The 56,282-nt window shown below is 74.2% G+C and carries 53 protein-coding genes and 1 pseudogene (2 of these 54 cut by a window edge); 26 read left to right on the top strand and 28 right to left on the bottom strand.

The window, feature by feature from the left end; all coding sequences use genetic code 11:
* From QBL21_RS01105 to QBL21_RS01090, 4 genes are all read left to right on the top strand, one after another.
* A protein-coding gene (locus QBL21_RS01105) for a cation transporter (RefSeq protein ID WP_407560059.1) crosses the window boundary here: on the top strand, positions 1-100 show its 3' portion. 596 nt of this gene lie to the left of the window's left edge; the window shows 100 of its 696 coding nt (coding positions 597-696); the start codon falls outside the window, past its left edge; its stop codon occupies positions 98-100.
* 474 nt (positions 101-574) lie between these two features.
* Entirely contained in the window at positions 575-1,537 is a 963-nt protein-coding gene (locus QBL21_RS01100) for an arsenic resistance protein (RefSeq protein ID WP_407566265.1), read from the top strand.
* Between the two features lie 134 nt (positions 1,538-1,671).
* Positions 1,672-2,109 carry an NfeD family protein gene (locus QBL21_RS01095; protein WP_407560057.1) on the top strand — a complete coding sequence of 146 codons (438 nt, stop codon included), beginning with the start codon at positions 1,672-1,674 and terminating at the stop codon, positions 2,107-2,109.
* A gap of 80 nt (positions 2,110-2,189) precedes the next feature.
* Entirely contained in the window at positions 2,190-3,329 is a 1,140-nt protein-coding gene (locus QBL21_RS01090; protein ID WP_407560056.1) for an SPFH domain-containing protein, read from the top strand.
* Between the two features lie 120 nt (positions 3,330-3,449).
* On the opposite strand, the gene QBL21_RS01085 is transcribed toward QBL21_RS01090, so the two are convergent.
* From QBL21_RS01085 to QBL21_RS01035, 11 genes are all read right to left on the bottom strand, one after another.
* Positions 3,450-4,544, bottom strand: coding sequence for an ABC transporter ATP-binding protein (locus tag QBL21_RS01085; RefSeq protein ID WP_407566264.1), 1,095 nt, complete (start codon positions 4,542-4,544; stop codon positions 3,450-3,452).
* Between the two features lie 26 nt (positions 4,545-4,570).
* Positions 4,571-5,470 (bottom strand): ABC transporter permease, encoded by a 900-nt coding sequence (locus QBL21_RS01080; protein ID WP_407560055.1) that lies wholly within the window; start codon positions 5,468-5,470, stop codon positions 4,571-4,573.
* Positions 5,467-6,321 (bottom strand): molybdate ABC transporter substrate-binding protein, encoded by an 855-nt coding sequence (gene modA, locus QBL21_RS01075; protein ID WP_407560054.1) that lies wholly within the window; start codon positions 6,319-6,321, stop codon positions 5,467-5,469. Before modA ends, QBL21_RS01080 begins: the two co-directional genes overlap by 4 nt.
* Before the next feature lie 21 nt (positions 6,322-6,342).
* Positions 6,343-6,729, bottom strand: a complete 387-nt coding sequence (locus tag QBL21_RS01070) for a molybdopterin-binding protein (RefSeq protein ID WP_407560053.1) — start codon at positions 6,727-6,729, stop codon at positions 6,343-6,345.
* Positions 6,730-6,825: 96 nt separating this feature from the next.
* Positions 6,826-8,469 (bottom strand): substrate-binding domain-containing protein, encoded by a 1,644-nt coding sequence (locus tag QBL21_RS01065; RefSeq protein WP_407560052.1) that lies wholly within the window; start codon positions 8,467-8,469, stop codon positions 6,826-6,828.
* Positions 8,470-8,609: 140 nt separating this feature from the next.
* The gene (gene cas6e, locus QBL21_RS01060; RefSeq protein ID WP_407560051.1) at positions 8,610-9,392 is read right to left on the bottom strand and encodes a type I-E CRISPR-associated protein Cas6/Cse3/CasE; all 783 of its coding nucleotides are present in this window, start codon (positions 9,390-9,392) and stop codon (positions 8,610-8,612) included.
* Between the two features lie 3 nt (positions 9,393-9,395).
* Positions 9,396-10,364: a type I-E CRISPR-associated protein Cas5/CasD gene (gene cas5e / locus QBL21_RS01055; protein WP_407560050.1), complete on the bottom strand. Its 969-nt coding sequence runs from the start codon at positions 10,362-10,364 to the stop codon at positions 9,396-9,398.
* Entirely contained in the window at positions 10,361-11,557 is a 1,197-nt protein-coding gene (gene cas7e, locus QBL21_RS01050; protein ID WP_407560049.1) for a type I-E CRISPR-associated protein Cas7/Cse4/CasC, read from the bottom strand. The genes cas5e and cas7e overlap by 4 nt, the downstream gene beginning before the upstream one ends.
* Positions 11,558-11,733: 176 nt before the next feature.
* Positions 11,734-12,366, bottom strand: coding sequence for a type I-E CRISPR-associated protein Cse2/CasB (casB, locus tag QBL21_RS01045; protein WP_407560048.1), 633 nt, complete (start codon positions 12,364-12,366; stop codon positions 11,734-11,736).
* Between the two features lie 102 nt (positions 12,367-12,468).
* On the bottom strand, positions 12,469-14,325 hold the full coding sequence (gene casA / locus QBL21_RS01040) for a type I-E CRISPR-associated protein Cse1/CasA (RefSeq protein WP_407560047.1): 1,857 nt from the start codon (positions 14,323-14,325) through the stop codon (positions 12,469-12,471).
* 101 nt (positions 14,326-14,426) lie between these two features.
* On the bottom strand, positions 14,427-17,303 hold the full coding sequence (locus QBL21_RS01035; RefSeq protein WP_407560046.1) for a CRISPR-associated endonuclease Cas3'': 2,877 nt from the start codon (positions 17,301-17,303) through the stop codon (positions 14,427-14,429).
* Positions 17,304-17,351: 48 nt separating this feature from the next.
* Here QBL21_RS01035 and QBL21_RS01030 point away from each other — a divergent pair, with 48 nt between their 5' ends.
* Together QBL21_RS01030 and QBL21_RS01025 are read left to right on the top strand one after the other, a co-directional pair.
* Positions 17,352-18,671 (top strand): hypothetical protein, encoded by a 1,320-nt coding sequence (locus QBL21_RS01030; protein WP_407560045.1) that lies wholly within the window; start codon positions 17,352-17,354, stop codon positions 18,669-18,671.
* Between the two features lie 55 nt (positions 18,672-18,726).
* Positions 18,727-19,572, top strand: coding sequence for a nucleotidyl transferase AbiEii/AbiGii toxin family protein (locus tag QBL21_RS01025; RefSeq protein ID WP_407560044.1), 846 nt, complete (start codon positions 18,727-18,729; stop codon positions 19,570-19,572).
* Between the two features lie 3 nt (positions 19,573-19,575).
* Here the strand turns inward: QBL21_RS01025 and QBL21_RS01020 are convergent, their stop codons facing one another.
* The 6 genes from QBL21_RS01020 to QBL21_RS00995 form a co-directional block, all read right to left on the bottom strand.
* Positions 19,576-20,814 (bottom strand): hypothetical protein, encoded by a 1,239-nt coding sequence (locus QBL21_RS01020; RefSeq protein ID WP_407560043.1) that lies wholly within the window; start codon positions 20,812-20,814, stop codon positions 19,576-19,578.
* A gap of 53 nt (positions 20,815-20,867) precedes the next feature.
* Positions 20,868-22,199: a hypothetical protein gene (locus QBL21_RS01015; protein ID WP_407560042.1), complete on the bottom strand. Its 1,332-nt coding sequence runs from the start codon at positions 22,197-22,199 to the stop codon at positions 20,868-20,870.
* Positions 22,196-22,876, bottom strand: a complete 681-nt coding sequence (locus tag QBL21_RS01010; protein WP_407560041.1) for a hypothetical protein — start codon at positions 22,874-22,876, stop codon at positions 22,196-22,198. The genes QBL21_RS01015 and QBL21_RS01010 overlap by 4 nt, the downstream gene beginning before the upstream one ends.
* Positions 22,877-22,992: 116 nt before the next feature.
* Positions 22,993-23,712 (bottom strand): SDR family oxidoreductase, encoded by a 720-nt coding sequence (locus QBL21_RS01005; RefSeq protein ID WP_407560040.1) that lies wholly within the window; start codon positions 23,710-23,712, stop codon positions 22,993-22,995.
* Positions 23,713-23,722: 10 nt separating this feature from the next.
* Positions 23,723-24,550 (bottom strand): helix-turn-helix transcriptional regulator, encoded by an 828-nt coding sequence (locus QBL21_RS01000; RefSeq protein ID WP_407560039.1) that lies wholly within the window; start codon positions 24,548-24,550, stop codon positions 23,723-23,725.
* Between the two features lie 190 nt (positions 24,551-24,740).
* A complete protein-coding gene (locus tag QBL21_RS00995) occupies positions 24,741-25,178 on the bottom strand; it encodes a hypothetical protein (RefSeq protein ID WP_407560038.1) in 438 nt (145 codons plus the stop codon).
* 74 nt (positions 25,179-25,252) lie between these two features.
* Here QBL21_RS00995 and QBL21_RS00990 point away from each other — a divergent pair, with 74 nt between their 5' ends.
* The 5 genes from QBL21_RS00990 to QBL21_RS00970 all read left to right on the top strand — a co-directional run bounded on the left by QBL21_RS00990 (position 25,253) and on the right by QBL21_RS00970 (position 30,648).
* Entirely contained in the window at positions 25,253-25,879 is a 627-nt protein-coding gene (locus QBL21_RS00990) for a DUF6879 family protein (RefSeq protein WP_407560037.1), read from the top strand.
* Between the two features lie 15 nt (positions 25,880-25,894).
* Positions 25,895-26,752, top strand: a complete 858-nt coding sequence (locus tag QBL21_RS00985; RefSeq protein WP_407560036.1) for a helix-turn-helix domain-containing protein — start codon at positions 25,895-25,897, stop codon at positions 26,750-26,752.
* A gap of 162 nt (positions 26,753-26,914) precedes the next feature.
* Positions 26,915-29,443, top strand: coding sequence for a discoidin domain-containing protein (locus tag QBL21_RS00980; protein WP_407560035.1), 2,529 nt, complete (start codon positions 26,915-26,917; stop codon positions 29,441-29,443).
* An 88-nt stretch (positions 29,444-29,531) separates the two neighbouring features.
* Positions 29,532-30,149 (top strand): hypothetical protein, encoded by a 618-nt coding sequence (locus tag QBL21_RS00975; RefSeq protein ID WP_407560034.1) that lies wholly within the window; start codon positions 29,532-29,534, stop codon positions 30,147-30,149.
* 55 nt (positions 30,150-30,204) lie between these two features.
* On the top strand, positions 30,205-30,648 hold the full coding sequence (locus QBL21_RS00970) for a GNAT family N-acetyltransferase (protein ID WP_407560033.1): 444 nt from the start codon (positions 30,205-30,207) through the stop codon (positions 30,646-30,648).
* On the opposite strand, the gene QBL21_RS00965 is transcribed toward QBL21_RS00970, so the two are convergent.
* The gene (locus QBL21_RS00965; RefSeq protein ID WP_407560032.1) at positions 30,645-31,475 is read right to left on the bottom strand and encodes a hypothetical protein; all 831 of its coding nucleotides are present in this window, start codon (positions 31,473-31,475) and stop codon (positions 30,645-30,647) included. The genes QBL21_RS00970 and QBL21_RS00965 overlap by 4 nt on opposite strands.
* 164 nt (positions 31,476-31,639) lie before the next feature.
* On the opposite strand from QBL21_RS00965, the gene QBL21_RS00960 reads away from it, so the two are divergent.
* From QBL21_RS00960 to QBL21_RS00935, 6 genes are all read left to right on the top strand, one after another.
* On the top strand, positions 31,640-32,740 hold the full coding sequence (locus QBL21_RS00960; protein WP_407560031.1) for a hypothetical protein: 1,101 nt from the start codon (positions 31,640-31,642) through the stop codon (positions 32,738-32,740).
* Between the two features lie 359 nt (positions 32,741-33,099).
* Positions 33,100-34,695, top strand: a complete 1,596-nt coding sequence (locus QBL21_RS00955) for an ABC transporter substrate-binding protein (protein ID WP_407560030.1) — start codon at positions 33,100-33,102, stop codon at positions 34,693-34,695.
* On the top strand, positions 34,692-35,636 hold the full coding sequence (locus QBL21_RS00950) for an ABC transporter permease (protein ID WP_407560029.1): 945 nt from the start codon (positions 34,692-34,694) through the stop codon (positions 35,634-35,636). The genes QBL21_RS00955 and QBL21_RS00950 overlap by 4 nt, the downstream gene beginning before the upstream one ends.
* Position 35,637: 1 nt before the next feature.
* Positions 35,638-36,528, top strand: coding sequence for an ABC transporter permease (locus tag QBL21_RS00945; protein ID WP_407560028.1), 891 nt, complete (start codon positions 35,638-35,640; stop codon positions 36,526-36,528).
* Between the two features lie 80 nt (positions 36,529-36,608).
* Positions 36,609-37,433: a creatininase family protein gene (locus QBL21_RS00940; RefSeq protein ID WP_407560027.1), complete on the top strand. Its 825-nt coding sequence runs from the start codon at positions 36,609-36,611 to the stop codon at positions 37,431-37,433.
* Complete coding sequence (locus QBL21_RS00935; RefSeq protein ID WP_407560026.1) at positions 37,430-39,223, top strand: ABC transporter ATP-binding protein; 1,794 nt, start codon at positions 37,430-37,432, stop codon at positions 39,221-39,223. The genes QBL21_RS00940 and QBL21_RS00935 overlap by 4 nt, the downstream gene beginning before the upstream one ends.
* Positions 39,224-39,252: 29 nt before the next feature.
* Here the strand turns inward: QBL21_RS00935 and QBL21_RS00930 are convergent, their stop codons facing one another.
* Positions 39,253-39,930 carry a GntR family transcriptional regulator gene (locus tag QBL21_RS00930; RefSeq protein ID WP_407560025.1) on the bottom strand — a complete coding sequence of 226 codons (678 nt, stop codon included), beginning with the start codon at positions 39,928-39,930 and terminating at the stop codon, positions 39,253-39,255.
* 61 nt (positions 39,931-39,991) lie between these two features.
* Between QBL21_RS00930 and QBL21_RS00925 the strand changes: the two genes are divergently transcribed.
* From QBL21_RS00925 to QBL21_RS00915, 3 genes are all read left to right on the top strand, one after another.
* A complete protein-coding gene (locus QBL21_RS00925) occupies positions 39,992-40,750 on the top strand; it encodes an HpcH/HpaI aldolase family protein (protein ID WP_407560024.1) in 759 nt (252 codons plus the stop codon).
* A 51-nt stretch (positions 40,751-40,801) separates the two neighbouring features.
* Positions 40,802-41,596, top strand: a complete 795-nt coding sequence (locus QBL21_RS00920) for a carbon-nitrogen hydrolase family protein (protein ID WP_407560023.1) — start codon at positions 40,802-40,804, stop codon at positions 41,594-41,596.
* Between the two features lie 289 nt (positions 41,597-41,885).
* The gene (locus QBL21_RS00915; protein ID WP_407560022.1) at positions 41,886-43,085 is read left to right on the top strand and encodes an acyl-CoA dehydrogenase family protein; all 1,200 of its coding nucleotides are present in this window, start codon (positions 41,886-41,888) and stop codon (positions 43,083-43,085) included.
* Between the two features lie 178 nt (positions 43,086-43,263).
* Here QBL21_RS00915 and QBL21_RS00910 read toward each other — a convergent pair whose 3' ends face one another.
* The 6 genes from QBL21_RS00910 to QBL21_RS00885 all read right to left on the bottom strand — a co-directional run bounded on the left by QBL21_RS00910 (position 43,264) and on the right by QBL21_RS00885 (position 49,378).
* A complete protein-coding gene (locus QBL21_RS00910) occupies positions 43,264-43,878 on the bottom strand; it encodes a GAF domain-containing protein (protein WP_407560021.1) in 615 nt (204 codons plus the stop codon).
* Positions 43,875-44,540 (bottom strand): GTP-binding protein, encoded by a 666-nt coding sequence (locus QBL21_RS00905; RefSeq protein ID WP_407560020.1) that lies wholly within the window; start codon positions 44,538-44,540, stop codon positions 43,875-43,877. The genes QBL21_RS00910 and QBL21_RS00905 overlap by 4 nt, the downstream gene beginning before the upstream one ends.
* A complete protein-coding gene (locus QBL21_RS00900) occupies positions 44,518-44,886 on the bottom strand; it encodes a DUF742 domain-containing protein (protein ID WP_407560019.1) in 369 nt (122 codons plus the stop codon). The genes QBL21_RS00905 and QBL21_RS00900 overlap by 23 nt, the downstream gene beginning before the upstream one ends.
* Before the next feature lies 1 nt (position 44,887).
* Entirely contained in the window at positions 44,888-45,292 is a 405-nt protein-coding gene (locus QBL21_RS00895; RefSeq protein ID WP_407560018.1) for a roadblock/LC7 domain-containing protein, read from the bottom strand.
* Complete coding sequence (locus tag QBL21_RS00890) at positions 45,289-47,391, bottom strand: ATP-binding protein (protein WP_407560017.1); 2,103 nt, start codon at positions 47,389-47,391, stop codon at positions 45,289-45,291. Before QBL21_RS00890 ends, QBL21_RS00895 begins: the two co-directional genes overlap by 4 nt.
* 235 nt (positions 47,392-47,626) lie before the next feature.
* On the bottom strand, positions 47,627-49,378 hold the full coding sequence (locus QBL21_RS00885; RefSeq protein WP_407560016.1) for a hypothetical protein: 1,752 nt from the start codon (positions 49,376-49,378) through the stop codon (positions 47,627-47,629).
* Positions 49,379-49,585: 207 nt separating this feature from the next.
* On the opposite strand from QBL21_RS00885, the pseudogene QBL21_RS00880 reads away from it, so the two are divergent.
* Positions 49,586-49,813 (top strand): annotated as a pseudogene (locus QBL21_RS00880) (helix-turn-helix domain-containing protein); the annotation flags it as partial.
* A 372-nt stretch (positions 49,814-50,185) separates the two neighbouring features.
* Positions 50,186-51,523: a tetratricopeptide repeat protein gene (locus QBL21_RS00875; RefSeq protein ID WP_407566263.1), complete on the top strand. Its 1,338-nt coding sequence runs from the start codon at positions 50,186-50,188 to the stop codon at positions 51,521-51,523.
* Positions 51,524-51,572: 49 nt separating this feature from the next.
* Here QBL21_RS00875 and QBL21_RS00870 read toward each other — a convergent pair whose 3' ends face one another.
* Complete coding sequence (locus QBL21_RS00870; protein ID WP_407560015.1) at positions 51,573-52,778, bottom strand: NAD(P)/FAD-dependent oxidoreductase; 1,206 nt, start codon at positions 52,776-52,778, stop codon at positions 51,573-51,575.
* 189 nt (positions 52,779-52,967) lie between these two features.
* Between QBL21_RS00870 and QBL21_RS00865 the strand changes: the two genes are divergently transcribed.
* The 3 genes from QBL21_RS00865 to QBL21_RS00855 all read left to right on the top strand — a co-directional run bounded on the left by QBL21_RS00865 (position 52,968) and on the right by QBL21_RS00855 (position 54,814).
* On the top strand, positions 52,968-53,360 hold the full coding sequence (locus QBL21_RS00865) for a RidA family protein (protein ID WP_407560014.1): 393 nt from the start codon (positions 52,968-52,970) through the stop codon (positions 53,358-53,360).
* Between the two features lie 79 nt (positions 53,361-53,439).
* Positions 53,440-53,967 (top strand): RNA polymerase sigma factor, encoded by a 528-nt coding sequence (locus tag QBL21_RS00860; protein WP_407560013.1) that lies wholly within the window; start codon positions 53,440-53,442, stop codon positions 53,965-53,967.
* A 1-nt stretch (position 53,968) separates the two neighbouring features.
* The gene (locus QBL21_RS00855; protein ID WP_407560012.1) at positions 53,969-54,814 is read left to right on the top strand and encodes a hypothetical protein; all 846 of its coding nucleotides are present in this window, start codon (positions 53,969-53,971) and stop codon (positions 54,812-54,814) included.
* Here the strand turns inward: QBL21_RS00855 and QBL21_RS00850 are convergent.
* Entirely contained in the window at positions 54,811-55,287 is a 477-nt protein-coding gene (locus tag QBL21_RS00850) for a MarR family winged helix-turn-helix transcriptional regulator (RefSeq protein WP_407560011.1), read from the bottom strand. The two genes, QBL21_RS00855 and QBL21_RS00850, sit on opposite strands and share 4 nt — an antisense overlap.
* A 96-nt stretch (positions 55,288-55,383) precedes the next feature.
* Here QBL21_RS00850 and QBL21_RS00845 point away from each other — a divergent pair, with 96 nt between their 5' ends.
* The gene (locus QBL21_RS00845) at positions 55,384-55,827 is read left to right on the top strand and encodes a nuclear transport factor 2 family protein (RefSeq protein WP_407560010.1); all 444 of its coding nucleotides are present in this window, start codon (positions 55,384-55,386) and stop codon (positions 55,825-55,827) included.
* On the opposite strand, the gene QBL21_RS00840 is transcribed toward QBL21_RS00845, so the two are convergent.
* Positions 55,784-56,282, bottom strand: the 3' portion of a protein-coding gene (locus QBL21_RS00840) for a zinc-binding dehydrogenase (RefSeq protein WP_407560009.1). Its footprint extends 608 nt past the window's final position; the window shows 499 of its 1,107 coding nt (coding positions 609-1,107); its start codon lies off the right edge, out of view; its stop codon occupies positions 55,784-55,786. The genes QBL21_RS00845 and QBL21_RS00840 overlap by 44 nt on opposite strands.

Genomic DNA, 56,282 nt, shown 5'->3' with positions numbered 1-56,282 from the left:
GGGCCGCAACGCCTGGCAGGGCAAACCCTGTTGCCCCGTCCCGGCCCCGGCCGCGGCCCGGGAGCCGGCCGCGGCGTGCGACTGCTGCGCCGGGGGCTGAGGTACCCCAGCTTCTCCCCCTGCGCGACCTTCGTGCAGTCGTCCAGGCCGAAGCGCTCGGCGGGAGCCTTCGTCGCCAGCGCCGAGTCCTCCACGATGCCCACGCGCATGGCGAGCGCCAGGTCCGAGCCCATCTCGGCGTTGCCGAACTCGTCGTACCCACCCACCGCGAGCCGATACCGCATCGTGCCCCACCCCTCAGCCGTGACGTAGGGACAGGCTGGCGGACGACGGCCGGGACCGGTTCCGGAGCTGCGGCGGGGCAGTCACCCGCGGGGCACCGGGGGTGGGCGTCGGAGCAGACGTCGGGGCGGGGGGTGCCGGCGGGGAGGCCGGCGGCCGGGGGGGGGAGCGTTGGCGGGACGGCCGCCCGCCCGTGCCGCCCACCCCGTTTACCGTCGAGGCAGCACCGCACGCTGGTCACCCACCCCCGAGAGGAGCACCCGTGGCGCAGTCGGCCGGCCCCGTCGCCGCCATGGAGCGGCATCAGGTCGCCGTCTACCTCGGCGCCCTGGCCGCCGGCGGGCTCGTCGGCTGGGTCGCGCCCGCTGCCGGGCCCGGGCTGGAGCACGCCATCAACCCCGTGCTCGCCGCGCTGCTGTACGTGACCTTCCTCCAGGTGCCGGCCGCCCACCTGCTGCGCTCCCTGCGCGCCGGCCGGTTCCTCGCCGCCGCGCTCGTCGTCAACTTCGTCGTCGTGCCGCTCGTCGTCGCGGCGATGTTCGCCTTCCTGCCGGACGACCAGGCCGTCCGCATGGGCGTCCTGCTCGTCCTGCTCACGCCCTGCATCGACTACGTGATCGTCTTCAGCGGCCTCGCCGGCGGCAGCAGCCGCCGGCTCCTCGCCGCCACCCCCGTGCTGCTGATCGCGCAGATGGTCCTGCTGCCCGGCTACCTCTACCTCTTCATGGGCTCCGACCTCGCCGACATCGTGGCGGCCGGGCCGTTCGTCGAGGCGTTCGTCGTCCTGATCGCCATCCCGCTGACCCTGGCCTGGCTCACCCAGGCGTGGGCGGCCCGGCGCCCGGCCGGGCAGCGGACCGCCGACGCCCTGGGCACCGCGATGGTGCCGCTGATGGCCGCGACCCTGGCGACGGTCGTCGCCTCCCAGGTGCCCAAGCTGGACGACGGCGGCGGCCTCGGCGACGTCGCCCGCGTCGTGCCGTTCTACGTCCTCTTCCTCGCCGCGATGGCCTTCGCCGGCCTCGCCGTCGCGCGGCTCTTCCGCCTCGACGCGCCCGCCGGCCGCGCGATCGTCTTCACCGGCGCGACCCGCAACTCCCTTGTCGTCCTCCCCCTGGCCCTCGCGCTGCCCGACCGGCTGGCCGCCGCCGCGGTGGTCGTGGTCGCCCAGACCCTGGTCGAGGTCGTCGGCATGGTGGTCTACGTACGCCTCGTCCCCCGCCTGCTGCCCGCCACCGCCCCGGCCGGGGCGTGACGCGCCCCTGGTGCGTGATGCGCCGGCCGGCCTCGTATCGACCACGGAATCCGGACCTGCCTGCACTCGCCTGTTCTGCCCGGCATGTCGGGAGGGTAGGTTGGAGGGCAAGTCCGCCGAGGGAGGCTGACGCGATGCCGTGGATCGTCTGGCTGCTCGCCGCGGCGGCGCTCGGTGCCGCGGAGTTCTTCACGATGACGCTGGTCTTCGGGCTGCTGGCGGGCGCCGCGATGGTGGCCGCCGTGGTGGCCGGGCTGGGCGTCGGTGCGCTGGGACAGTTCGTCGCCCTGGGGGCGGCGGCGGCAGCGGGTTTCGTCGTCGTACGTCCCGTCGCGCTGAAGCACATGGCCCAGACGCCGCTGACCCGCGAGGGCAGCGACGCGCTGCTCGGCAAGCGGGCCGAGGTCGTGCAGGAGGTGACCGGGACCCGGGGGCTGATCAAGCTCTCCGGCGAGGAGTGGTCGGCGCGCGCCCTCGACGAGACCGCGGTGATCCCGGTGGGTGCGATGGTGGAGGTCATGGAGATCGAAGGCGCGACCGCCGTCGTCTACCCCCGCGAGCTCCTCCCCTGAACCGCCGCACCGCCGCACCGCCGAAACCGCCCGAACCCATGAACCGCTGAACCGCCGCAAGCACAGCCAACGGAGGAAGTGTGGACCCGGTTGTCATCCCGATTCTCCTGGCGGCGCTGGTCGTCGTCTTTCTCGTGTCGTCCAGCGTGCGGGTCGTCCCGCAGGCGCGGCGCTACAACATCGAGCGCTTCGGCCGGTACCGCCGGACGCTCCAGCCGGGTCTGAACTTCGTCCTGCCGGTGGCGGACCGCATCAACACCAAGCTGGACGTGCGCGAGCAGGTGTACTCGTCCGACCCCCGGCCGGTGATCACCGAGGACAACCTCGTCGTCAACATCGACACGGTGCTCTACTACCAGATCACCGACCCGCGGGCCGCGGCGTACGAGGTCTCCGACTACCTCCAGGCGATCGACCAGCTCACCGTCACCACCCTGCGCAACGTCATCGGCGGCATGGACCTGGAGGAGACCCTCACCTCGCGCGAGGAGATCAACGCCCGGCTCCGTACCGTCCTGGACGACGCCACCGGCAAGTGGGGCATCCGCGTCAACCGCGTCGAGATCAAGGCCATCGACCCGCCGCACAGCATCAAAGAAGCGATGGAGAAGCAGATGCGGGCCGAGCGCGACAAGCGCGCGGCCATCCTGCACGCCGAGGGCGAGCGGCAGGCGAAGATCCTCACCGCGGAGGGGACGAAGCAGAAGGACATCCTGGAGGCGCAGGGTACCCAGCAGGCCATGATCCTGCGGGCGGACGGCGAGGCGCAGGCCGTGGAGCGCGTCTTCCAGGCCGTCCACCGCAACAACGCCGACCCGAAGATCCTCGCGTACAAGTACCTGGAGACGCTGCCGCACCTGGCGAAGAGCGACAACAACACGTTCTGGGTGATCCCGGGCGAGCTGACCGAGGCGGTACGCACCGTCACCACCGCCTTCGGCGACAAGTCGGCGCCGGGCCTGCCCCAGGCCGCCGCACCGGCTCAGGAAGCGGCTGCCGACGGCGCCGCGGACGGCGCGAAGGCGGAGGCGTCCGACGCGGACGGGGCCGGGACGCCGGAGCTGGAGGCGCCGCCGGCGCCCGCGCTCGACGCGGTGACGGCGGCCGTCGAGGCCGCGAAGCAGGCCGACGCGGCGGTGCACGAGGCCAAGGCGGAGGCGGAGGCGGCGAGTTCGACGCAGCCGCCGAAGGCGAAGGGGAAGAAGCCGACCGAGGAGTGAGCGGGTCGGGGGCGGGAGACGCGGGCCGGCCGGACCGCGCGGGCCGAGGCCCAGAGCTGCGACCCGAGCCGAGCCCTCGTACTGAGACCCCGGGCTGGGGCCCCGAGCCGAGGCCCTCGCTCAGGCCGGGTAGGCGCGGATCTGGGTCGCCTTGACCGCCGCCCAGACCGTGGCGCCCGGGTGCAGGTCGAGTTCGGCGGCGGCGGTCGTGGTCAGGTCGGCGGCAAGCGCGAGTTCGCCGGTGAGTTCGGCGCGGATCTGGTCGGCGTGGGTTTCGAGCCCGGCGACCGCGCAGCACCACAGGTTGCGGGCGCTGGAGCCGGTCGGGCGGTCCCGGTGCAGCGTGACGGCGCTGGGCGGGAAGGCGGCGAAGGCGGGCCCGGTGAGGTCGTCGGCGGTGGTGAGCGCGGGTCCGCCGGCGAGGTCGACGGTGTGTCCGCGGGCCTGCCCCCGGTAGAGGTTGAGGCCCACGAGGTGGGCGATGTAGTCGGTACGCGGGTGGCGGGCGATGTCCGTGGGGGCGCCCTGCTGGACGATGTGCCCGTCCTCGATGACCACGAGGTGGTCGGCCAGCACCATGGCGTCCAGGGGGTCGTGGGTGACGAGCACGGCGACCGCCTCGAAGTCGGCGAGATGGCGGCGGAGCTGGGCGCGGACGTCGAGGCGGGTACGGGCGTCGAGGGCGGCCAGCGGCTCGTCGAGGAGCAGCAGCCGGGGGCGGGTGGCCAGCGCGCGGGCGAGGGCGACGCGCTGGGCCTGGCCGCCGGAGAGCCGCCGGGGCTTGGCGGCGGCGTGCGCGGCGAGGTCCATCCGCTCCAGCCATGCGGCGGCCTCGGCGCGGGCCTCGGCCCTGCTGGCGCCGTGGCAGCGCGGCCCGAAGGCGACGTTGTCGAGGGCGCTGAGGTGGGGGAAGAGCAGGTAGTCCTGGAAGACGACCCCGACCGGGCGGTGCTCGGGGGGCGTACGGTCCAGCTCGGCGGCGTCGAGCCGCAGATGCCCGCCGGTGAGCGGGATGAGCCCGGCGAGGACGCGCAGGGCGGTGGTCTTGCCGGCGCCGTTGGGGCCGAGGAGCGCGACGACGTCGCCGGGGCGGGCGGTGAGTGTCACGTCGAGCCGGAAGGTGCCGCGCTCGACCACGAGCCGGGCGTCGAGCCCTTCGCCTCCGTCCAGGGTGGGGTCGCTCATGCCGGGTCCGTCCGTGGCCGGGTCGCTCATGCCGGGACTGTCCATGGTCGGGTCGCTCATGCCGAGGTCATCCAGCGGTCCCGTAGCCCCGCCAGCACCGCCACCGACACCGCCAGCAGCACCAGGCTCAGTGCGATCGCCGCCTCCGGATCACTCTGGAGCGCGAGGTAGACGGACAGCGGCATGGTCTGCGTACGGCCCGGGAAGTTGCCCGCGAACGTGATCGTGGCGCCGAACTCGCCCAGCGCACGCGCCCACGCCAGCACCGCCCCGGCCGCGATGCCCGGCGCGACGAGCGGCAGGGTGACGCGGCGGAAGGCGGTGAAGCGGGAGGCGCCGAGGGTGGTGGCGGCCTCCTCGTAGCGGGGGTCCGCGGCCCGTAGCGTGCCCTCGACGGCGATGACCAGGAACGGCATCGCCACGAACGCCTCGGCGACCACCACCCCCGCGGTCGTGAACGGCAGCGTGACCCCGAACCAGTCGTCCAGCCACCGCCCCACGACCCCGTTGCGCCCCAGCGCCATCAGCAGCGCCACACCGCCGACCACCGGCGGCAGCACCAGCGGCAGCGTCACCAGCGCCCGGACCAGCCCGCGCCCCGGGAACTCGACCCGCGCCAGCAGCCACGCCAGCGGCACCCCGACGACGAGGCTCAGCGCGGTCGCCGCCGTCGCGCACACCAGCGACAGGCGCAGCGCCTGCCACACCTCGGCGCTGGTCAGCAGCTCCGGCATGCTGCTCCACGGGGCGCGGAGCAGCAGGGCGACGAGCGGCAGGACCAGGAACGCGAGCCCGATCAGCGCAGGGACGAGCAGCGGCAGCGGCGCGCCCGCGCGCACGGGGGTACGGGGCCCGCGCTTGGGCCCGCGCTTGGGCTTGGGCTTGGTGGGCCGGGCGGGGCCGCCGGTCAGGGTGTCCCCCGCCCCGCCCCCGCCCGCGGCGGAAGGAGGCGTCACGGCGTGAGGAACCCGGCCCCGGTCAGCACCTTCTGCCCCTCGGCGGACTGCACCAGCTCGACGAACGCCTCGGCGGCGTCGGCGTTCGGCGCGTCCTTGAGCAGCGTGATCGGGTAGTCGTTGATCGCGTCGGCGGACTCGGGGAAGTCCACGCCCTCGACCTTGTCGCCCGCGGCCTGCACGTCGGTCTCGTAGACGACCGCGGCGTCCGCTTCCTTCAGCACCACCTTGTTGAGGGCGGACTTGACGTCCTCCTCGTACGACACGGGCGTGAGCTTCAGCGAAGCGGCGTCCAGTGCCTTCTGCGCGGCGGCGCCGCAGGGCACCGCCTCGTCGCAGAGGACGACCTTCAGGCCGGAGCCGGTGAGGTCCTTCAGAGAGGTGATCCCGTCCGGGTTGCCGGGGAGGGTGGCGATCTCCAGTTGGTTGCGGACGAAGGTGGCGGGGGTGCCGGCGGCGACGCCGGCGTCCGTGACGAGGTCCATCGTCGTCGGGCTGGCGGAGGCGAAGACGTCCGCGGGGGCGCCGCCGGTGATGCTCGCGGCCAGGGCGTCGCTGCCGCCGAAGCTGAACGTCACCTTCGTGCCGGGGTGCTTCTTCTCGAACTGCGCGCCCAGCTTCTCGAAGCTCTCGGTGAGCGAGGCGGCGGCGAAGACGGTGACCTCGCCGGACAGCTCTCCGGAGCCGCCGGACCCGGCCCCGGAGCCGTCGTCGGAAGCCGAGCCCGAGTCGGAGTCGGAGCAGGCGCTCAGGGCCAGCAGGGCGGCAGCGCCCGCGCCGGCCACCCGGAGCGTACGGCGGGTGCGGGGCGTACGGCGAGGGCGGCGGGGCCGGCGCGCGGAACGGGTCATCACAGGTCCACTCCCTGACGTCTACGGTCGCTCGACGACCACGTTGGTCGACTTGATCACTGCCACCGCCGGCACGCCCGGCTCCAGCTTCAGCTCCTCGGCCGACTCCCGGCTGATCATGGACACCACCCGGAACGGCCCCGCCTGGATCTCCACCAGCGCCGAGACGTCCCCGATGCGCACGTCGGTGACGATGCCGGCGAAGCGGTTGCGCGCGGACGAGCCCGTGGCCTCCCGCTCCGCCCGGTGCATCTCCCGCGCGTACGCCGCGAGCGCCGCCCCGGGGATGATCCGCCGCCCCGCCTCGTCGCGCTCGGCGGTCAGCTTCCCGGCGTCGACCAGCCGCCTGACGGTGTCGGCGCTGACCCCGAGAAGGGCGGCGGCGTCCCCTATCCGGTACGTGTGCATGAGCCGATGATAGCGCCGCAGATGCCAGGCGATAGCGTCCGGACATTCTGCACATGCCTAGCCCTGGCGAGAAATGGCCTCGCAGATGCGTGACGGTCACACCGGGCGGCACTCGCCCGTGTTCCGGGCCTCGGAGCAGAGGCCGTGGCCCTGGTCGCGGAGGATGTCGCGACCGCTCTGCTGGGTGAGGAAGTTCAGGAAGGCCGCGGCGATCGAGCCGGCCGGGGGCTCGCCGTAGGTGTACGCGAACTCGGTCTGCCAGTACGGGTAGTCGGCATCCTCGACGCCCTCCGCGGTCGGCTCCCTGCCGTCGATCTTGAGTTTGACGAGCTTGCCGGCCGCCCGGTGGCCGTCCACGCCGGCGGCCTCGCTGTAGCCGACGGCGCCGGCCCCGGCGGCGGTCGTGTCCAGCATCGTGTCCGTGCTGCTGACCTCGCAGCGGCCGTACCGCCTGGCGTTCAGGGCGGCGCAGTCGGTCTCCGTGAACTGCGGCGGCTCCTCACCCTTCAGCACCTTCTCGACCAGGGTGCCGCGGGTGCCCGAGCCGGGCTCGCGGTTGACCAGATGGACGGGCACGTCGTTGCCGCCCAGCTCGGACCAGTTGCGTACCCGCCCGGCGAAGACGTCCCGTATCTGATCCAGCGTCAGGTTCTCCACGCCCGCGCCCTTGTTGACGACGAGGGTGAACACGGAGAAGGCGACGGGCCTGGGTATCAGCCGGGGGTGGCCGGCCGAGGCGAGGCCGTCGGTGAAGGCGAGGTGGCCGCCGAGCCCGTCGCCGACCGGGATCCTCGCCTGCGCGCCGGCCTCGTCCAGGTCGGTGACGCCGTCGGTGCTGCCGCGGAACGTGTCCTCCCCCAGCGGGATCGACGCGCCCGCCCCCTCGCACCGGTCGAGGTAGTCGTCGGCCGCGGCCCGTACGGCGGGCGCGAAGGCGGTGGAGCCGTGCAGGTGCAGGGTGCCGCCGACGCAGCCCAGCGGAGGGCGCCGCTCGTCGCGGAGGAAGAGGGTGAAGCTCGCCTGGACGACGACGGCGGCGATCAGGATCCAGATGGCCCACCAGGCGGGCCGCGAGGCGAAGACGTGGCTCTCGGTCCTGGTCGCGCGCAGCCGCAGGAACCGCGCCAGCGGGTCGTACCACCTGTCCATCCCGTCGGTGCCCTGGACGGCCGGGGGCGGGAAGCGGTCGGTGCCGGTGTCGTCGGGCCAGCGCTCCAGCACGACGAGCACCTTGTACTCGGACCCGCGCGGCAGGGTCACCTTCGGCAACTGGATGGTGCCCGTACGGTCCGCCTCGTTGTTGTGGCGGCGGAAGCCCGGCTTGGCGACGACCTCGCGGACGGTGTCGCCCTCGGCCCGTACCTCGAAGAAGAAGTCGCGCAGCACCTCGTCCGTCGGGTCGGTGAGGACCACGGCCGTGACCCGGCGGTTCCGGAAGGTGACCTTGATGCCGTGGTGGTCGACGGGGTCGGCGAGGTAGTCGTCCGAGACGATCCTGGTCGAGCCGGCGTTCTCGATGCGCAGCAGGACGAACGAGGGGTCCTTGAGGTGGTGGCCGTCGTGCTGCATGTCGCCGAGCACGCCCGCGTACGGCTTGTTGGCGGCGTCGGCGGCCAGGGTGTCCATCTGCACGCGGTAGCCCAGCCGCTTGCGGCCGATGACCATGAACTCCCACAGGAACGCCACGACGGGAAACGCGAGGCTGAGAATCGCGATCCACTGCTCGACCCGGTCGCTCACCGCCTGGCCCCCTGAATCCTCTGCGTGGAGAAGGAGTTGAAGGAGACCAGGGTGGTGAGTGGGTACGGGGAGCCGCCGGAGATGCCGGAACCGTCCGGCCAACGTTCATCCGGGATCCATTTACGACATGTTCTGTTCGCTCATCCGCTCCGCAGCGGTGCAAGTGTCAGCAGCCCGCAGCCGTACGCCTTGGCCGGGCCGACCCCGGTGAGGAGGGTCGCGGTGAACGTGTCGGCGTCGGTGACGCGCAGATGGCCCTCGAAGGTGGCGCTGTAGAAGGTGACCCGGCGGCTGCCCTTCTTGGCGAAGGAGTGGCGATGGCGGGCGGTGATACGCACCTCCCGCGGGGTGTCGCGGGGCTGGGCGGGCTCGGGACCGGGCGAGGGCTCGGCGAGGCCGGGGGCGGCGGGGTCCGTACGGGAGGCGGAGACGGAGAAGCCCCACTGCTCGGTGCGGTCGAGGAACCACGCGAGCTGGGTGTGCGCGGTGCGCAGCGCGATGCGGAAGCCCCGGGGGGAGGAGCCCTCCACCGGCGCGGCGAGCTTCCTGGCCTGGTTGGGCGTGGGATGCGGCGGCTGCTTGGTCCGCTGCACCGGGTTGGCGGTGAGCCGGAAGGCGTACTCCTGGCCCGCGGCGAGGCCCTTGAGCAGCGGCTCGTAGCTGCGCACCGCGACGTGCTCGCCGTCCGCGTCCGGCCAGCCGGCGCTCTCGACCAGGTGCGTCCAGTCGGGGCGGGAGCGGCTGAGGACGTAGAGGTGGGGGCGGTGGGGGTTGTCGGCGTCGAGGCGCCACAGGAGCCGTTCGCCGCCCTGCGGGCCGGGGACGCCGCCCTGCACGGCGCCGTGGGCGGCGTGCGGGCTGGCCAGGAGCTTCTGGCTCTGGGCGCGGAGGGGGTTGATGCGGATGCGCGACAGGTACGGCACTGGTCACTCCGGCCGGAGGAGGGAGAAGGGGTCGTGGGCGTCGGCGGCCGGGTCGGGCGGCGCGGCGGCGGGCGGTTCGGCCGGCGCTTCGTCGGGCTGGGATGCGTCCGGCGCGGCCGGGGGCGGGTCGGCCGGTACGTCGACGAGGCAGCGGTGGACGGAGCGGCTGGTGAAGGCGCGGGCCAGCGGGTCGAAGGAGACCGGTACGTCGTGGAGGCGGTCGTCGCCGCCGGGGACCTCCAGCGTGACGGAGCAGGTGACGGTACGGGCCGTACTGCCGACGGTCCCGTTCTCGCCCGTGCCGTTGCTGCTGCTGCCCGCGCCGGTGCCGGTGCCGCCGGAGCTGCGGTGGAAGCGGTCGTGGCGTCGGCGGGCGGCGTAGGACGGCTGCCAGGGGTAGGTCCGTAGCACGTGGGCCATGCCGCCCGTCTGCATGCCGAGGACGAGCGGCTGCGCGGGCGGGCACGAGCGGCGGCCGAGGGCGAGCGGGAACGCGGGGGCCAGCAACTCCCGCTCGACCGCGGCGAGGGTGTCCTCCGGACCGGCCAGCGCCACGACGAACACGGCGTCCTGGAGGTAGTGCCGCTCGGTGACGTGCGTGTACTTGGCGGGTGCGGTCGGCCGCTGCCTCCCCTTGGCGTTGACGCCGCTCTGCGGCAGCGGCAGCCCGCGGTGGTCGCTGACGGTGTGGTAGTCGCGCAGCGGGATGCCCGGGGTGTCGACGCGGACGCCGAGGCGGAGCCGTACAAGGTCGTCCAGCGGGTCCGTACGCTCCAGTCCGCGGGCTGCGGCGAGCAGGCCGACGACGCCGGACTTGGTGGGCTCGGGGCGGCTGCCGCGGCGGTTGAAGCTGCTGCCGAAGCCCCACGACTGGAGCGGCCCGGCGAACCGGAGCAGGAGGACGGGACCGGCGTCCCGCTGCGGTGAGTCCGGTGGCGTGTCCTCCGGTGGGTGGGCCGCGTCACGGGTCATGCGGCCACCGCCCGGTGCGCGCCGTCGAGGTGTTCCTCCAGCCCGTCGAGGAGTGCGCCGAAGTTCCGTGCGGGGCCGAACGCGTCCGCCACCCCGTCCGCCACCGACTTGACGTCGAAAGCGTGAACGACCGCCTGGAAAGCGGGCGGATCGCCCCACAGCTCGCACACCTTGGTGTGCTCGGACGCCAGGCGGGTCGCGGACGCGGCGGCGATGCCGTGCGTCTTGTCGGTCACCGGGGCCTCGAAGGCGGAGACGAGGTTGACCGGCTGGTCGGTGCGGACCGTGACGGCGACGAGGCTGGGCAGCGTGCGGTGCGCGAAGGAGTTCTTGTAACCGGCGGGCACGGAGCGCGCGAAGGACGTGACGAAGTCCCGTACGCCCGCGACCGTCGCGGGCCACGCCGCGTCCGCCGGGCGGCCCGCGGACAGGTTCCGGTGCAGTTGGTGGAGGCCGACGGTCGCGTAGCGGTAGAGGGTCGCGGAGTTGAAGCCGATGTTGCCGATCATGCCGGCGCCGGTCTCGTTCCGCTTGTGGGTCTCGTCGTCCACGGCCGTGAAGTAGTCGAACTCCAGGTCCACGGCGTGGGTGGAGAGCGCGTGCGCGACCTGCGTGGCGGCGTCGACGCGCAGGGCGGCGAGATCGGCGACCATGCGGCCGAAAAGCGCCACGTCGAGGGGGTGCTCGATGCCGAACACGTCCGGTACGCCCAGCGTGCCCACCTCCGCGGCCAGCGCCTTGTCGTCCAGCGCCAGGAACTCGGCGGCGTGGTCGGCGACAAGCGCGGCGAGGGCGTCGAGCTGGCGGTCCCCGTAGAAGAACAGGTAGGCCGTCTCGCCCTCCTTCTTGCCCGCCTTGATGCCGAGCGGCGCGAGCAGCGCCCCCGCGAGCCGCTCCGCCGCCTGCGCGTCGGTCTCCGCGTCGGGCACCGCGGGCAGCCGGCGCAGCCGCTCGGCGAGGTCGGCGGCGACGGTCCTGGTGCGGATGCCGTGGTCCTCGGCGGGTCGGTGCTCGGCGAAGTGCATGCGGGTGGCCCGCTTCCACGCCTGCGAGGAGACCCGGGAGCGGCGCACGCCGCCGTAGACCGCCGCCTTGGGGTTGCCCTGGTCGTCGCGGTTGAGGTTGGCGGGCGGGACGGTCTGGAGGATGTGCACGTCCACGTACGCGCGTGGCGGCTGCTGGTCGACGGACATGAAAGGCGGTCTCCTGATGGGTCGGTGGGCGAAGGGCGCGGCTCGTACGGGGGGTGGCGGGCGGCGCCGGGGGTGCTGCGCGGGGCTCGGCGGCTGCGGGGCGGGGCGCGCCGGGCGGTGCTGGCAGTGCTGGCGGCTCGGCGCCGCGCCGGGCGGCGCGCCGCCGCGGAGCGCCGCTAGGCGTCCGGCTCGGACTTCTCCCGGCTCCGGGCCTTGTGGGGCTCCCACACGTAGTACTGAAGTCCCCAGCGGCGCCGGACCTTCTGCCGTCCTTCGCGGTCCCGCCACTCGCACAGGTCCCACATCAGCCGGTCGTAGTCGAGCGGCACGGCGGCGGCGCGGAGGTTGGGCACGAGCATGCGCAGCCGGAAGAGGAGGTCGCCCACCCGCTCGGACTCGACGGTCGCGGCAACCCGCCGGTCCAGCGCCTCCGGGCTGAACCGGTCCTTCGCGCGCAGGGCGTGGAGCGCCTGGCCGACGCCGACCTGCTGCTTGTGCATGGGGGTCGACTGGCTCTGCTGGTGCAGCCCGAACAGCGCGAGCGCGCCGTGCTCCGCCTCCAGGGCGGGCGTCACCGCGCCGTCGCCGTTGCACGTGTAGTACGGCCACATCGCGGGGACGGCCATGGCGGTCTCACCGAGTCCGGCGCGCAGGGCGGCAAGTTCCTCGCCGGGCGGGCCGCTCGCCATGTCCGCCCGCCAGCGGCCGTCCTTGAGGTAGCGATTCCAGTAACGGCGCCAGCGAGCGTCGCCACCGGCCGGTTCACCGGGCTCCGGCGACGACTGCGCGCCGTTTTCCGTGTCGGTCACGTCCATCCTTCCGTGAACAGGGGGCGTAAGCGGGAGGGCCGGGGCGGCCGGGGGTCGGAACGGCCGGGGCCGCGGCGGACCGCCCAGGCCGCGGGCGGCCGCTCAGCCACCGGACCCGGCCCTTGGGCCGGCCCCGGACCCTGGCCCTGCGCCGGGCCCGGATCCTGCACCGGCACCGGCACCGGCACCGGTCCCGGCCGGCACGGGCAGGCGGCGCAGGATGCCGCGTACGGCCCGCTGGAAGCCCGCCTCCGCGTGGCTGAGCGAGAACACCCGCTCGGAGCCGTCGCGCATCACCACGCGGCGACCGGCGACGACGCCGGGCGTGGTGAGCATGAGCAGTTGTTCTGAGACCTGCCAGGCCGCGCGCAGCGCCTCGCGCTCCCAGCCGGCGAGCCGGTCGTCGCACCCCGCCTCGTCGTCGTCGCCGACCCGCCGCAGGTCGTGCAGCAGGCCGAGGACCAGCGGTTCGAGCAGGGCCAGCAGCCGTTCGCCGGGCTGCTGCCAGGCGCCGTAGGGCAACGGGTCCGCGCCGGAGGCGCGGCGCAGGTGGGACTCCAGCCGGTTGACCGCGTCGGCCAGGTCCTCGGCGTGCAGCACCGCCTCCAGCAGCGCTCTGCGCACGGGGCCGTCGTGGCGGAGGGCGGCCAGGGGCAGGGGCACCTCGTCGTGGAACGAGTCCTCGACGTGGGTGAGCTTCTTGCCGTACGTCGTGCCCGTGAGGTGGAGCCGCAGCGGGTACTCCGGGTCGATGTCGTCGCGCGCCTCGGCGAGCGTCGCGAGGAGCTGGGTCGTCTCGGGCCGGTCCCCCTGGGGTGTCCGGGCGACGTCAGGAGCGTGCGCGAAGGCGAGGAGCGCGTCGAGCCCGCGCCAGCCGGACTTGCCCTCGGGGTGCTTCCGGGGCTTTTTGAACTCGTCGGCACCCTGGCCGTCTTCGACCGCCGGAAGGGGCGAGGGCGGCTTCTTCTTCTGCTGCTCCTTGTGCTGTGCCGCCGCGCCGCGCCCGCCGTGGGCGGTGGTGCGGGACGAGACGAGCCACGCCGTGTGCGGTTCGTCGTCCGGCGTCAGCTCCAGCCGGTCGCCGCCGGCGACGACGACGCGCGTCACGCACGGCCCGGAGCCGGAGCCGCCGTGGCCGTCGCCGTCGCCGTCGGGCAGGAGCAGCACGCGGCGCGCCTGCCACGTCCACAGGTCGAGCAGGCCGAGCGGCGGGCGCTGCGTCCAGGAGGCGACGGCGCAGGGGTGGTCCGTGGCGTCACCGCGGCGCCACTGGGGCGCGTCCTGGCTCAGCACCCGCTTCTTGAACGGGATGTTGAGCATCAGGGTCTCGAAGACCGTGCGGCCCAGGGGCATGACGACGCCGAGGCGACCGAGCGGCCCCACCGGGTTCCCCGTCGTCTTCCCCTGCTTGACCCGGTCGTCGCCGAGGACGCCGGTCTTGATGGCGCCGGTGTCCCAGCAGTGCGTGTGCAGCAGCCAGCGCAGCGCCGCCCCGGGCTCCAGGCGCAGTTCGTCGCCGTCGGTGCGGGAGGAGAACAACGGCACGTTGTTGCCCTGGGCGGCCGTCGCCACCAGCGCGCTGGCGGACCGGGTCTCGCCCTTCGCGGTGCTCAGGCCCGGCACCTGGGCGAAGGGGCGGTCGGGGTCGAAGAGGCCGAATCGGTGCCGGTGTTCGTCCCCGTACGCCAGCAGTGCTTCGGCCTGCCGGTCGGTGAACCGGCCGCCGCGGAAGAGCGCCGCCCAGCCGTCCGGGTCGTGCGGCAGCAGGCCGTCCAGCGCGTCCACGACGAACGGCAGCAGCAACTGCCGGTAGAGCGCGGGGAGCTGCGTGGGCACGTCGGTGAGCAGGTCGGCGTAGCTGTGCGATGCGGTCAGCAGGCGGAGCAGGCCGACCCGCTCGATGCGGCCGTCGGCCGCGCCGAGCGCGGGCTGCCACTCCTCGTCCAACAGGTCGTACAACCGGTCCCCCCGGGTCGTGCCCGTACGCTTGGTGACGAGAATGGCACAGTACGCAGTCGACCCGCAGCCCGCTTCCACAAAGCTGTGGATAACCGGGCGGGCTAGGGCACAGGCCCCTCGTCCACGAGACCCAGCTCGTCGTCGTAGCGGAGCAGTCGGCCGCCCACCCGGACCCGCAGCTCCTCGTCCAGGACCAGGGCCCGGCTCGTACGCAACCGCTGATCGCCGCCCTCCTTGTACGGGATCCGCCACTCCGGCAGCGGCTTCACCTCCTGCTCGCCCGCCTCCCGGCAGGTCGCCGGCAGCCGTACGTTGCCGCAGCGGACCGCCTCGACGGCCGCGTCCGGCAGGCCCTTGACCGTGCCCTCGGGGCCGAGCCGGGGGCCGAGCAGCGACCGGTAGCCGTGCGCGTCGCGGACGAGGGCGAGCGTCTCGACGGGGAACCCGTCCCCGCGCACCAGCGCGGGCAGGTCCGGCTCCTTGTGGGCGGTGGCCAGGTACGACAGGCCGGCGAGGGTGGCCGAGCCGTGCTCCCCGCGCCGGGTGAGCGCGTGCTGCGCGGCGCGCGCCTCCGCCGACTCCTCCCGCAGCCGCCCCTCCCGCCGGGCCCGCGCCACCCAGGGCCGCCAGCGCGCCGGGAAGCCCTCCACCGGACCGTGGACGGCGGCGACCAGCGCCGCGGTGTCGCCGGGCAGGTGCCACCCGGGCCCGGCGGCGGCCTGCTCGACGAGCGCGGCGGCGGCGGTCAACTCCTCCGCCCCGTACAGCCGCACCGACTCCTCGGGGAACACCGGGGGGCACTCCTCCCCCGCCGGGTCGCCGGGCGCGTACCCGGTGACCTGGAGGCCGGACCCGGCGGGCCGCAGGGTGCCGAGGCGGCCGAGCAGGGACACCAGGGGCGCCATGTCGCTGACGAGGAGGTCGACGCGGACCGGGAAGGCCCGTTCCACGAGCGGGTCGGCGATCACCACGTAGCGCCCGCGGGCGGGGGGCGGCGCGCCGGGTCCGAGGCGGGCGAGGACGGCACGCGCACGTACCGCCTGCGGCCCGGCGGCGAGTTGGGTGTGGAGGAGGACGACGGTGTCGTCGGGGCCCAGTGCCGCGCGCAGGCGGGGCAGCAGGGCCTGGGCGCGGGCGGCGCTGCTGCGGACGACCAGGGCGGTCCGGCCGGGGGCGAGCAGGTCGGCGACCTGCCGGGCGGTCCGGCCCTCGGCGCACGGGCCGTCCGGCAGCGTACGCACGCGCACCCGCCTCCCGGCGCCGCCGGGCACGGCCCGGGCCTCGACGCGGGCCTCGACGCGGGCCTCGGCGTGGGCCTGGACGCGGGTCTCGACGCGGGGTCCATCGCGGGGCCCGTCGTCCGCGACCCAGGCGGCCGTCACCCGCGGATGGACCTGCGCCTCGACCGCGGGCTGCCGGTGGTTCTCGTCCTCCAGCGCGCCTCCGAGCCAGGCGTCGAGCAGCCGGGCCCGTACGCCATCGGGGAGGGCCGCGGCGAGCAGCACCACCGGCACCCGGGCCCGGCCCAGCCAGCGCAGCGCCTCCAGCAGGTGGACGCGGGTGCGGGCGTCGAGGAAGTCGGCGATGTCGAGGACGAGGACCTTGCCGAGGAGTCCGGCCGTGCGGACCATCACGAGGTTGGTGCGGACGAAGGCGGCCAGCGCCTGGTACGTGGGCGCGACGACGAAGGGCGCGAGCAGCCCCTTGGCGTGGCCGTGGAACCAGTCGGTGGGCAGCGTGTGCGCCGTCTCCTCCGCGAACTGACCGGCCGGGGCGGCGGTTTCGCCGGGGCACTCCGCGACCAGGATCTCCGCGAGGGCGCTGTCCGGGTACCTGGCCGCGCTCAGCTCCGGCTCCAGCGCCCGCAGTTGGTGCAGCAGGACCGCCCGCTCCGGGTACACGGGGTCGAGCGCCGCGAGCCACGCCCGTACCCGCCTGAACACGTCGTGGTGCGACGACCACTCCGGTACGCCCACGAACAGGCCGAGCACCCCGCTGCGGGCGGCCATGATCTCCGCCGCCGCGAGCCCCGCCTCCAGCACGTCGTCCGCCGACTCCACGACCAGCAGCCCCCCGCCGGGCATGCCGCGCGCGGCGTCGACCGCCGCCCCGGCGACGCCCTCGCCGGGGCGCGGCGCGGTGGGGCGGCGGCGGAGCGCCGCGTCGTCGGGCTCGGGAAGCCCGGCCGTCCAGCCCGGGACGGGCGCGATCTCGGCGCATGCCTTCTGCGCCCGTTCCCGGGACTTCTCGTACGAGACCTCCGACGGGTCGTCGATCCCCGGCAGCCCGCTGCTCAGCCAGTCGGCCAGCTTCAGCAGCCCGCACGCGGCGAGCTGCGCCGTCCGCCCCGGGACCCGTACCGGCGGGCACTCCCGCCAGTCCGCGAACCCGACCTCCGCGCTGACCCGCTCCAGCAGGACCGCACGCACCATGTGCCACCGCTCGCCGCCGAGCAGCCGGTGGCGGGCGCGCGCGGGCACGAGGGCCGAGGCGGGCGGGATGTCACCGTGGTGCCCGGCGACCAGCGGCCACACCCAGGCCGCCTGTTCTCCCGGCCACCCGGCATCCTTCAGCAGCGCGCGAAGCAGATACGCGCCCGCACGTTCGTGCCGGTAGCCCAAGTCCTCGTCGGCGAAGCGCCGGTCGTACTCCAGCCCGACCTGGAGCACCTTCTGTGTATCCCCGGGGAACCGCGCCTGGTACCCGGGCGTCGCCTTCCCGAAATCGTGATGAGCGCAGATCCAGCGGAACAGCACGATCCCGCGGCCCTCTTCACCGGCCGCCGCGTCGAACTCCCGCCGCAGGAACAGCGGGGCCAGCAGCCGCCACAGCACCTCGGCGACCGCGGCGGTGTCCAGGGAGTGGGTGGTGAGCAGGCTTGCCGAGCCGTGTCCGTGCGAGGGCGTCTTGGCAAGGAGTGTGTCGACGGCCGCCCCGGGGTCGAAACTCCCCTGCGCCCGCCCTGCGTTGTCGGGCATGACGCCACTCTAAGGACACGCACTGTCACCCACTGCCATCATGGCGGGATGCCCCGGCCCTGGCCCGACGACGTCCGCGCCTGCATGCCGTCGTTCGCGGCCGGTCTGCGTACGGCGTGGCTGCCGGACGCGTTCGGCGCCGCCGACCTCCTCGCGGGGCTCGCCGACGGTACGGCGTTCGCCTCGGCCGACGCCGCCGCCGCGCTGGTCGCCGAGGCGCCCCTTAACCACCTCACCGTGCCGGTCGGCCGCGGGACACGTACCGTGCCGCTGCTCACCCCCGAGGCCAACGCCGCCCTCCACGTCCTCACCGAGAACGCCCTGCGGGACCACCGTCCGCACCCCTGCGTGGCCGGTGCCACCGGCGCCGACTGGGACTACCGCCGGGCCTACCGCGCCCGCGCCGCCAAGCTCGCGGCCCTCGCCGCGGACCGCCGCCGCCCGCTCCTCCAGCACCTCGACGTCGAGGACTTCGCCCGCAGCGTACGACCCGAACCCCTGCTCGCCGCGCCCTGGCCGACCCGCCCGCTCGCGACCGCCCTGGCCACCCTGCACCGCCGCACCGGGCAGTGCCTCACGCACGGCACCGCCTGGTCGACGCGCCTGGGCACCGCCCTGCTCGCGCCCGTGGACGAGGTGGTGGCTGCGCGCTCCGGGGACAACTGGACGCGCTGGAGCGACGGTTGGCACGTCGCCGTACGCGACGCGCGGGAGGCCGCGGAGGTGCGGGCCGCGGTCGGCGATGCGCTGGCGGCACTGGGGCTGCGGCTGTCGGAGCGCAAGTCGGTGCTGCTGGAGCGGACCGCCGCCCGTCAGGTGTTCGCCGACGTCGCGGACACCCCGCACGCCGTATGGTCCCTGGCCGCCCGGCTGGACGACGTACGCCGCTTCCGCTACGCGCTCGTACGCGCCGCGCCGGCGGCGGAGGTCTCGGACGCCTTGCCGGACGTGGTCCGGCGGCACCCGGCGCTGCTGCCGCGGGCCGCGCAGTACCTCGACGGGGCGGCGGGAACGCCGCAGGCCGCGACCGCTTTCGCCGCGCTGGCGGACTGGGCGGACGGGGCCGACTGGGCGGACGGGGCCGACTGGGCGGCGGGTGAACCGGGCGACGTGCATGCGGCGTTCCGGTACGGGCGCCTGCTGGCGGTCGCCGCCCGGCACCCCGCGTACGCGCGGCTGCTCCCGGTGGACGCGGTGCGGCGCTGGGGGCAGTCGCCGCCGGACCCGCTGCGGGAGCTGGCGGAGCGCGCGGCGGTGACGGGGCACGGCGCCGGGGCGGTGCCCGATCCGTCGCCGCGGGTGGGCGCGTGGCTGCGGCGCGGGGCGCGGGTCGGGGACCGGCAGCCGATGGTCGTGACGTACCTGTGAGCGGGTGCGTGAGCGGGTGCGTGGACACCCCGGGCTCCGCGGGCCGGGGATGCAGATGACGCACCCCTTCCGTGCCTGGCGCCCCGCCGACGAGCCGCGCCTGCCGACGCCGGACCGCCACACCCTGCGGGGCACGGGCATCCTGCTCGACGCCGTGAACTCCGTTCTGGCGGACGCGGACTGGCACTTGAAGGGTTCGGCGGCGCTGCTCGCGTGGGCGGGGCCGGGGGCGCGGATGCCCGAGGACGTGGACCTCGCGGTGGCGGCGGGGCGGGTGGGGGCGGTGCTCCCGGGCGGTTCGCTCTCGCGTCATGCGGCGGTGCGGGTCGTACGGGCCGAGCGGATAATGTTCCGCAGCGGCGACCGGGCGCCGGTGCACCGGGCGCTGGCGCGGGTTTCCGGCGCCGGGCTGTCGGTGGAGATCCTCCTCAACGTGGCCGAGGTGCCCGACGAGGCCGCGTACGCGGACGCCCGGCGGAGCCCGCTGGTCTTCCCGGGCGGCCCGGCGCCGGCCGTGCCCGCCGCGACGTTCGGGCGCTGTCTGGCACAGAAGTTGCTTCGCTACACGCTGCGCAGGACGGGCGGCCGAATCGCCACGCGGTGGTCGGACCTGCTGGACTTTCTGCTGTGCGTCTCGTCCACCCGGTCACCGGGTTTGGCACTCGCCGCGCTCAGAAGAGACGTGGCGGCGGAGCTGACGGTGGTGGGGCGGGACTGGCCGCCGCTGCCCGTACCGCCCGCGGAGTGGCTGGACTTCTGGGACACGGCGGTGTTCCGGCGCGGGCTCGACGTCGGCCGGCTGCCGGAGGCGGTGGAGCGGGCGCACGCGTTCTGGGGCCCGGTGCTGGCGGAGAACCCTCCGGACGGTCGGTGGGATCCAGGGCGTTGGGCGTGGGTGTGAGGCTCAGGGGTCGCCGCGGTCGAGGAGTTCGGTGGCTCTGGGGCGGTGGGGCGGGGGGAGGTGGGTGAGCCAGTGCGCGCGGTGGCGGCGGGCGTGGTCGAGGTGGTGGCCGCCGGGGGCACCTGTGCCCGCCGTCTTCAGCTTTTCGAGGAAGGCCAGCGCGGCGTCGGCGGCGGGGGCGGCCAGTGGCCGCCCGAACTCCTGGACCCCGTCCGGCGGCAGCCCGGTCCCCTTGAGGGTCTTCGTGACGTGCAGGGCGAAGGCGCACCGACGCCGGACGGCGGCCACGTCGCCGTCGCCGTACGGTACGTAGACGATGCCCGCGCCGCTGGCCAGCCGCCCGGCGGCGGCCCGGTTGGCGCGGGCGACGGCGCCGCGCAGGGCGTCCGGGCTGTCGACGTACCCGCAGAGGCCGTCGCCGAAGGTGCCGTAGAGGGTGCCGTGGCCGCGTACGCCGTGGGCGAGATCGCGGAGATGGTCGACCAGCTCACGTTCGCGACGGCACCGCAGGCGGTAGGCGGCGGGCAGCACCTCCTTGGCGTCGCGACCCTGGTGCCACTGCTCCGCGAGACCGGTCACCTCCTGGGCGTTGCCCGCGGTGAGCCGGTGCCCGCCGGCGTCGGGCCGTACGGTGCCCCACTCGATGTCGTGCACGTCGGTCATCACCAGCCACCGCCCAGCGGCACCCGGGCGCGCTGACCAGCCGTCCGCGGACGGCACCCCGGGCATGCGCGGGTCGTCCCCCTCGTCACCGGCCTTCGCGCCGTACGGCCGGACCAGGACCCCGGCGAGCAGCGAGGCGGTCGCCCGCGCGGTGAGCAGCCCGGGGACGGCGGCCAGCGCCTCCGGGGCCCGCGCGGGCAGCCCGCCGTGGTCCCGGCGAAGCCGGGCAGCCATGGACACGACGTAGCAGGCGAGCAGCAACTCCTCGAACGCCGTGTCCCTTGCGCCCGGCACGACGACACGCCCCCAAGCCCACCCGTGCCGCACCCGCCCGCCCGCGGCAAGCCCCGGCGACGGAGGATCGCACCACCCGGGACGTACGAGCACAAGCTCCTTGCCGTAGTACGACGCCACCCACCCGTCCCCGCCCCGCGCCCCGATCCGAGCCAGACTCGCCCTGACCCGCGCGAGCCCGTGCTCGTGATCCCCGGCATGCTCCACCTCCGCGCGCAGCGCGGAGGTCACGACGACGAGAGTGACGACGCCGGGGCGGGCCGTGGCGGCGAGCCGGTGCAGCACGTCGCCGGTGTCGGGGCAGCCGGGCGGGAAGCCGGGGGCGTGGCGGGGCGCGTTCAGCTCCGCCGTCCCTTGCGCTTGACGGCGTCGAAGACGAGGCGGCGCAGGCCGGGGAAGGCGGTGACGAGGACCAGGATGACGACGCCCACGGGCAGCAGCGTCCGCCAGAGGGAGTCGGCCCCGGCGCTCGGCAGCCCGGACCAGATGGCGAGCCCGGTGCCGAGGGGGAGGCCGACGGCGGCGATGAGGCCGAGGATGGCGTTGGTCTTCTCGGATTCGGAGGTCTGGACCTGGCGGGAGAGTTCGCCGAGGTCTTCCCTGAGCGTCTGGACACGGCCGGCGAGACCGGCCTCCTCGTACTGGCGCCGGAGCATCGCGTGGGCATCCCTGTTGTCCCCGAACCCGGCGGCCAGATAGACCCTCTGGAGAACCAGCACCGTACGTTCCAGCCGGGCGACATCCACCCGGCGCGGCTCCGACCGCGCGAGACGGAGGAGTTCCGCCTCGGCGGCGGAGACCGCGATGTCCTGGAGCTTGGCCAGCGCGAAGGCGTCGGCGTAGCCGGTCCGGTGCCGGAAGGACGAACCGGCGTAGTAGGACTCCTGGCGTCCCGGGTCGATCACCTCGGGCCGGGTGGCCACGGTGACCAGGCCGCGCGGGCCGAACAGGACGCGGATGCCGCCGATGACGTGGTACTCGCGGGTCAGGAGGGCGGCAACGGCGGCCTCGTCGGGTACGGACTGGGTCGCCAGGTACATGTGGTACAGCCACCGCCCGTGCACGTCCGCCTCCGCCGGCTGGCCGGGGTCGAGTTGTGGCAGCTCCGCCGCGGACGTCACCAGGGCCAGGTGAACGGCCTTCCGCTCACCCTCGGCGATCCGGACGCCCGCCGGGAGCACGCCGTTCATCCACAGCCTGCGGGCGCCGCCCTTGTGCTGGGGATTCAGCTCCGCCGCGAGCCGCAATGCTTTGGGCAGTTCGACGGGCGGCAGTTGGGCGGAGAGGCGGCCGTGCACGATCGCCACGCCGTTCGCCTGCGTGCCGTGTGCCATGGCCGCGAGAGACGCACGACTCCGCCGGTCCAGCCGGAGCAGTTCCACGGCGTCGACGGTGAGACCGTCCGAGGAGACGGGCGACTCCCCCTCCGCGGGCGCCCGGTGCAGACGCACCGCGGGATCCCAGAGCAGGGGCACCAGCCCGGACTGGGAGTACAGGTCCCGGGTGGCGGCGTCGGACGTCACCTCGTTCTCCTGCCCCTTCCGCCAGGGCAGGAGAACGGGACCGCCCTCGAACCCCGCCGGCGGCCACGTACCCCGGATGTCGACCGCGAAGACGAGCACGACCTCGCGCCGCAGCACGGCCGCCGGATCGTCCGCCGGCCGGCTCACCCGAGGGCCCTCAGGGCCGCCCGCAGCCACCGCTCCCGCTCGTCCGCCGCGACGGCCCGCATCCGCTGCCGGCCGTCCTCGGCCGACCGGTCGAGCAGCACCTCCGACGTGCCCCGGAACGGCTGCCCCCGCGCCACCAGCGTCATCGTCCCGCTCTCGGCCCGGACCCGGTGGAGGGTACGGGCCTGCATGACGTACTCGGTGCCCGCGGGCAGGACCTGGGTGCGTTCGCCCGAGATCCGTAACCCCTCACCCCGCACGCCGACGAGGGTGAAGCCGTCGGCGACGGGCCGGTGCAGCGCGATCCGGCAGCCGGGACCTTCGCCGTTCAGGCTGACGTCCACGGTGGTGTGGTGGAGCGTCCCGGTGAGGACCGTAGAGGCGAAGTTCCAGCGGTGGTTGTGGATGTGGGAGTCCTCGGCGTCACGGAACCAGGCGTGGAGGAACAGCCGCTGCCCGGGGGCGGGGACGAGGGCGACGGGGATCTTGGCGAACCCGTTGGGGTGCATGACGGCGGCGCCCTCCGGCGCCGCGAAGGGGTCCTCGTACACGCCGTTCAGCGCACACTGCAAGGCAGCCCGGATCACGTCCCCCGGCACCGGCTCCACAGCCTCGCCACGCGGCACCTCGTCCGGCTCCCACGCCCACGGCCCGAACCCGATCGTCCCCTGCCCCATCCCGCCCCCACACCCCGCCGCCCACGCCGCGAGCCACCCACCCGCGCGTCACGACATTCTTACCCTCCGTAACGACCCCCCGTAAACCACCCTCCCGGGGACGCCCGCCGCCGCCGTCAGATCAGTAGGCCGCCCGTGGCGCGGATGTTCTGGCCTGTGATCCATGCCGCGTCCGGGCCCGTCAGGTACGCGACCACCGACGCGATGTCCTCCGGGCGGCCCAGGCGTTGGAGTGCGGTGACGGCTGCCGTCTGGGTGAGGGCTTCCGGGGGGTTCGTGGCGTGGAGGAGGTCGGTTTGGGTGGCGCCGGGGGAGACCGTGTTGACGGTGATGGCCCGGGGGCCCAGTTCCCGGGCCGCGACCTGCGTGAACTGTTCCAGTACCGCCTTGCTCGCGCAGTAGAGCGCGTGGCCCGGTGCCGGGACCGCCGTGTTGAGCGTCGAGATGTTGACGATCCGGCCGCCGTCCGGCATCAGGGCCGCCGCCTCGCGCATCGCCAGCGCGCCGAACCTCGCGTTCACCGTCATCACCCGGTCGAACTCCGCCGCCGTCAGCTCCGCCAGCGGCATCCGCGGGTTGACCGCCGCGTTGTTGACCAGGATGTCGAGCCCGCCGCCGACCGGGGCGAACGCCGCGGCGAGGGCGTCGGGTTGTTCCTGGTCCGCGCGGACGGCCTGCGTGCCGGGGACTTCGCGTACGACCTCGGCCGCCGCCGTCTCGTTCTCCTTGTACGTGAAGACCACCCGCGCGCCGTCGCGCGCCAGCCGGGTCACGATCGCCCGGCCGATGCCCCGCGAACCGCCCGTCACCAGCGCCGTCTTACCGTTGAGCAGCATGCGCGGGACGCTATCCGGCGCTCGGCTCCCGGTATTGAAGGTTTGCGCACAGCGCGGTGGGCGTCAGGCCCGTCAGCTCCCGTACGTCCCGGGTGAAGTGCGGCTGGTCGGCGTAGCCGCAGATGGCGGCGATGGCGGCGAGGTCGTACGACGGGTCGGCCAGCCGGCCGACCGCGTGCTGGAGGCGTGCGATACGGGCCACGCGGCCCGGCGGCATGCCGATCTCGCGCGCGAAGCCCAACTCCAGGTAGCGGCGGCTGACGCCCAGGCGGGCCGCCAGCGTGGGGATGGGGATGCGGGGGCCGGGGCGCTGGAGCCCTCGCCAGGCGGCTACGGCCACGGTGTCGCCGCCGCCGCCCGGGCCCCGGCGCGAACCCAGCCGCTTCTCCACCCGCCGCTCCACCCACGCCTCCACCACCCCCAGCCGCGCCTCCGCGTCCGCCTCCCCCGCCAGCCGCTCCGCCAACTCCGCCTCCCGCCCGCGCCCCAGCACGTCCGCCAGCTCCACCGTCGCGCCGACGAACTCCCGCGCCGGTACGCCCAGCAGCGCCGCCGTCCCCGCCGGGGTGAGGCCGACCGTGACGCCCTCGCGCCACCGCTGGGTGGCGTGGATCCCGTAGTCGCCGCGCGCGCCGGTGACGAGGCGGTCGGCGCCGGTGACGTCGACGATCAGCACCGTGGCGTTGACCGGCAGCAGCCGGTGCCGTACCGCGGTCCCGCCGCCCGCGCGGAACGCCGAGCAGCCGACGACGTACGGCGCCAACCGGGGCGGGGGCGTACGCGCCACCGACTCGCACTGCGCGGACTGCTCCCGCGCCGGGATGGAGTGCACGTTCACACCACGATGATTCCGCAGAGACACGCTCACCGGGTCAGATGGAAAAGACCCACCCGCGGGGGGAGCCGTGAGGGTGCTTCCTTGCGGAGCAGGGTTCATACCCAAGGAGAAGGCCGGGCCGCGCAGCGCGAGCTGCTCGTGCGCAATTGCAGCCGTGCGTATCGAAGCGGGGCACGAGCGTCGATGCACCTCAGCGGACGAGTTGGAGGGCCTGCTTCATCAGCTCGCCGTCATCGAGGGTGAGGGTGCCGGTGTGGAGTGCGTCGTGGCCGTACATCTGCTTGGGCAGTGTGATGTGGCGGTCTGGGCGCAGGCTCCAGGTGGTGTGCTTGATGTCGAGGCGGGGGCCGGAGCCGCCGATGCGGGCGGACCAGCCGGTGCAGATGACCCAGGCGGCGCAGGCGTTGTGGTGTCCGGTGCGGGAGCCGTAGAGGCCCTGGGGGTGGTGGTCGGCGGCGACCGTGAGCAGGTCGGGGTGTTCCAGTTCCGGGACTGGGAGGACGCCGACCACCGCGGTGGTGCCGAAGTTGCCGGTGGTGGTGTAGGCGAGGAGGCAGCGGCGGTCGGGCCAGTGGTGGGTGAGCGGGAAGACGGTGACGCGGCCGGTGCCGGTCTGCACGCTGCCCATCGTGCTCCTGTCGATCCGGGCCGGCCCCGGCGGCCCGGTAGCCGCGGGGGCCGGCATGGCGGGGCCTCTCAGCGATGACCGGGCGACGGGTTGCCGCCGCCTGCGTCGCCGTCCTCGATATCGGTGTTGTCGTCCTCGTCGCCCGGGTCGCCCCACGCGGCCGGGTTGATCGTCTCGACCCGGAGCAGTTCGCTCGCCTCTTCGAGAACTTCCGGCACTCCGCGTGGCACCTGGAGATGCGCCGGCGCTACGCGGTGGACGAACAAGGCGACGACTGGAAGCAGTTCGTCGCGGGCCGGACGCCGACGTGGGACCTCGACACCCCGTGGTGCCGCACCATCCGCGCCAAGACCCGGGACGGCGCGTACGTCGGCCGGGTGCGGATCCTCGACGACCCGCCCACCACCGGGCAGCGGTTCCTGCTGGCGTACTCCGAGAAGAACGCCGCGCTCGGCGAAGACGTCCGCAACATGTGGCGGACGGACGCCGAGCGCGTGAACCTGCCGCCCGAAGACTTCTGGATCTTCGACTCGCATATCGTCGCCTTGTGCCTCTTCGACACCGACGACCAGCTCACCGGCGCCGAGCTGATTTCCGAGCCGGCGCGCGTCAACCAGTACAACCGGCTCCGTGACATCGCGCTGCACTACGCCACGCCGTACGAGGAGTTCGCCGCGCGCCTGGCCGGCCAGGAGGCGTAAAGCGGGTGGGCGCCGGTGAGCACGGATTACCAGCAGGCCCGAGAAGCGCTTGGCGCCCGGCTCCGGGAGCTGCGCTACTCGACGCCCGTCGGCCGGCTCACCGGCACCGCCCTGGCCCGCGCACTCGGCTGGCCCAACTCGAAAGTCTCGAAGCTGGAGCTGGGCAAGCAGACCGCCACCCCAGAAGATCTACGCGCCTGGGCAGATGCGTGCGGCCAGCCGGAGACCTACCCGGAGCTGCGCTCCCGGCTCGCTGGGTTCGAATCCCACATCCGGTCCTGGCGCCGCCAACTCGTCGCCGGCCACGCGCCCGTGCAGAACACGCACAACCAGGCCCAGGCCCAGGCCCAGGCCTCCGTCCTCCGCGCGTGGGAGTCGTCGCGGATCGTCGGCGTGCTCCAGACCCCCGACTACGCCCGCGCCGTCCTCACGCGCGCTGTCGAACTGCACCGCTCGCCCCGCGACGTCGAAGAGGCCGTGCGGACGCGAATACGGCGACAGGAACTCCTCTACCAGCCTGGACGCCGGTACCACATCCTGCTGTGGGAAGGCGTGCTGCGCACGCTGGTCTGCCCGCCGGCAGTACTCGCCGCCCAACTGGACCGGCTCACCGGCGTCATCGGCCTGGACACCGTCGAGCTGGGCATCGTGCCCTTCACCGCCACTCTCAAGCAGCCACCCGCCGTGGGCTTCTGGATCTACGACAACCGGCAAGTGATCGTGGAGACCTGGCACGCCGAGCTGTGGCTCGATGACGCCGGCACCGTGGCCATGCACCTCAGAGCGTGGGAAGCCCTACGCGACTCCGCCCTCTACGGCGCCGACGCACACCGCCTCATCGTCCGCGCACGGAACACGCTCACCCCGCCCTGAGGGCAGAAGGCAGGGGCGGCCTCCGCCACGTGGCGGGGGCCGTTGTCAGGTCGGCCGGGCCCCTGCCGGATCTCTGTGTGGCCAGCCCTGCGGCGATCTACTGCCCCCGCCCGCCAGGGGTTACAGTCGGGGGCCGGTCCGTGGCGACGGGAGGCTTTCCTCATGGCGACCCCGACTCCCCTGCCCCGTAGGCGGTTTCTTCTTGCGAGCGGTGCCACCGCCGCCGGGTTCGCGCTCGGCTCGCCGGGGGTCGGTGCTGCCGCGTCCGCCGCGGAGAGTCCCGAGGCGCTGCTCTATCACCGGCTTCTGCTGCGTCACACCCGCTGGGTCGAGACGCAGTGGGACGACGGCGCCGGGCGGTATCCCCTCGCCGACTTCCGGTTCGTCAGCGTCCTCGGCAACGCCGTGCTGCTCACCCACGGCACGTACGACGACGGCCTCGCCGGGGTCGACCGGGACACGCTCGCCGACCACACCGTACGGACCGTCCGGCACTTCGCCGCCACGAACTTCTGGGCCACCGGCGCGACCTGGGGCGGTGGCGGGTACGAGTGGGGTGGGCGGGTGTTCTGGGACGGGACGTTCGAGTCGTACTTCGTGGCCGCCGCGCGGCTGCTCTGGGGCGAACTCGACGCCGCGACCCGCGCGCACGTCGACGCCATCGCCGTGCGCGGCGCGCAGTACGTCGCGGGGCTCGGCGAAGGTGAGGATCCGCGCAGCGGTGGGTGGGCGTCCAACGGGCTTGCCGGCGGGTACCGCGGCGACTCGAAGATCGAGGAGATGGGCGCCAAGTCGATGCCGCTGGCGACCGGGCTCGCGTACCACCCGGGCCATGCCCAGGCCGGTGTCTGGCGCGAGTGGCTGACCCGGTGGCTGTCGAACATGACCGGTCTGCCCTCCGCGGACCGCGACAACGACACCGAAATCGACGGCCGTCCGGTGTTTGAGTGGAACACCGCGCAGAACATGTACGAGGGCCACGTCGTGGAGAACCACGGCACCTACGCGCCCATGTACCAGCAGTCCACCGGCGCGTACCCCGGACGCAACGCCCTCCACTTCCTCATCGCCGGCACCCCGCTGCCCGAAGTGCTCGCCAAGCAGCCCAACGCCGACGGCCTCTGGCGCACGATGACCCACCTCGGCACCGCCGCCGGGCTGTCCTCGCACCCCATGGTCAACGACCGCTACCACCTCTACGGCCGCGACGTACTCCCCCTGACCTGGCGCCGGATGGGCCAGGCGGACCCGTACGTCGCCCGTTCGGAGCGGATGCTCGCCGCGCACCTGGAGCCGTATCTCGCGTACCCGCCCGCGAACAGACTGACGAAGTTCAGCGGCGAGCCGAAGTACGAGCCGGAGGCGCGCGCGGAGGTGGCGATCGCCTATCTGCTGCACGCCTGGCGCGACCGGCTGCACGGCGACGTCGCACCGGTCGGCAAGGCCCGGTACTGGGCGAGCGTGGCGGGGGCGGCGGACTACGGCGCCGAAGTCGGCCTGGTCGCGCACCAGTCGGCGAGCGCGCTGGCGATGGCGGTCAGCAAGGCGGGGCACGTGAAGTTCGCGTTCCTGCCCGAGCACGACGACTGGCTCTTCGACGTCACCGGTACGGCGCCCGCGTTCCTGCCGGGCACCGGACTCGCGGTCACCGGCCGGAAGGTCTCCCGCTACACCCAGGCCCGCGACGGCTTCGACGGCTCCGCCACCGTGCTGAGCTTTGCCCACGGCCGCGCCGGCTACGCGACGCTGCCCACCGGCGCCGTCGTGTACGCCACGTCCGGGCTGGGCGCCGACGAAGGGCGGCTGCGGCTGCACGCGCTGGCCATGCCCGGCGTACGGGGCCTCGACGGCGACCGTACGTTCCACGGCACCGGCGGCGCGGTCACCCTGGCGCCGGGCGGCGGCGACGGCGGCGTGGACGAGGTGCGCTTCCCCGCCGTCGCGGCACGGCACGTACGGATCCTCGGCGTCCGGCCCGCGACGCAGTACGGCTACTCCCTCTGGCACATCGAGGCGTACGCCCCCGGCACCGACCCCGGCACCGACCCCGGCGCCGGCACCGACCTCGCCCGCGGCCGTCCCGTCACCGCCTCCTCCGCCGACCCCGCGTACCCGGCGCGGCACGCCACGGACGGCGACCCCGCCACCCGCTGGGCGGTCGCCAGGGCGGAGCGCCCGCGGGCGGACAGTTGGCTGGCGGTGGACCTGGGTGCGGAGCACCGGGTGGACCGGGTGCGGCTGGGGTGGGAGGCGGCGTACGGCGCGGAGTACCGCGTGCAGGTGTCCGCCGACGGCGCCGCCTGGCACGACGCGGCGGCGGTGCCCGCGACGCACGGCTTCACCGGGAACTGGGTCAACGTCGACGACCGGGCCGGTTTCGTCGTACGCGGCGGAGGCCACCCGATCCGCGTGACTGCCACCTCCGTCACCCTCTCCGCCGGCCCCTCCGCCCCGCTGACCGCCGTGGGCTACCCGGCCCAGCGCGCCTCCCGCACCCGCGCCCTCGCCGCCGCCCCGCCCCCGGCCACCGACACCCCGGGCGTGGCCGCCGCCCTCGCGGACGGCCACCTCGCCGTCTTCAACCTCACGGACACCGCGGTACGGGCCGAAGTCCGCGCCCCCGGCCGCACGGTCCACGCCGACCTGCCCGCCGCCTCTGCGATGATCTTTCCTCCTCTGCCCGAAAGGTGACGCCCGCTACAGCGGCACGTGCGCCGTTAGGCCAGACTCGTCCGGGGCCGAAGCCAGGGGGGCGGCGGCGGGGATGGGGGAGTCCGGGATGCGGAGAAGTGCGGTCGCCGCGGTCGCGGTGTGTCTGGGCGCGGTCGTGATGACGGGGTGCGGCGAGGAGAGCGGTTCGGAAGCCGGTACGGACACGCCGTCCGGCAGCGGCTCCCCGTCGACCTCGGAGGACTACGCCGCAGCCGCGCGGAAGGAGCACGACCGCGCGTGGCCGGACATCGGGAAGAAGTGCCGCGACGTGCCACCGGAGCCCGCGGCCGGGGCGAGCGAGAGCGCGGGCGACGGCGCGGGCGACGGCGCGCAGCCCGAGAACCCCAAGTACGCCGAGAACCACGCCTTCAAGAAGACCACCGACGTCTCCGCCGACCAGCGGTGCCGCGGCGAGGAGCACGCCGCCGCCATCGCCGCCGCGCTCAAGGCCGCCGCGCCCGCCGACCTCAAGGACGAGCGGCGCACCCTGCGCGTACTCGAAGACCTCGGCTACGCCGAGGACGGCCTCAGCGCGCAGCAGGCCGGCCCGGGCACCGTCGGGTGGGACGTGTTCGTGCCGGGGGCCGGCCCGTGCATCAGCGGCAGCACCGACCCGTCCGCGGAGATCGAGGTGCACGGCGTCTACATGGAAGGCGGCTGCACCGAGCCCGTCGGCGGCCACTGACCACCCACCCGTATCGCAGTTGACGCGCGGCCCGTCCGCGGGGTTGGCTGCCGGGGTGTCCGATCTACGTTTCACGCAGCCGGTCGGCGACGCCGCGCTCTGGGACTGGCACTACGTCCACAACGTGACCATCCCCACGCACCAGTTGTCCCTGGACGACGTACGGGACCGCGCGCGCCGCCACCACCTGGAGGTCGCCCACCTCGGCGACGTCCTCGTCGGCTCCAGCACCGTGCGCCCGCCGGAGGACGACACGCGCACCGCCACCGTCATCGCCCGCGTCCTCGCCGACCACCGCCGCAAGGGCATCGGGGACGAGCTGTACGCGCGCGGGCTTTTCAAGGCGTGGGAGCTGGGCGCGGAGCAGATCGAGACGGTGGTGCTGTCGTCCAACGAGAGCGGGCTGCGGTTCGCGCGCAAGCAAGGTTTCGTGGAAGTCGAGCGCTACGTGCTGCCGGGCGAGACCGTCCCCTGGATCGACATGAAGCTGGCGCCCTAGTCCGGCGGACGAACCGGGCAGTCCACAGTGCTGTCAACCGGGCCGTGCACGGGGCCGGCCGCGGCACTGTCCACAGGGCTGTCCACGGCGCTCTCCACGAGCCGGTCCACCGGGCCGTCCGCCATCCGCCGCGACCGGCCCACCGCCCCGACCGCCACCGCGCACCCCAGCACCGACAGCGTCCACACCCCCGTGCCGAGAGTCACGATCCCCGCGCTCACGCCCATCGTGTCGTTGCCGGGCTCCAGCTCCTCCGCCGGGGCGACGCCCCAGGAGCCCCAGGCGGCCGACGGGTCGTATCGCACGTCGACCCGGTCGCCCACCTCCCAGTCCCGGTTCTCGGCGGTCATCCCGCCGGGTGCGGCGGGGTCCTCGCACGCCGTCTCGTAGTCGTAGGCGGTGACCTGGCGGGCCCGGGAGTCGGGCGTGTCGGCGGTCGAGAGGATCCACTCCTGCCGCTCCTCGACGCCGCGCACGGTGCAGGTGGTCCCGGTGCCCTGCCAGCGCAGCATCCAGTCCTCGGCGCCCATGTAGGCGAAGAGGTACGCGAACATCAGCCCGCCGAGCGCCGTCGCGAGGGCGCCGTCGTGGCCGTCGTCGCCGTCGAGCAGGAACCACAGGCCGAAGAGGGTGCAGGCGAGGAGGACGAGGGTGAGGAGGAACGGGACGATGAGCAGCAGGCGGACGGCGTTGCCGGTGTGGTGGTAGAGCCAGACGGTGACGCACGCGTGGGCGAGGCACACGAGGGGCAGGAGCAGCAGCCCGACGAGGCCCACCGTCCGGCGCGCCCGCCACCCCCGCCTGCCGGTCCGCTGCGGCTCGTCCACCGCGACCGCCTCCCTCCCACCGCACGACGTGGCATGTCCGCACCACTGAACGTACCCACGCACGCCCGGTAGGGGTCCCGGGCCGCCCGCCCGCCGTCTCCGCCCGCCCGCCGTCTCCGCCGCCCGCCGTCCCGTTGTCAGTGGCGGCGGGCAGACTCGGCCGCATGCGCACCGTGTACAGCGGCGAACTACACGTGAGTTACATGCAGTTCTACGTGGACAGCCGACGCGAGTTCGAGGACGAGCCGTGGGACCCGCGCGCCGGGCAGCGCAACGGGCTGTGCGGGGCCGCCGTGCCCGGGCATCTGTTCCTCACCACCGGGCTGCACACCGGCAGGGTCGGGCTGACCGTCGAGGTGCACGAGGAGGCGCCGCCCGTCGCGGAGTGCTGGGAGGAGGTCGTGGAGGTCTCCTTCCGGCCCGCCTCGCCGAGGACGTCGGTGGTCCCGTGGGGCGACGGGGAGCTGTGCGCCGCGGAGCTGGCGGAGACCGACCACCGGGTGCGGTACTGCGCGCGCGGCATGGACGTCGAGTGGGACGCCGAGTCGGCCGTCCTCGACGGCGGCCCGCCCGTGGACCACTACCTGCTCCAGTTCTGGCCCGCCCCGCCCGCCCCGGAGCGGATCGTCCGCCAGACCTCCCGGAAGGCGGCGTACTGGCACGACCACGCCCGCAGCCTCCCCCCGCCGCCCACCGCCGAGGAGCTGGCCGAGGCCGCGCGCCGCGAGCGGGAGGCGCGGGAGCGCGAGCGCGCGGAGGCCCGCGAGCGGGCCGAGCGGCAGCGGTGGGGCGGGCGGATACCGAGCGAGCGGGTGCTCGCCGCCGGGGGCAACGTGACGATGGTCCGGCTGGACCGCGACCTGATCGACGAGGTCGATGCCGCGGGCCCGCGGGCGCAGCGGGACCTCGCCCGCTGGGCCGCGCGCCGGGCGCTGACGGCGGCCGGGCTGGACCGCATCGGGTGGATAGCCGCCGGTCTCGACGCCGTGGACCGCGGGGAGGACCCGCCCGAGCCGTGCGACGACATGGGGCGGGCCTTCGGACGGCTCTTCGCCGACCCCGAGGTCCCGGAGACCCTCGTGGACTCCCCGGACGGCCGCTTCGACAACGTCCTCCAGCAGGCCATGGCGCTGCCCGCGCTCTTCGGCGCCGCGGAGCCCGACCCGCTCCGGGCCGCCCTGGACGCGCTCTCGCACGCCGCCGCGACCTGGGGCAGCGCGTACCCGGAGCTGTTCGCGGAGGCCCGCACCCGGCTGTCGCTGTGACGCCCGTACGGCGCCCCTGAGCCGCCCGCCGCCACCGCCCTCCCGGGGGCCCGTACCCGCGTACCCGTACCCCCGTACCTCCTTACCGGCAGGTGGCCACCGCGGACCGGTTCCCCGGTCGCGTCCGTCCCCTGAGACACACCTGTCCCACCCCCGGCCCCGCCTCTGCTCCCGCGTACACCCGCCCTGACCCGCCGCCCCGCGCGCGCCCGCGTGGTCGCACCGCGCTGACCACGGCTTCTCATCCGCAATCAGGCCCTGCACACCCGTTGACCCTCATGTGGACCCCGTGTATACCTGCCACATGCACGGTGGATCCACCGCCGGTACGGCTCGTCCCCTGGCCCCGATGTGTGGAGATGTCAATGGCACCAATCAGCAGGCGGCACCTGCTCGCGGCAGGCGGCGGCGCGCTGGGCAGTGCGGCGCTGGCCGCGTGCGGCAGCCCGGTCAACCTGCCGTCGTCCATGGAGGAAGTGACGCCCCGGCCCGGCCGCCCCAGCCGGGGCGGGGTGCTGCACTTCGGGCTCTCCACGGATCCGGCCAACCTCGACCCGCACGTCACCACCGGCGCCGCGTCGGACCTGCTGCGGCAGCTCACGTACAACGCCCTGCTCCAGTACGACGGCGACGGCGAGATCGTCGGTGACCTCGCCGCCGAGTTCGGCTGGGCCGACGACAGGACGTACGAGGTCAAGCTGCGCCCCGGGGTCCGCTTCCACGACGGCTCGCGGCTGACCGCCAAGGACGTCGCGTTCTCCTTCCGCCGCATGATGGACGAGAAGACCGCGGCGACCACCGGCCCGCTCCTCGACCTGGTCGAGGAGGTCGAGGCCGCCGACGCCACCACGGTCCTCTTCCACCTCAAGCAGGCGGACTCCACGATCCCGTTCGCCCTCGCCAACCCCACCGCGAACGTCGTCTCGCAGCGCTGGATCGAGTCCGGCGCCGATCCCAAGACGCAGGTCATGGGCACGGGCCCGTTCCGGTTCGTCGAGCGCATCCCCGGGGTGAGCACCACCTTCGAGCGCTTCGACGAGTACTTCGAGCCCGAGCTGCCGTATCTCAACGCCCTGGTCTTCCAGCCGATGAGCGACGACTACGCGCGCGTGACGGCCCTGCGCACCGCGACCGTCGACATGATCGACTACGTCCCCGCCACCCACGTCGACGTCATCAGCGAGAACCCGCGGCTGCGCTTCGCCTCGGACCGCAGCTTCGGCTTCGGCTTCGTCGGCTTCGTCACCAGCAAGCCGCCGTTCGACGACGTCCGCGTCCGCAAGGCCGTCGCGCTGGCGATCAACCGCCCCTCCGTGCTGGAGACCGCGCTCCTCGGCCACGGCCGGCCCATCGACGGGGCGCTGATGCCGCCGGCCTTCGCCCGCTACTCGCAGAGCCTCGACGGCACCCTCCCCTACGACCCCGAGCAGGCCCGCTTCCTGCTCAAGAAGGCCGGCCAGGAGGGGCTGACGCTGCCGGTGGTCACCACCAGCACGTACTCGGTCATCGCCCGCCCCGCCCAGGCCATGCTGCCCGGCATCCGGGAGGCCGGGGTGGACGTGCGGCTCACCCAGCAGGAGTGGCTGACGTTCCGGGCCAGCGTGGAGGCGAGGTCGTACCCCGTGCACTCCTGGGGTACGGCGCCGAAGTTCGGCGACCCCGCCTCGCTCAGCGACTTCGTCGGCAGCACGGGCACGTTCACCGCGAACACCGACTTCAAGGACGAGCGCATCGACCGACTGCTCGCCGAGGGCCGCCGCACCCGCGACCGCGCGCTGCGCGACGAGATCTACCGGGACGTCGAGCGGCGGGCCCTGGAGCTGGTGCCGATGACCTGGACCGTACGCCGTCAGCAGGGCGAGGCGCACTACGACTACGTCAAGGGCTACGAGCATCCGCCCAAGGGCTCGTGGACCGGAGTGACGCTGCGCCGCATATGGATGGACAAGAAATGAGACGGTTCCTCCTCACCCGATTCGCGCAGGCGGCGCTCCAGCTCTTCGCCGTCGGCAGCATCGTGTTCCTCCTCGTCCGCCTCATCCCCGGCGACCCGGCGCGCGCCGCGCTCGGCGAGGGCGCCACCGAGGAGCAGGTCGCGCAGACCCGCGAGACGATGCATCTGAACGACTCGTTCGTCAGCCAGTACTTCGGCTTCTGGGGCCGGCTCTTCCAGGGTGATCTCGGCACCTCGCTGATGAGCAGCCGGCCGGTGATGCAGGACCTGCCGAACCGGCTGGGCAACTCCCTGGAGCTGGTGCTGCTCTCGCTGGTCATCGCGGTCACGCTGGGCGTGCTGCTCGGCCGGGTCGCGGCCACCCGCGCGGACAAGCCCGCCGACCACGCGCTCGTCGCCGGTTCGATCTTCGGGATCTCGCTGCCGGTGTTCGTCATCGGCACGCTGCTGCTGATGGTCTTCGCGTTCCTCGTGCCGGTCCTGCCGCCGCAGCGCTTCACCACCCCCTGGCAGGACCCGGTGACCCATCTCCAGATCCTCGTCCTGCCGGTGGTCACGCTCACCGCCGCCTCGTGCGCGGTCATCACGCGCATGACGCGCGCGGCGATGCTGGAGACGCTCTCCGCGGACTACGTACGCACCGCCCGCTCCAAGGGTCTCGCCGAGCAGCGGGTGATCAAGGACCACGCGCTGCGCACCGCGCTGCTGCCGGTGGCGTCGGCGACGACCGTCGAGCTGACCACGCTGATCGGCAGCACTGTCCTGGTGGAGACGATCTTCGGCTGGCCCGGGGTGAGTTCGCTGCTGATGAGCGCGGTCGGGCAGCGCGACTACCCCGTCATCCAGGCCGTCGTCCTCGCCGTCGCGGCCGTCGTCATCCTCGTCAACCTCGTCGGCGACCTGGTCGTACGAGCCCTCGACCCGCGGGCGGAGGAAGCCTGACATGCCGACCGTCGAACTCACCGCTCGGGAAGAGTCACCCGCCGCCACCGCGCCCCGGCGCGGCGCCCGTCACCTGCTGCGCGGGCTGGCGAGCAACCGGCGTACGTCCGTCGCCGGCGGCTTCCTGCTGCTGGTCTGCGCCGCCGCGCTGTTCGCCCCGCTGATCGCGCCGCACGACTACCGCGACATCGCCGGCACCCCGCTCACCCAGGGCGGCGTGCTGGGCATCGACGACTACGGGCGCGATGTCCTCTCGCGGCTGCTCATCGGGCTGCGTACGTCCCTGGCCGTCGCGCTCTCCGCGGTGCTCATCGCCGGCGCCATCGGCACGACGCTCGGCCTGGTCGCCGGCTACGGCGGGCGCTGGGTGTCCAGCGTCATCATGCGCGGCATCGACATCCTGCTCAGCTTCCCGCCCATCGTGCTGGCGATCGCCGTGGTGGCCGCGATGGGTCCCGAGCTGGTCAACGTCGTGATGGTCATCGGGGTGCTGTACATCCCGCGGTTCACCAGGATCGTCTACAGCCAGGTGCTCGCGATCCGCAGCGTGGAGTACGTCGAGGCCGCCGAGATCATGGGCACCGGGCGCGGCAGAATCCTGACGCGCACGATCCTGCCGAACGTCGCCGCGCCGGTGATCGTGCAGCTCAGCCTGTCGGTGAGCTTCGCGATCCAGATGGAGGCGGGCCTGAGCTTCCTCGGCCTCGGCGCCCAGCCGCCGCTGCCTTCGCTCGGCACGATGGTCGGCGCGGGCCGCGACTTCCTGGAGGTCCAGCCCAGCCTGCTCGTCTACCCGTCGGTGCTGATCATCCTCATCGTGCTGGCGCTGAACGTCTTCGGCGACGGCCTGCGCGACCTCCTCGACCCGCGCCGCAGCGGCACCGACTCATGACGCCTCCCCCGCGCACCACGGCACCGGCTCGTCACCGCACCACGGCACCAACAGCACAGCAGCGAAAGGAACCGCATCCCATGGCCGTCTCCCTGCCCGACACCCACCGTCTCGGCGAGCTGTCCTGGACGCAGGTCAAGCACCTGGCGGAGCAGGACCCGGTCGTCCTGCTGCCCATCGGCGCCATCGAGCAGCACGGGCCGCACCTGCCGGTCCACGAGGACTCGATCGTCGCCGAGTGGGTCGCCGACCGGCTGGCCCGCGAGCACGGCCACTGGGTCGCGCCCGCCCTCAACTACGGCCACTCCGGCGTCTTCCGCGGCTTCGCCGGGAACCTCTCGCTCAGCCAGGAGACGCTGCGCAACGTCACGTACGAGATCGTCGAGGCGCTGGTGGCCTCCGGCTTCCGGCGCATCGTCATCGTCGACAACAACGGCGGCAACGTCGGCCCCGTGACCGGCGCCGCCCTCGACGCCCGGCGCGACTTCGGCGTGCTCATCGGCCACCTCTACCCCTGGCAGCTCGGCTACGCCCTGATGCGCGACGTGTACGAGGACCCGGCCACCGCCTACGGGCACGGCGCCGAGCCGGAGCACTCGGCGATGCTGGCGATGTTCCCCGAGCAGGTGCAGAGCGAGCTGGCCGAGCCCGGCGGGCTCTCCTCCCCCGCCGGCTGGACGCCGACCAGCTACACCGAGGCCGCCATCCCCGGCCAGCCCGTACCCGGCACGGTGCTCTGGGACTTCTCCGAGATCAGCGCCACCGGCTGCACCGGCGACGTGAGCCTGGGCAGCGCCGAGACCGGCAAGGTGTGGATCGAGCGGGTCCTCGGCTTCTGCGCCGCGTACCTGGCGGAGTACGACCGCAACACCCGTACGCCCGAAACCGCGGCGGGCCCGAAGTGACCGGCGCGAAGAAGGAGGCGGCGGAAGGGGGCACGGCGCCCGGGCCCGTGCTGAGCGTCGAGCGGCTGTCGGTGGACTTCCGCGTCGCCGGCGAGTGGACCCCGGCCGTACGGGACGTCAGCTTCACCGTCGGCCGCGGCGAAGTCGTCGCGCTGGTCGGCGAGTCCGGCTCCGGCAAGTCGGTCAGCTCGATGTCCGTGCTCGGCCTGGTCGCCGGCAGCGCCCGGCACCGCGGCAGCATCCGCTTCCACGACACCGAGCTGCTCGGCCTCGGCCACGAGGCGCTGCGCACCGTCCGCGGCAAGCGGATCGCGATGATCTTCCAGGAGCCGATGACGGCGCTCAACCCCGTCTACACCGTCGGCCGGCAGATCGCCGAGGCCATCCGCTGCCACGAGAAGGTCACGGCGGCCGACGCCCGGACCCGGGCCGTCGAGCTGCTGACGAAGGTCGGCATCCCCGATCCCGAACGCCGCGTCGACAGCTATCCGCACCAGCTCTCCGGCGGTCAGCGGCAGCGCGCGATGATCGCCATGGCGATCTCCGGCTCCCCCGAGGTGATCATCGCCGACGAGCCGACGACCGCGCTCGACGTCACCGTGCAGGCCGAGATCCTGGAACTGCTGCGCGGCCTGCGGCGCGACCTCGGCTCCGCGGTGCTGATCATCACCCACGACATGGGTGTGGTCGCCGACATCGCGGACCGCGTGGTGGTGATGAAGGAGGGCGAGGTCGTCGAGGAGGCGCCCGCGGGGCAGTTGTTCGCCGCGCCCCGGCACGAGTACACGCGCCGGCTGCTGGCCGCCGTGCCCAAGCCGCCTCCCCCGCCGGCTACGCCCTCTCCCCCGCCGGCTACGCCCTCACTGGCGGGGGTGCCCCCACCGGCGGGGGTGCCCCCACTGGCGGGGGTGCCCCCACTCCCGGGTGAGGCGGAGCCGGCCGCGGCGACCAGGCCGGAGGCAGCGAAGGACACGACGCTGCGGGTACGGGACCTGGAGGTCGAGTACCCCGGGCGGCTGGGCCGCAAGGGGTTCAAGGCCGTGCACGGCGTGAGCCTGACGATCGGCAAGGGCGAAGTCCTCGGCCTGGTCGGCGAGTCCGGCTCCGGCAAGTCGACCATCGGCCGGGCCGTCGTCGGGCTGGCCCGCGCGACCGCCGGGTCCGTCGAGGTCTGCGGCACCGACGTCACCGGCCTGTCCGGACGCCGGCTGCGCGCGTTCCGGCCGACGTACTCGATGGTCTTCCAGGACCCCGGCGCCTCGCTCAACCCCCGCTGGTCGATCGGCGACTCGATCGCCGCGCCGCTGCTGGTCAACCGGCGCGCCGACCGCGCCGCCGCGCACGCCCGGGTGGCCGAGCTGCTGGAGCAGGTCGAGCTGCCGGCGGCGTGGGCGAGCCGGTTCCCGCACGAGCTGTCCGGCGGCCAGCGCCAGCGCGTCGGGATCGCCCGCGCGCTGGCGCTGGAGCCGGAGCTGCTGATCGCCGACGAGCCGACGTCCGCGCTGGACGTGTCCGTGCAGGCCACCGTGCTGCGGCTGTTCCGCGAGCTTCAGGACCGGCTCGGCTTCGCGTGCCTGTTCATCAGCCACGACCTGGGCGTGGTCGAACTCCTCGCGCACGAGGTCGCGGTGCTCCAGAACGGCCGGCTGGTGGAGCACGGCCCGGCGCGCGAGGTGCTGACCCACCCGCGGACGGAGTACACCAGGCGGCTCGTCGCCGCCGCGCCGGTGCCGGACCCGGCCCAGCAGGCGGAGCGCCGCCGGCTGTGGCGCGAGATGGCGGCGGCGTGAGGACGGTGCACGCGCCCGGCCGCCGTCCGTCACCGCAGGTGGGCGACCACCGTGTCGTCGGGGTTCAGGTGCGTGCGGATCGTACGGGCCGCGGTCTCGAACTCGTGCCCGGCGAGGGCGTCGAGCAGCGCGGTGTGCTCGCGCATGATGAGCGGCAGCCGGCCGGGGCGGATCGTTATCGCCGAGACGCCGATGCGCTGGTGGCGCGGCTGGAGGCTGCGGAACAGGTCGGTCAGCACGGTGTTGCCGGTGGCCCGGACGAAGCCGAAGTGGAACTGGAAGTCGAGCTTTCCGTGTTCGGCGATGGCCTCCCGGTCGCCGGTGCGGCAGCGCGCCAGCAGCTCCGCGTCCCCCATCTGGTCGAGCAGTTCGGCCTGCCGGGCGGGGATCTCCAGCCGCTTGTCGCACAGGGTGCGGAAGCCGTGTATCTCCAGGACCTGGCGCATCTCGTACGTCTCGATCATCTCGGCCACGGTGACGCGGCGGACCTGCGCGCCGCGCCGCGGCAGCAGGTCGAGGTACCCCTCGGCGGCCAGCCGGTGCAGCGCCTCGCGCACGGGTGTCCGGGACACCCCGGCGGCCTCGGAGAGGACCTTCTCCTCCAGGAACGAGCCCTCCGGGTACCGCCCGAGCAGGACGGCCTCCCTGACCCACTTGTACGCCCGCGCCCGCGCCGTCACCGCACCGCCGCTCTCGTCGACTGACACGCTCCCCGCCCTCTGTCGCTGCATGTGTATACGCAGTGTATACCTACTATCGAGGAGGCTCATGCCCCCGCGCACGACCGACCGCCGGCGCGCCTACGCCGCCTGGCTGTCCGACCCGGGATTCGCCACCGCCGAGATCGTCGCGGCCACCGGGTACGGCGCCGTGGTGCTCGACATCGAGCACGGCGCCTTCGACCTCGCCGACCTGGAACGCTTCATCCCGTTCCTGCGCCGGCTCGAACTCGACGTGCTGGCCAAGGTGCTCGGCCCGGAACGCGGCCCGATCCAGCAGGCGCTGGACTTCGGCGCCACCGCCGTCGTCGTCCCGCACGTGGAGAGCGCGGCGCACGCCGCCGAGGTCTGCTCGTACGGCAAGTTCCCGCCGCTGGGCGACCGCAGCTTCGCGGGCGGCCGGACCGCGGGCTACGGCGGGTTCGACGACGACTGGATCGCGCGGCAGGACCGCGAGACCCGGGTCTACCCGATGATCGAGGACGCCGGGGCCATCGAGGAGATCGAGAAGATCCTCGACCTGCCGGTGGTCGACGGGGTGTTCGTCGGCCCCAGCGACCTGTCGATGCGCCGCGCGCGCGGCGCGTACACGCGCGGCGAGGCGGACTTCGCGGACCTCGCCGCGGTCGCGGACGCCGCCCGGGCGGCCGGCAAGCCGTGGGTGCTGCCGGCCTGGTCCGCGGCCGAGAAGGCGTTCGCGCTGGCCCACGGCGCCGACCAACTGGTCCTGACCATGCAGCACGGCGCGCTGCTGGCCGGCTTCGGCGCCGCGGTCGCCGAGACCGACGCACTGGCCGGCCGCATCTGATCCAGAGCCCCGGCCGGCACCCGTTCCACGACACGAAAGGCACCACCACTCATGCTCGCCACCGTCGCCCAGTTCGCCGCCACCACCGACAAGGCCGCCAACCTCGGCACCGCCGCCGGCCTCGTCGCCACCGCCGCCGCGCGCGGCTCCGACCTCGTCGTCCTCCCCGAGAACGCCATGTACGCCAACCCCGACCCGCAGGCCGAGACCGCCGCCGCGGCCGAGGCGGTCGACGGGCCGTTCGCCACCGCGATCGCCGCGCTGGCCAAGGAGCACGGCATCGCCGTCGTCGCCGGGATGACGGAGGCCGCGCCCGGCGGCGCCGGCAAGCCCAGCAACACCGTGCTCGCCGTGGACCGTACCGGCGAGCAGTTCGGCGTCTACCGCAAGGTGCACCTCTACGACGCCTTCGGCTACCGCGAGTCCGACCGCATCCAGCCGCAGCCCGCCAAGGCGCTGACCTTCACCCTCGACGGCCTCACCGTCGGTGTGATGACCTGCTACGACCTCCGCTTCCCGGAGATGGCGCGGTTCCTGGTCGACGCCGGGGCCGAGGCCATCGCCGTGCCCGCCGCCTGGGTCGCCGGGCCGGCCAAGGAGGACCACTGGACCACCCTGCTGCGGGCCCGCGCGATCGAGAACACCGTCTACGTCCTCGGCTGCGGCCAGACGGGACCCACTTGGTGCGGGCAGAGCGCGATCGTCGACCCCATGGGCCAGCTCGCCGCCTCCGCCGGCGAGATGCCGGGGGTGGCGTCCGCGGTCCTCGACACCGCGCGGGTGGCGGAGGTGCGGGCGAAGAACCCGAGCCTGGCCAACCGCCGCTTCTCCGTCGCCTTCGGCTGACGCACCGCCATATCCGCCCGGCCGGTCGCTGCCGGCCGGGCGAGGGCCGTTCCGGGGGCGTTCGGCCGCGGCGGGGCGGCGAGCAAAAGGCCCGTAACAGGCATACGAGGCGGGCGCGGAGCGCGACGACGTGCGTACAGGGAGGTGAACGACCCGGAAGCGAGCGTTTCGGGGTGCTGCGGCGAAGGCGATAAATCATCACCGTGGGTGGAGGCCCGATCCGGCCTCTGTCACCACAGGCCCACGCCGACCTGCTCACCCCACCTGCACCCCAGAAGGCGAGACTCAGATGGACGGTTACTTCCTCACGGAGCGTCATATACGTCTCAGGGAGGAGGTCCGCGCCTACGCGGAGCGCGAGGTCCGCCCCCGTGTCGCAGGGATGGAGGAGTCGCGGAGCGTGCAGTACGAGCTGTCCCGCGACATCGCCCGGCAGGGCTGGCTCGGCGTCACCGTCGAGGCCGAGTACGGCGGGATGGAGATGGGGCACCTCGCCAAAACGATCGTGATCGAGGAGCTTTCGCGCGTGAGCGCCGCGATGGGCGCGATGGTGCAGGCGTCGCAGCTCGGCGTGGCGAAGATCGTGCACTTCGGCAGCGCGGTGCAGAAGAAGACGTGGCTGCCGCTGATCTGCGCCGGCGTCTGCATGCCGACGATCGCCGTCACGGAACCCACGTCCGGCAGCCATGTGCTGGGGATGTCGGCGAACGCGGAGCGCGTCGGCGACGAGTACGTGGTCAACGGCCGCAAGGTGTTCGTCGGCAACAGCCACGTCGGCGATCTCCACGGCGTCGTCGTACGCACCGGGGCCGGCTCCAAGGGCCTGTCGGCGCTGCTCGTGGAGGCCGACCGCCCCGGCTGCATGCTGGGCCCGCACCGGCCCTCCATGGGCCTGCACGGCTTCAGCTTCGGCGAGGTGATCTTCGACAACTGCCGGGTGCCGGCGTCGAACCTGCTGGGGCAGGAGGGCGACGGGCTCTCGGTCGCGTACTCCTCCAGCATCCTGTACGGCAGGCCGAACCTCACCGCCGTCGCCCTCGGCATCCATCAGGCGCTCGTGGAGGAGACCACCGCCTTCGCCGCGCGGCAGATCCGCTACGGCAGGCCGCTGGCGGAGCTGGGCACCGTCAAGCAGCGGCTGGGAGAGATGCAGTCGCGGCTGATGACGGCCAGGCTGGCCGCGTACCACGCGACGTACCTGCTGGACCGCGGGCTGCCGTGCGACGCCGAACTCCAGAACGCCAAGCTGGTCAACGTCGAGTCCGCGCTGGACTCGACGCGTACGGCGATGGAGGTGCACGGCGCCTGCGGGCTCTACCCGGAGATGGCCGTGGAGCGGTATCTGCGCGACGCGTACCACGTGTTACCGCCGGCCGGGACCTCCGACGTCCAGCGGCTGCGGCTGGCGGAGGTCGCGCTCGGCGCGGACCACGAGCCGTGGTCGGCGCGCCTCGCGCCGCACGCGATGGCGTCCCGCCAGGTGGTGTGAGGCAACAGGTCTCCGGGATGCACCGCTAGGCAGTCCTGCCGCCGCCACCGGAGATCGCCACGGGCCCGTACCGGAACGGGACGGCCCGTGCGCCCGCAGGGTGCGGAGCCGCGGGCGCAGGGGCCCGGGGGGCGCGCCGAAACCTCCGCACGCCCCCGCGGCCCGGCCGCCGGAGCGGTCAGCCGACCCGGCCCCGGCTGCGCTCTTCGAGGATCTCCATCAGCGAACGGGCCTGGGTCTTGATGAACTCCAGCCCCTCCTGCGCCTGCCGCCCCCACGGGCGCGGCTCGGTGTCCACCACGCACACGGTGCCCAGGGTCACGTCCGTCACCGGGTCGATGAGCGGCGCGCCCATGTAGGTGCGGATGCCGATCTGGTCCACGACCGGGTTGCCCGCGAAGCGGGGGTACGCGCACACGTCGGGCAGCACCAGCGCGGTGCGCCGGCCGACGACGTGCGGGCAGTAGCCGTGGTCGCGGTCCATGATCCGGCTGACCTCCGGCTTGCCGGGCTGCTCCGCGAGGCTGGGGTCGGCCCAGTCGGCGGGCGGCGCGTACAGGCCGGTGAAGTACTGGTGGTCGGTGATGAGGTTGACCATCGCGTACGGGGTCCCGCCCAACTGCGCCAGCGACGCGGCGCCCTCAGCGAGCCGGGCGGCGAAGGCGTCGAACTCCGCGTCCGGCCGGTCGCCCAGGCCGAGTTCGTGCAGCCGCTGCTTGCGCCGCTCCAGCTCCTGGTCCTGCTCCCCGTCGGTCATCAGATGGCGGGCGGTGTGGTGGTCGTAGGTCGTCATGCGGGGCTCCTCGGTGGGGAGGTGGGCACGGGCTGTGCGGACTCGGGCGCTGCCGCCGGCTCGGGTGCGGCCGAGCCCTCGGCCCTGGCCGCCACGGACCGGGCGTGCGCGTGCTCGACCAGCCTGATCAGCAGGTTTCGCGCCGAACTGGTGGCGCGGGCGTCGCAGCACAGCACCGGGGTGTCGCTGCGCAGATGGAGCGCGGCCTTCACCTCGTCCGGGGTGTAGTGGTAGGCGTCGTCGAACTCGTTGACGCCCACGACGAAGGGCAGGCCGCGCCGCTCGAAGTACTCGACGGCCGCGAAGCAGTCCGCGAGCCGCCGGGTGTCGGCGAGGACGACGGCGCCGATGGCGCCGCTCGCGAGGTGGTCCCACATGAACCAGAAACGCTTCTGGCCCGGCGTGCCGAACAGCAGCAGCATCATGTGGTGCGCGCTGAGGGTGATGCGGCCGAAGTCCATGGCGACGGTGGTCGCGTCCTTCTCCGGCACACCGTCCAGGCTGTCGTGGTCGACGCTCGCGGCGGTCAGGGTCTCCTCGGTCGTCAGCGGCGGGATCTCGCTCACCGCACCGACCATCGTGGTCTTGCCGACCCCGAACCCGCCGGCTATCACGATCTTCAGCGGGACGAAGGAGTCGTCAGAGATTGCGTAGTCCGACAAGGACCTTCTCCAGTAGGTATGGGTCGGTGGGGTCGGGCGGGCCCGCGGGCGCCGTCAGGATGAGCGCGCAGGTGTCGAGCAGGTCGCAGAGCAGGATCTTGGTGACCGCCACCGGCAGCCCCAGCCGGCCGGCCACCTCCGCCACCGAGCGGGGGCCCGCCCGGCACTCCCGCAGCGTCTCGTCGTGCTCCGGCGTCAACGGGACGCGGGGCAGCGTCCGGGCGGCCATGACCAGGGTCTCCAGGGCCAGCCGGCGGGTCGGCGCGGTCCGCCCGCCGGTCACCGCGTACGGGCGTAACCGGGGGGCTCCGTCGGTCACCCAGGGGGCGTCGTCGTACGACGTCATGTCACCGGGCGGGGCCCGGGGCCGCGGCGGCGGCCGTCCGCGCGGGGGAGGTGAGGTGCGTCGGTACGCGCTTGACCAACTGGCCCATCTCGTAGCCGATCACCCCCAGGTCCGCGTCCGGTTCTGCGAGCACCGCGAGGATCGCGCCGGGGCCCGCGGCCATCACGCACAGCACCACGTCCTCGTGCTCCACGAGTACCTGGCGCACGCCGCGCACGGTGTCGGTGCCGATGCCCGCGCCGAGCGAGAACAGCCCGGTGGACACCGCGGCGAGCCGGTCGGCGGAGGCGGTGTCGAGGTCGTGGGCGTGCATCCGCACGCCGTCCGTCGAGGCGACGACGGCACTACGGGCGCTGGCGACCTGCTGGACGAAGTTGGCCAGAAGCCAGTCGAGGCTTTCGCTCACGAAGACGGGCCTTCCGTGGATCGGTGCTGGTGCGTGGGGGCGGGGCCGAACCGTTCGTCGGCGTGGTCGGCGGCGCGCTGGTCGCCGTCCTCGGCGGCGCGGGAGCCGGCGGTGAAGCTGGCCATGAGGCCGGTGTTGAGTGGGCTGGCGGGGGCTGCCGCGTGGCCGGGTACGGCGCCGGGAGTGGGGGTACCCCCGCCAGTGAGGGCGTAGCCGGCGGGGGAGCCGGGTTCGCGGCGCAGCTCGGGCACCAGGTGGCTGCCGGAGCGCTCGGGCAGCGGGGGGCGCTGCCCGGCGGCCGGAGGCCCGGGGGCCGGAGCCGGAGCCGGGGCGGCGTGGCGGGGGGTGTAGCCGGCCGCGGGGGTGTGCGGGGTGGCGTCGGGGTGCCCGGTGCCGGGCGCCGGGTGGGCGGCGGTGCGCTCGTGGGCGGCGGTGCCTTCGTACGCGGTGGTGCTCTCGTAGTCGGTGCCGTCGTACGCGGGGGTGTGGTCGTACGCGCCGAGGACGTCGTGGCCGCCGGTGCCCTCGTGCGCACCGGTGACCCGGTGGGCGCCCGCGGTCCCGGGGGCGCCGTTGATCCGCTGCGCGCCGGTGGCCTCGGGCCCGGCGGTGATCTGGTGGGCGCCCGCGGTCTCGGGGGCGCCGGGCTGCCGTTGCCGTGCCACGCCGTTGGCGGTCCCGGCGGGCAGCGGGGCGGGGGCGGCGCTCGCGACGGCGGCCGGGCGGTGCGCGGCGGCGTCGGCGGCGACAGCCGCGGGCTGCGACTGCGGCGTCGGCTGCGACTGCGACTGCTGGGGCGCCTGCTGCTGGGGCGCGGGGGCCGCGGCGTGCTGCTGCTCGCGGGCAGCCGCGGCGCCGGCCCGGTCGCTCTTCTCCTCCGGGTCCATCAGCAGCGCGTTGGGCAGCAGCACGGTCGCGCGGCAGCCGCCGTAGACGTTGCGCTGGAGCTGTACGGGGATCCGGTGCCGGCGCGCGAGGTGGGCGACGACGAGGAGGCCGATGCGGCCGTCCTTGATCTGCTCGTCCACGGCGGTCGGGGTGGCCCGGCTCAGCAGGGTGTTCATCCGCTCCTGGGTGTCGCCCTGGAGTCCGAGGCCCCGGTCGTCGATCTCCACGACCAGCCCGGCCGCGGCCGGCTCGACGCGCAGCTCGACCTTGGTCTCGGGCGGGGAGAACCCGGCGGCGTTCTCGACGAGTTCGGCGATCAGGTGGATGACGTCGGGGGCGACGCCACCCTGGAGCACGCCGGTCATCGGCGGCACCAGCTTGACGCGCCCGTAGTCCTCGACCTCGGAGACCGCCGAGCGCAGCACGGCGTTCACCGGCATCGGCCGGCTGATGCGGCGCGGCACGGCGCCGCCGAGTATCGCCAGGCTCTCCACCTGGCGGCGCAGCCGGGTGACGAGGTGGTCGAGCTGGAAGAGGCCGTGCAGCAGGTCCGGGTCCTCGACCTGCTTCTCCAGCCCGTCCAGCTCGTCCAGGGAACGGATGACCAGGTTCTGGAGCCGGCGGGCGAGGTTGACGAAGACCTCGATGCGGCCGCGGGACGAGACGTCCACGACGGCCTTGAGGGCGGCGTGCACGGTGGCGTGCACCAGCCGCTCCACCGACTCGGGGGTGACGTCGGCGGCCCGGGCGGCGGGGGTACCCCCGCCGGCGGGGGCGTAGCCGGTGGGGGAGGTGAGCGCCAGCGCGTCGGGTTCGGGGCGTTCGCCGCGCTGCGCCTGGTCGACCAGGCGCAGCAGCTCGCCCTGGGCGGCTTCGAGGAGCGCGGTCAGCTCCAGGTTGCGTTCGGTACGGGCGTCTTCCTCGGCGTCGAGGGCGTCGGCGAGCGCGCCGATGCGGAGTATGGCCAGGACCGTGATGCCCACCACGGCCAGCACTCCGGCACCGATGATCATGCGGGTCTCGGCGCTCGTCGACCCGCCTATGAGCGCGCCGTACGTCGTGGCGCCGCCCACCAGCAGCGCGGCGGTCACCGGCAGCAGCGTGACCCGCCAGAGCCGGGCGCGCAGGGCGCGGCCCGCGCGGCGCCGCCGGGAGGCGAACCGGCCCTGGCGGGGGTCGGCGTTCCCGGCGGGAGCGGGGTGGTCGGACATGGGCTTCCTCGCTGGATGGGCCGTACGAGGACAGCATCTGGCTGCGCTGTCGTACGGCGTCGTGCGGGTTCTTCCGGCCGTCTGCCGGGCAGTGCGCGCGCGGCGCACAGATCTGATGGTCACCGTGGTCTCAACGGCACCGTGAGCCACACCTACATTGCTCAGCTACGGGTGTCGTTGCCACCGCTCCCCGGGGTCGTTTGGGGGTCGCTTCCCGGGGGTTCGAACGTGTGCGTTATCTTCGCCCGCCGCGGGGGCGGTCGGGCCGGAACTGCGTTCGGTTTCCGCCGGTCACGGCCCCGGCGAGGGCGCCGAAGTCACCGTGGTCCAGGTCACTCGCGGGCCTGCCGCCCGGCCCGAGACCGCCGACGAAGCGCAGCACCTCGTCGAGTTCTTCCAGGCCGATCAGCCGGCTGCGCGGCCGGAGCATACCGGCGCTGCCGTAGCGGCCCAGCTCGGCGCACCGGCCCGTCAGCCAGGCCCAGTCGAGATCCAGGTGGTCCGCCAGCCGGCGCAGCCGCTCCGCGGCCGTGGCGCCGTCGGTGACGCTGCGCGTCTGCGCGTGCCGTACGGCGTCCGCGTAGGCCCGCAGCCGGGCCCAGTGGCTGGTGGTGTCGACCTGCCAGATGCCGTCCGTGCGCAGCCAGTTGGCTATGATCGCGCGCTCCCCCGGCAGCAGCGCGAAGCCGTCCACCTGCGCGTACTCCGGCTCCGTGCACACCCACGTGGTCAGCCCGTGCTGCTCCATCAGCGCCAGCGTCAGGAACAGCAGCGTGCGCTCGTAGCGCTCGCTGGTCTTGACCGCGTTGTGCGGCAGGCAGAAGACGTGTCCGTACGGGCCGTCCGCGTCCGCGAGCGCGTCGCGCAGCGACCGCAGATACGTGTGCTTGTGGCGGAAGAACAGCCAGGCGGCGGCCTCTTCGCCGTACTGCTCGCGGGCCCAGAACACCGGCGGCTCGCCCGGCTCCGCGCGCAGCTTGCGCAGGATGTGCTGGTCGCAGACGTGGCTGCCGAGCCAGGCGGTGCCGACGTCGGACAGGTCGGGCATCGCCGAGCGGGCCACGGCGGACCGCTCGCGGCCCAGGAAGTCGTCCAGGCCGCTGCGCTCCGCCTCCAGCAGGGCGTCGTCGGCGAGGAGGCCGTCGTCCAGGTTGAGTACGGCCCACAGGATGCCGTACGTCAGGTCGTCCAGCCGGTACGCGCGCGGGATCGGCAGCACGTCCACCGGGTCCGCGGCGACGGGCTGCCGGGCACGTACGGCGTCGAGCACGAACAGGCCCTCGCCGCGGCGCGCGCCGAGCGCGGCGAGCAGCAGCGCCCGGCGCGCGGGGCGGATGAAGTCGCGCAGGTGCGGGTGGTCGTCGGGCCCGATGACGACGCTGTCCGGGCCGGCCTCGGCCTCGTACAACTGCACGGCCACGGAGGTGCCGTCGAAGACGCGGTGGCCGTCGAGCTGCCAGACCCCGCCGCCGCCGGGGGCCGGCGCGGTGGGCGACAGGAAGGACGTCGACCAGGTCACGTCGAGCGCGCGGGCGGTGGCCAGGGAGGCGTCGTCGGGGAGGCGGGGCGTGGTGAACGTGCGCGTGGGCGCCGGGCCGAGGAGCGCGTCGACGTCGATGCCGAGCATGTGCTCCAGGACGGTGCCGGCGTTGCCGCGCGGGATCTGCTCCCCGGCGAGCCACCGCTTGAAGGTGGTGCTGGAGATGGTGAGTCTGGCGAGCCGCGGGTCGCCGTACTCGGCGGCGGCCTTGCGTGCGGCGTGCGTGTAGTGGACTTCGAACGTCGAGAATCTGGCCCAGCCGCGCTTGGCCAACTCGACGCGCAGCAGCGTCGGCGGCGGCGGTACGGGGCCGGGTTCCGGCTCCCGTAGGGCGTCGTCGGCATCGCCCGGCGCGTCGCGCGGGGCGGCGCCCGATGCGTCGCCCCGGGTGGTGTCGACCGCGGGCTGCGGGGTGTGGCCGTCGGCGGGTGGGCCCGTCGTGGTCATGTAAGCGCTACCTCGATCTGCCGGCTCAGACCGGAACTTTGCGCTCCGTAGCCTGCCGTCTGGCATGTGCCGTTCGTAAGTTCCGGGGGTGTGCAGAGCGTTCACCTTTACAGCGCGCATTAAATCGGGTGATCTTGCAGGTCGTTCGGGGGTCGTCCGGCGGAGAGCGACCTGCGGGACGCGCCGTGCGGGCAATAATGCGCGTCCATGACGCGAGGCAGGCCCACGACTCGGTTGACATTGACGGACCGGGAACTCCACTTCCTCGAACACCTGGTCGCACACAGCGCCACCCCGGCCGCCAGACGGCTCCACTGCCGCATCGTGCTCGCGTGCGCGGCGGGGGAGTCCAACGGGGAAGTGGCGGCCCGGTTCGGGATCACCCCGACGACGGTGTGCCGGTGGCGCAACCGCTTCGCGCGGGAGCGGCTGGCGGCGGTGCGGGGAGCCGGCCCCGACGGGTGGGCGCCGGGCGCGGAACGGGAGCCGGGCGGACGGGGACGGGGAACGGCGGCCGGACGGGAGCCGGGCGGACGGGAGCCGGAGCTACGCGGGCCGGGTACGCGGCAACGGCAGGCGGCCCGGCGGGAGTCGGGCGGGCCGGCGGCCGAGGGGGCCGCCCCCGCCGGTGAGGGCGGGGCCGGCGCAGGAGGGCGTGCGAGCACCGGTCCCGCGGGGGCAGGGCACGCGGTCGGCCATGCGGTCGGCCACGCGGTTGGCCACGCCCTGTCCCGGCGGCCGGGCACGAGCGCCCCCGCGTCGGCCGCGTCCGGAGCCGGGTACGGGCCCGGGGCCGGGGGCGACTACGTGCGGGTCAACGTCCGGCTCGCCGCCCTCATGCGCGAGTCCGGCCTCACCCCCACCTCCCTCGCCGGCCAGGTACGCGAGCTGGGCCGCCGCCGCGGCCTCGAACTGCGCTGCACGCACACGTACGTCAAGCGCTGGCTGCGCGGCAGCTTCGGCTCGTCCGTACCGCCGGAGCTGATCGCCGCCGTGTTCTCCCGCCGGCTCGGCCGGGACATCACCCCCGGCGACATCGCCGCCCCCTCCGGCCGCCGGCTCCTCCCCGACAACCTCGGCCTGCGCGGCCCGTCCACGCCCCTCGGCGCCGTCCGCACCGCCGCCCAGCTCTGGGACGCCGACCCGCGCTACGCGCTGCCGCCGGTGTCGGCCGCCGCGCTGCGCAACTCCGTCCGCCGGTGGCGCGGCGCCACGCCGCCCGCGCCGCCGCAGCGCGCCGTGGGCACGTACCGCGTCGGACAGCCGGACATCGCGCGGATCCACGCCCTGACCGAGCACCTGGCGATGCTCGACAACCGCTACGGCGGCGGCGCCGCCCGGTCGATCGCGATGACCCACCTGCGCACCGACGTGCTGCCGATGCTCGAAAGCAGCTACACGGGCGCCGTCGGCCGCAACCTCTTCCGCGCCGCCGCCCTCGTCACCCACCACACCGCGCACCTGCTGTACGACACCGGGCGGCACAGCGCGGCCCGGCGCTATCTGCGGCTCGCCCTGGACATGGCGTACCACGGGCACGACCGCGCCTTCGCCGCCAAGATCCTCGGCACCCTCGCCCACCAGGCCGTTCACCTCGGCGACTACCGCGAGGCCGTCGAACTCTCCGAAGCCGGGCTGGCCGAGCCCGGGCTGACCCCGGCCGGCAAGGCCGTGCTGCACGCCATGGCCGCCCGCGCGCACGCCCGGCTGCGCGACTCGCGGGCGACCGCGATCTCCCTCTCCCACGCCGAGAGTTCCCTGTCCGCGGGCGCCCCCGCGCAGGAGCCGGTCTGGCTGCGCTACTTCAGCGGCGCGGAGCTGCACGACGAGATCGCGCACTGCCTCGTCGACCTGCGGCAGGCGCGCGCGGCCCGGCCGCACGCGGAGCACGGGATCGCCGCGCGCACGGACCGGTACGCGCGCAGCATCGCGTTCACGCGCGTCGTGCTGGCCACGGCGTGGCTCCAGGAGCGGGAGGTCGAGCACGCCTGCCAGGTGGCGATGGGCGCGCTGCGGGCCACGGAGGACATCCAGTCGGAGCGGGTACGGGGCTATCTCGCCGGGTTCCGGGAGCGGCTGCGGCCGTTCCGGAACGTGCCGGCGGCCCGGGAGTTCTCGTACCGGGCGGCACGGATGCTGAGTTGAGCCGCGGGCCCGGTGAGCCGGCGGCCGGTCCGTGCGGCGACCCGCCGGCTCACCGTACGAACCGGTCGGGCCGGTACGGCGCCAGCTCCGGCGTCTCCCGGCCGGTGAGCAGTTCGCGCGCCACCAGCTTCCCCAGCCGCAGGGACAGGGTCATGCCGCTGTGCGTCACCACCGTGTACAGCCCCTCCACCTCGGCGTGCGGGCCCACGATCGAGTTGTCGTCCGGCGGCAGCGGGCGCGTGCACACCCGGCCGCCGACGAGCTGCGCCGACGACGCCACGGCGGGCAGCATGTCGTGGGCGCGGGCGTGCAGTTCGCGGGCGAGCGCGGCGACGCGGTCGGCGGGCGTGTGCCGGTCCACCTCGTCGTTGAGGTCCAGCGCCTCCAGGTAGACGCGCCCGCCGGCGAGCGGGCGGGCGTGCAGGCGCGGGGTGAGCACCATGCGGGTCAGCGGCGGGCCGCCCCCGGCGTCCGGACGCAGGTGCGCCAGCAGCGTCGGCGCCTCGGACCCCGGCGCGTCGCCGGGCACCAGCGGCACGTACGCGCCGGCCAGCGCGGCGACCGCCGGCGTGCGCCAGCCGGCGCAGCACACCGCGACGTCCGCCGGCACCGTCTCGCCCCCGGCGCACCGCACGCCGCGCACCCGGCCGCCGGCGGTGTCGATGCCCACGACGCGCGCCTCCGCGCCGGTACGGACGTGGACGCCGCCGGCGCGGGCGGCGGCGAGGAGGTGGGCGACGAACGGCTCCGGGTCGACGGCCGCCTCGTCGCGGAAGTACGCGACCCGGGCGCCGGCGTCGATGCGCAGCGCGGGCTCCAGCTCCCGGGCGCGGGGCACGGGGATCCACTCCGCGGCGTACCCCCACTCCCGCAGGCGCGCGACGGTCTGCCGGAGCTGGTCGAGCCCGGGGCCGCCGGAGGCCCACCGCAGAGCGCCGCCGGGGCGGTACCACCCGCGGCCGCTGCCGCGCACGCCGGCGCCCGCGTAGGCGGCCGGGCCGGTGTTCCGCGCCAGGGCGGCGTGGGCGCGCATGCCCGAGACGGCCAGCTCGTGGTAGTGGCGCGGGGTCTTGGAGTGGGCGTTGATCCAGGCCATGGAGTTGGCGGTGGTCCCCGCCCCCGGTGCGCCGCGGTCCAGCAGCCACACCTCCACCCTTCTGCCCGTGCCCCCGCCCCCGTCCGCGCCCCCGCCGCGGCCCCCGCCGCCGAGTTGCGCCGCCAGCGCCGCACCGATCACGCCTGCACCGATCACCACAATGCGCACGATGGATTCGCCCCCGTTTCGCTCGTGCACCTCGTCCTTTCCAGGCTGCCACCGAGCGGTCCGCGGCGCGGGCATGGAACATGACGTGTCCGGATATCACCCGTAGCGGTAAGGAAAGCAAGATTCGCGCGGAAGGTAGTTTCGGAATGCCGACATCTGATCGACGAGCGGAGTACGCGCATGCAGCAGCACATCGTCCGGCCCGAGGGATCCCCGCCGGTCAACGGCTACAGCCACGCGGTGGCGTTCACCGGCACGGTGGTCGCCGTCTCCGGCCAGGTGCCGCTGGACGCCGACGGCCGGCTGGTGGGCAAGGACGACGCGGAGACGCAGGTGCGCCAGGTCTTCGCGAACCTCACCACCGCGCTGGAGGCGGCGGGATCCGGCCTGGAGCACGTGGTGAAGCTGACCGTCTACCTCACCGACCTCGGCGACCTGCCGGCGTTCCGCCGCGTACGCGACGAACTCCAGAACCCGTCACACCCGCCGGCGAGTTCGCTGGTGCAGGTGGCGGGGCTGGTGAGCCCGGAGTTCCGGGTGGAGGTGGACGCGCTGGCGGTGCTGCCGGGCTGACCTCCGGGCCGTACGGCCGAACGTTCCGGACCCGTACTCCGTCATAGACGGGACGTGCCGCGGCAAGGGAGGGGATGCGATGGCAGTCCGCCGCAGACCGGCGCACGACGCGGACCCCGCGCTGTCCGCCGCCGACGCGAGCCGGGTACGTGCCGTACTCGCGCTCGGCGGCGTGCCGTTCGGCGAACTCGACGACGGGGTGCAGCAGGTCCAGCTCAAGCTGCTGGAGCAGCAGACGCGGCCGGACCGCGCCCCCGTGCGCAACCCGGCCGCCTGGGCGGCGGCCGTCGCCTCCCGCGTCGCCGCCGACTGGCACCGCGGCCGCACCCGCGACGCGGGCCTGCGCGAACGCCTCGCCGCCCGCTGGACCCGCTCCACCGCGGCCGACCACCCCGAGGACGCCCGGCTGCTGGCCCTGGCGGTGGCGGAGGGCCTGGAGGAACTGCCCGACGGACAGCGGCAGGTGGTGGTGCTGCGCTACTACGCGGACCTGCCGGTGAAGGACATCGCGGAGGCGCTGGGCATCCCGGAGGGCACGGTCAAGAGCCGCCTGCACGGGGCGGCGGCGGTGCTGCGCACGCGACTGCGGGAGAGGGAGGTGGGGTGAGGTGCCGGAGCTGACGGAGGCGGAGGAGGAGCGGCTGCGGAGGGCGCTGGGTCTGATCGCGGCGGAGGCGGTGGTACGGGAGGAGGAGGAACCGGATACGGCGGGGGGACGGGTGGGCCGGGACGTAGGGCGGCGCGGAAGGGTCGTACCGCTGGGGAGGGACGCACCGCACGGGGACGCACCGCACGGGGACGTACCGCACGGGGACGCACGGCGCGGGGACGTACCGCGCGGGGAGGACGCAGCGCGCGGGGAGGACGCGCCGCGCGAGGGCCGTGGCTGGGGCGAGCCGTTGCCGTCGCCTTCTGCGGCGGGGCGCCGCCTGCGCCGCGGGGTGGCGGTGGTGGTGAGCGCGGCGGCGGTGGCGGCGTTCGGGCTCCTGGCCCACACGGCGATCACCGGCGCGGGCACGGACGGCATCGCCCAGGACGGGGCGGGGAACAGCGACGCGGACGGCCAGGGGCTGACGCTCCTGGAGAACGCCGCGTGCACGAAGCGCCTGCTGGAGGGGACGGTGGCCGACGTGAAGCAGGTCCCCCGCCCCCCGGACGCGTTCCCGTGGGTGGAGGTCACGCTGACCGACGTCCGCTGGCACGTGCCCCCGTCCAGCGAGACCCGCACGACGGTCCGCATCCCGGATCCGGTGGAGTGGAACGACGAGAAGCCCTTCGTCCGTGGTGAGCCCCTGCTGGTGGAGGACCTGGGCGGCGACGACATCGCGTACTACCGCGGCGCTCGCGGCAACCCGTACAAGGGCATGGGGACGGTCCGCGAGGAGCGGCTTCGGGCGCTGGAGAAGGCGCAGGAGAAGGGCATCACGTGCCCGTCGTTCTGGGTGAACCGCTAGGACCCGTCGTCCAGGTGCGCGTTGACGCGGCCGAGCAGGGCGAACAACTGCGTGCGCTCGTCGGGGCCGAGCGGGGCCATGATGTGCTCGTTGACGCCGTCGAGTACGTGGTCGAGTTCGTCCAGGCGGCGCCGGCCGTCCTCGGTGACGGTGATGACGTTGCGGCGCCTGTCGGCCGGGTCCGGGGAGCGGCGGACCCAGCCGGCGTCCGCGAGGTCGTTGAGGACCGAGACGAGATCGCTCTTGTAGATGCGGGTGCGGCCGGACAGGGCCGCCTGGCTGGCCGGGCCCGCCTCGGCGAGGGTGGCGAGCACCACGAAGTGGTCCTTGTGGGCGCCCACCGCCCGTAGCGCCTCGCCCGCCACCCGCCGCGTCTGGGTGGCCGTCATCCCGACGAGTCGCGAGAACTGGCGCTTGAGCCGCTCCGGGGTCTCCTCGCCGCGGTCGAACCGCGTCTCGTCGGTGGTCTCCATGCCGGGCATCCTACCCGTTTGCGTTAGTGCCACTAACGATATACATTCGCTCACGAGTCAACCGTTAGTGACACTAACGTTTTGAAGGAGAGCGCCATGCCCGGCACCGAAACCCAGATCCGCGACCTCGCCGCCCTCACCGACCGCGCCGAACTCGCCGACCTGGTCGCCCGCCACAGCCTGTGGATAGACGAGGGCCGCTTCGACGAGACCGACCGGCTCTTCACCCCGGACGTCGCCGTCAGGTCCCCGCGGGGGGAGGCCCACGGCATCGAGGCGCTGGTCGCACTCGTCCGCAGGGGCCACGACAGATACGTCCGCACCCTGCACAACAAGTCCAACCTGGTCATCGAGATCGACGGGGACACCGCCACCGTGCGCGCCCACGACATCGCCGTCTTCGTCATCGACGACAAGACGGAGGCGATCGCCGGCGGGGTCCACCACTACGGAGCCCGCCGCACCGAGGACGGCTGGCGCTTCGACCGCCTCGACATCACCCCGGTCGCCCTGACCGAGGCCCTCGGCCGGGCCCTGTAGAACTCCTCACGAACCGGTCTCCGGGGCGTGCGGCCCGCCCGCGGGGCGGGGCAGCGCGGCGAGGCGGCTGCGCAGCCACGTCAGCCGCTCGATCTCCGCGTCGAGGACCGCGATCCGGCGGTCCACGACCGCGCTGACACCGCAGGAGCCGCAGGACAGCGGGTATTTCTCGACCGCGTGAAGCTGCTCGGTACGGCCGCGCAGGTCCTCGACGGTCAGGCCGAGGGCGAGGAGTTCGCGTACGGCCCGGATCCGGGCGATGTCCTGCGGCCCGCACCGTCATCGCACCGGAGCGCAGCCAGTCGCCGAAGCGCGCGCTGCCGCCCGCCCGCTCGGGCGACAACTGCCCCGACAGGGCGCCGACCAGCGCGAGGCGGGCGCCGGGGCGTGCGGAGGCGACGGCGCCCGCCAACTGCTCGCCGCCGACCATGTCCAGCACCACGTCGACCCCCTCG

The organism is Streptomyces sp. 184, from assembly GCF_045781775.1.
GTDB lineage: Bacteria > Actinomycetota > Actinomycetes > Streptomycetales > Streptomycetaceae > Streptomyces.
Note: the sequence above shows the minus strand (reverse complement) of the source record. Positions and strands in the feature narration are given on the sequence as shown.

Excerpts from the sequence above, each read along its gene's own strand:
- QBL21_RS00980 (WP_407560035.1), top strand. The coding sequence starts at position 26,915 with ATGGCGACCCCGACTCCCCTGCCCCGTAGGCGGTTTCTTCTTGCGAGC.
- QBL21_RS01070 (WP_407560053.1), bottom strand. The coding sequence starts at position 6,729 with ATGCACACGTACCGGATAGGGGACGCCGCCGCCCTTCTCGGGGTCAGC.
- QBL21_RS00850 (WP_407560011.1), bottom strand. The coding sequence starts at position 55,287 with ATGGAGACCACCGACGAGACGCGGTTCGACCGCGGCGAGGAGACCCCG.
- QBL21_RS00910 (WP_407560021.1), bottom strand. The coding sequence starts at position 43,878 with ATGACGACCTACGACCACCACACCGCCCGCCATCTGATGACCGACGGG.
- QBL21_RS01100 (WP_407566265.1), top strand. The coding sequence starts at position 575 with ATGGAGCGGCATCAGGTCGCCGTCTACCTCGGCGCCCTGGCCGCCGGC.
- modA (WP_407560054.1), bottom strand. The coding sequence starts at position 6,321 with ATGACCCGTTCCGCGCGCCGGCCCCGCCGCCCTCGCCGTACGCCCCGC.
- QBL21_RS01035 (WP_407560046.1), bottom strand. The coding sequence starts at position 17,303 with ATGCCCGACAACGCAGGGCGGGCGCAGGGGAGTTTCGACCCCGGGGCG.
- QBL21_RS00995 (WP_407560038.1), bottom strand. The coding sequence starts at position 25,178 with ATGGGCAGCGTGCAGACCGGCACCGGCCGCGTCACCGTCTTCCCGCTC.
- QBL21_RS00940 (WP_407560027.1), top strand. The coding sequence starts at position 36,609 with ATGGCCGTCTCCCTGCCCGACACCCACCGTCTCGGCGAGCTGTCCTGG.
- QBL21_RS00955 (WP_407560030.1), top strand. The coding sequence starts at position 33,100 with ATGTCAATGGCACCAATCAGCAGGCGGCACCTGCTCGCGGCAGGCGGC.
- QBL21_RS00890 (WP_407560017.1), bottom strand. The coding sequence starts at position 47,391 with ATGTCCGACCACCCCGCTCCCGCCGGGAACGCCGACCCCCGCCAGGGC.
- cas5e (WP_407560050.1), bottom strand. The coding sequence starts at position 10,364 with ATGACCCGTGACGCGGCCCACCCACCGGAGGACACGCCACCGGACTCA.
- QBL21_RS00945 (WP_407560028.1), top strand. The coding sequence starts at position 35,638 with ATGCCGACCGTCGAACTCACCGCTCGGGAAGAGTCACCCGCCGCCACC.
- QBL21_RS00920 (WP_407560023.1), top strand. The coding sequence starts at position 40,802 with ATGCTCGCCACCGTCGCCCAGTTCGCCGCCACCACCGACAAGGCCGCC.
- QBL21_RS00950 (WP_407560029.1), top strand. The coding sequence starts at position 34,692 with ATGAGACGGTTCCTCCTCACCCGATTCGCGCAGGCGGCGCTCCAGCTC.
- QBL21_RS00915 (WP_407560022.1), top strand. The coding sequence starts at position 41,886 with ATGGACGGTTACTTCCTCACGGAGCGTCATATACGTCTCAGGGAGGAG.
- QBL21_RS01085 (WP_407566264.1), bottom strand. The coding sequence starts at position 4,544 with ATGAGCGACCCGGCCACGGACGGACCCGGCATGAGCGACCCCACCCTG.
- QBL21_RS01095 (WP_407560057.1), top strand. The coding sequence starts at position 1,672 with ATGCCGTGGATCGTCTGGCTGCTCGCCGCGGCGGCGCTCGGTGCCGCG.
- QBL21_RS00865 (WP_407560014.1), top strand. The coding sequence starts at position 52,968 with ATGCAGCAGCACATCGTCCGGCCCGAGGGATCCCCGCCGGTCAACGGC.
- QBL21_RS00860 (WP_407560013.1), top strand. The coding sequence starts at position 53,440 with ATGGCAGTCCGCCGCAGACCGGCGCACGACGCGGACCCCGCGCTGTCC.
- QBL21_RS00960 (WP_407560031.1), top strand. The coding sequence starts at position 31,640 with ATGCGCACCGTGTACAGCGGCGAACTACACGTGAGTTACATGCAGTTC.
- QBL21_RS01010 (WP_407560041.1), bottom strand. The coding sequence starts at position 22,876 with ATGGGGCAGGGGACGATCGGGTTCGGGCCGTGGGCGTGGGAGCCGGAC.
- QBL21_RS01025 (WP_407560044.1), top strand. The coding sequence starts at position 18,727 with ATGACGCACCCCTTCCGTGCCTGGCGCCCCGCCGACGAGCCGCGCCTG.
- QBL21_RS00925 (WP_407560024.1), top strand. The coding sequence starts at position 39,992 with ATGCCCCCGCGCACGACCGACCGCCGGCGCGCCTACGCCGCCTGGCTG.
- cas7e (WP_407560049.1), bottom strand. The coding sequence starts at position 11,557 with ATGTCCGTCGACCAGCAGCCGCCACGCGCGTACGTGGACGTGCACATC.
- QBL21_RS00990 (WP_407560037.1), top strand. The coding sequence starts at position 25,253 with ATGACCGGGCGACGGGTTGCCGCCGCCTGCGTCGCCGTCCTCGATATC.
- QBL21_RS00900 (WP_407560019.1), bottom strand. The coding sequence starts at position 44,886 with ATGACGTCGTACGACGACGCCCCCTGGGTGACCGACGGAGCCCCCCGG.
- QBL21_RS01005 (WP_407560040.1), bottom strand. The coding sequence starts at position 23,712 with ATGCTGCTCAACGGTAAGACGGCGCTGGTGACGGGCGGTTCGCGGGGC.
- QBL21_RS00975 (WP_407560034.1), top strand. The coding sequence starts at position 29,532 with ATGCGGAGAAGTGCGGTCGCCGCGGTCGCGGTGTGTCTGGGCGCGGTC.
- QBL21_RS00885 (WP_407560016.1), bottom strand. The coding sequence starts at position 49,378 with ATGACCACGACGGGCCCACCCGCCGACGGCCACACCCCGCAGCCCGCG.
- QBL21_RS00845 (WP_407560010.1), top strand. The coding sequence starts at position 55,384 with ATGCCCGGCACCGAAACCCAGATCCGCGACCTCGCCGCCCTCACCGAC.
- QBL21_RS01030 (WP_407560045.1), top strand. The coding sequence starts at position 17,352 with ATGCCCCGGCCCTGGCCCGACGACGTCCGCGCCTGCATGCCGTCGTTC.